Raw genomic sequence first — 57,671 nt, 5'->3', positions numbered from 1 at the left:
CTCCGCGCCGGCGAGCTGCGCCAGCAGATGGTGCGCTGTGGCACGGAAAGCGCGGTCGAGGTCGAACTCGAGAAGGCGATCCAGCGTGGAGACCGCTTCGGCGAGCTCGTCGGTTCTGGCGAGCGCGTGCGCCAGGAACATCAGAGCCGAGATCCGCATGGGGCTGTCCGGCGCCTCGTCGAGCAGCTCCCCCGCGCGACGGAAGAGAACGAGCGCCTCCTCGGCGCGCCCCTCCTGCAGGTGCACAGATCCGAGCGTGAGTGCGAGATCGGCGCGGGTCTCAGCGTCGGCACCCCGCGCATCCGCCGCCTGCAGCGTCATCTCGAGAACGTGCACGTCGTCGTCGACCGCCGTGCCGAGCATGATGAGCCCGAGCACCACCTCGATGTCGGCCTGGTCGTCGCAGCCCATGTCGCGCAGCACCGCGATGCGATCGATCTGCCGAGCCGCCGCCTCATCGAGGTCGCCCGCCGCGATGAGAGCCTGAATGAGCACGGCGTGCAGCAACGACCGGATGCGTCCGGCCGGGCTCCGGTCGACAGGCACGTTCTCGAGTCGGTCGGCCTCGAGCCCGCGCCGGGCGGCGGTCACCGAATCGGGGTACGCACCCATGCCCAAGAGCTCCCGAGCGCGCACGAGCCAGCCCGCGGCATCCACGGGATCGGTTTCTGCGACAGCCGGGATGCTCGGGAGAAAGCCTTCGCCCTGCAGCGGCAGGTCGTAGTGCTCTTCGGAGAGGGCCCGGGACCGCTCGACGATTCTGCTGTGCCGGTCGTTGCCGTTGCGCTCGTCGAAGGCGCACGCCAGCCGTTCGGCGGCGAGCCAGGATGCAGCGGCGAGGCCCTCCGCGCTCCAATCACCGTCATGAGGGCCGAAGAACGGCTCGAGTGCGGCGACGCCGGATCCTCGAACGGCGGCATCTCCGAGACCGCTCCGAACGACCGCATCGAGCAGAACACCGAATGAACGCAGCGCGGCGAAGTGCGCTCGGGCATTGAGCGAGTCATGCGCGAGCCAGCCGATATGGCGCTCGAGCAGCGTGAGCCCGCGTGCCTCGTTGCCCGTCACGGCGCAGAAGACGAGGTGATTCGCGATGATGCCGATGTTGTCCGAGTTCGACCGCGCCAACCGGTAGCTGCGCAGATGGGCCGCTTTCGCGGTGTCGAGTTCGCCGGCGCGCAGCCAGGAGAGCAATCCGCGGCTCAGGGCGGTCTCCGGTTCCTCGCCGCAGCTCAGGCCCTGCTCCACGATCTCGTCGAAGCGTTCGATCGCCTCCGCTTCTCGGCCGACCGACGCGAGATACGCGGCGTCCTCGCTTCGCACGCAGGCGTCGCAGTGGCTGTACTCGTCGCGCGGTTCGCGGCGCAGCGCCGCCCTGGCGCTCTCGGCCTCTGCATCGCTCAGGTTGTCGGCCGCGTCGTCGAAGCGTGCCTGCAGCACGCCGCTCTGCCCGACTCCCGCTCTGCGGTATCGCGTCTCCATCTCGTCGAGCACAGCCTCGATCTCGGCGCGCGGAAAGACGGGCGATGCACCGAGCGTGCCAGCCATCCACTTGAACTGCCACAGCAGATCGAGCTCGCCGACCTTCAACGGGAAGCGGGCCGGATCACTGTCGTGCTTGCCGAGGCACCAGCCGAACGAGGCCAGCATGGTGTCGGTGTCACCCGTCATCTTGGCCGACGCGGTCAGCCTGAGCCGCGCCTCGTAGGCGAGCGCGTCTTCTCCTGCGTCGTCTGCCAGGGCGATCGCCTGGTCGATGAGCGACCGCTCGGCGGCACCGAAGGGCAGGGTGTCGATCTATGCGAACAACTCAAGGATCGTGCTGCGTGACATCTACGAAGGATCGCTTTCTTGAGAGGGATAACCAGGTAGGCCGACGCTGAGGTGCACCAGATCCGACAGAGCCGAGGTCAGCATCCGACGATCGGCGGCCTGCAGGGGCCGGTGGCCGGCGAGTAGGGCCTGAACGTACACGAGCTGGATGCTTCGGCTGAAGACGGCGTCGTCGTTGGTCGCCGCGAGGGTGCGCACCAGCGGATTGTTCCAGTTGAGGCAGAGTCTCAGGCGGCCCGAAGCCTGTGCGCCTCGATGCGCGGCGGCCGCCTTGTCGACGCGACCGAGAACGGAACCCCACAGCGGAGGTGCGGTCTCCTGCGCGGCGGCACGGCCGATCGACCGCAGGGCGTCGGGGTCGGCGACCGCGAGCGCCGGCAGGTCGGCCGGCTCGAAGCCCCGCACGTCGACATCGCACGACACCTGGCGCAGCGCTTCGGCGGCTCGCTCCTCCAGAGTGTGCGCGAGGGGCCGATCTGCCATGGGCGGTGAATCGAGGTTGTCGAGTTCGCCGAGCACGGTGACCCGCTCGACGGTCACCCCGGCGACGATGTCGGGAAGCCGACGCACGATTTCGGCGTCGTAGATGTATCCGCCGTTCACGATGGGCGACGACCGGTCGCCGAACGCCGCCACCTGTCTGAATTCGTCGACCGTCTCGGCATAACGCACGTGCGCAGAGCGCTGCATGACTGCATCGAGCGTCATCGGTCCCGCTGACGTCTCAACCGAAAGCCATCTCGCCAAGACTCCGGCGAGCTCATCGTCGTGCACGACGAGCGATTTGAGCGCGACGTGATGGATGGCGACGAACTCGGCGAGTCGATGAGGTTCGGCGAGCGCCTTCTGCAGAATCCATCGCCGAAGCGCTGCCCCGAGCTCCGAGCGGGTGTATTCGAGCGATTCGTTCTCGACCAGCTGTTCCCGCGAAGCGGTGGGCTGCAGACCCTCGGTGTCGATCACCGCGCGAACGAAGAACGCCCAGTCGGGAAGTAGCTCGTCGATGCGCTCGCCGAGCAGCATCCGACCGAGGTAGACGCGGGTCGACTGGCGCGATCCGGGAGGCGGCGCATAGGGAAGCACGAAGGCAACGCCCCGCGTCGCGGTGCCCGGAACCACGAGCGGGATGGCATCGAAGGGAGTCGCGCCGAGCAATTCGGCACCGTAGGCGACGAGTTCTGCAGTGGGCTCAGCGTTCGACTGCAGAAAGACCGCATCGCGGTTGATGGTCTCTTCGCCCCCGCGAGGCAGGGCAATGCGAACGGGCAGATCGAGGAATTCGCCGAAGCGCGTGGCGAGAGCAACGACCGACGCGCTCGAAAGGAGCTCGGACATTCCGGCGAGCGGCACCAGTCGAACCTCGGTGCCGATGGCCAGAGCGGCGGTCTCGTGCTCATCGAGTTCGCGCGCCGTGTAGGTTCCGTCGGTGGCCCCGATCCACTCGACCCCCGGGCCGCCTGCCGCCGAGCGCGAGCGGATCACGATGCGATCTGCCACCATGAAACAGCTCAGCAGTCCGATTCCGAACTGGCCGAGGTAATCGGTTCGAGGCAGGTCGAACAGATCCCGTTTCGATGACCGTCCGACCGTGGCGAGCAGCTCGCCGACATCGGCGAGCGTCAGCCCTATGCCGTCGTCGCGGAAGACGAATTCGGCGCCCTCGCCGTCGGCGGGAGTGATCCAGATTCCACCGCCACCGGCGATGGGCTCCACCGCGTGCTGACGCCGGGCGACGACGGCGTCGCGCCCGTTCTGCATCAGCTCGCGCAGAAACACCTGCGGACTCGAGTAGATATGCCTCGAGAGAAGGTCGACCACGCCACGCAGGTCGACCTGAAAGGGTCTCGATGCCCCAGCGTCGACGCCATCTGTTCGAGACACGCTGCTCTCCCTCACACTCTGTACCGTCGTTCACAGTACCCGCCGCGTGGCGCAAGCGAGGAACGCGTCGGCGTCAGCTGCCGACGGTGACCGTGATCGTGTCCCATCCGGTCGCCCCGCTGGGGGCTGGAGGCGCCTGCCGATCGGTCTGCGTATAGCCCGACTTGTCCGTCGCCCGCACCGCAATAGTGTGTGCGCCCGCCGAGGCCGGCCACTGCAGAACCCACTGCACCCACGTGTCGTCGGAGATGCCGGGCGCGAGCGTGGCCTTCTGCCATGCGCCGTCGTCGACGCGCACCTCGACACCGGCGATTCCGGTGTGCGGCGCCCAAGCGACGCCCGCGATCGCGACGGTTCCGGATGCGACGGTCTGGCCCGACAGCGGAACATCGATGCGCGACTGGGTCACCACCGGCCCGAGGGCATCCCAGCCTCGCGGGGTCCAGTAGCCCTCGGCGTCGGCGAAACGGGTGACCTTCATCTCGGTGACCCATTTCGTCGCCGAGACGTAGCCGAACAGGCCGGGCACGATCATGCGAGCGGGAAAACCGTGCTCCGTGGGAAGCGGCTCGCCGTTCATGCCGACCGCCAGGAGCGCCTGCCTGTTCGGATCGGCGAGCGCCTCGATGGGAGTGCCCGCGCTGAACCCATCGGGCCCAGAGGAGAGCACCATATCGGCGCTCGATTGCACGCCGGCACGCGCCAGCAGTTCACGGATGGGGTAGCCCAGCCAGGTGGCGTTGCCGATCAACCCGCCGCCGACCTCGTTCGATACGCAGGCGATCGTCGTCACGTGCTCGACGAGCGGAAGAGCGAGCAGCTCCGCGTAGCCGATCGTGACCTCGGTGTCGACGAGCCCGGTGATCTTGAGTTGCCAGTCGTCGGGGTTGATCTGCGGCACCTGGAGGGCCACGTCGATGCGGTAGAACTGCTCGTTCGGAGTGATCAGCGCGCTGATGCCTTCGACATCGAGGCTGGTGGCGGGGTCGATCGCGGGCGCGGGCGTCGCCGGAGCAGGCAGCGCGATCGCCTGCCGGATAGCGGTGACCGCCGCCGTACTGGCGTTCATGGCCCGGGCGCCGATCGCCACGATCAGAGCGGTCGCGCCGGTGACACCGGCGTACGTCAGAAACTGTCTGCGCTGCATGCCCGTGCGTGAGGCATCCGGCGCATCGATCCAGGCACCCAGGCGCCGGATGCCGGAGCGCAGCACGAGCACGCCCGCGATCATTCCGAGCACGGTCGGGAAGGCCCACAGGGCGCTGGCCTCCGGTCGGGTCTGCACGGCGATCACGGCGATGGCGGCGAAGACAACGAGAATCACCACGCCGAGCGGGGGCCGCCGTCGCTCGAGCACACCCGCGAGTGCGGCGAACACCACGACGACGACGCCGAGAATCACGAAGAGCGCGATCTTGTCGCCGGTGCCGAACAGCGCGATCATCGACTCTTTGAGCCAGGCGGGAGCGAGATCGATGGCCAATTGACCGACGGCGAAGAACGGTGAGCTCGAACTCGAGACGAACACCGCGACCGCCTCGGCCGTGGCAAGCACGGCGAGCGCCGAGATCACGCCGATAAGAGCAGCCGACAACTGTTTGCGCATGCTGTGAACCCTACGCCGCCAATCCGATAGCGCGGCTGAGCAGAGGAGCCGCACCACGGTTGCTACGCTCAGATGATGGTAGCTGTGTCGGGGGACAGTGGGGCGGCCGTCCGCTCTGCCGTCGAGCGGTCTGTCTTTCTCTCCCAGCTTCTGGTCACCGGAGCGACCCTCGTGCTGGTCGCGATCTCGTTCATCGTCGCTCCCAGCGACCTCGCGTCCCCCATGTTCTTCGCCGGAGTCGTCTCGATCTTCTCCGTCACCGGCCTCGCCGCCGCCGTTCCCTGGCGTCTTGTGCCGAAGATCTGGATCGCCGCTCTTCCTGTGCTCGACATTCTGGCTATCGGGCTCATCCGGCAGGATCAGCCCCTCCTCGGCGCCACCCTTCTCTTCGTGTTCCCGGTGATCTGGATGTCGATGCACTTCAGGTTCTGGGGAGCCGTCACCAGTGTGGTGCTTCCCGCGGTGCTCACCTGGGGTGGCGAGTTGATCCGCGATGGAGGGGTGGCGATCGATCCCTCCGTGCTACCCCGCCTCGGTGTCGTTCCGATTGTGCTCGCCTTCGTCGCCACCACCGTCTACTCGACGACGCGTCGGGCGGCGGCGCAGCGCTCCCTGCTCCAGCAACAGGCCGATCTGTTCGATCAGGCCCTGCAGGCTTCCCGACGGCAGAAGCAGACCCTCGACGAGCTCTTCGACGCGGTCGACTTCGGCGTGATCGGTTTCGACGGCAGCGGTCGCGTGAACCTCATCAACCGTGCCCAACGCGAGATGGCGACACCCTTCGGCCTGGGTGAGGGTTCCATCCTTCCGTCGGTCATCTATCGCGAAGACCGAACGACCGCCTACGAGGAATACGACAGGCCGTTCCAGAGGGCTCTCCGCGGCGAGACGGTCGACCGTGAGACCGTGTGGTTCGGTGAGCCAGGAGAGGTCCAAGCCGCCATCCTCACCTCGTCGCGACCCGTGATCGACGAACACGGCGCATACGACGGCGGCGTCATCGTCTTCCGCGATATCACCGCCGAGTTGAAAGCGGTCAAAGCCCGCGACGACCTCGTGGCATCGGTCTCGCACGAGCTCCGCACCCCCCTCACATCGATCGTCGGCTACACAGAGTTGGCGCTCGATGAAGACATCCCCGACAGCACACGGAGCATGCTCGAGATCACCTCGCGCAATGCCGACCGCATGCTGGGCATCGTCGCCGATCTGCTCGCCGCGGCCAGCGAATCGACCCAGACTCTGCTTCTGGTCTTCGAGCCCTGCGACCTGGCCCAGATCGTGCGCGACGGAATCGAATCCATCACGCCCGTCGCATCCGAAAGCCACCTCACCTTCGTCGTCGACGAACTCGAGCCGCTCGTGTTCGATGCCGACGCATTCCGTCTGCGCCAGGTCGTCGACAACATCTTCTCGAACGCCGTGAAGTACAACTCGCCCCACGGCCGCATCGAGGTTGCCCTGCGCACGGTAGACCACGGTTTCGCCGAGCTGCGTGTGCACGACACGGGTCGCGGCATGACGGATGCCGAGCAGGCACACCTGTTCGACCGGTTCTACCGGGCCGACTCCGTGCGCAACTCGGCCGTTCACGGTACCGGCCTCGGCCTCAGCATCAGCCGCGACATCATTCACCAGCACGGTGGGGAACTCCGGCTGGAATCGGCCCGCGGCAAGGGAACGACGGCGATCGTCACCCTGCCCATGCGGGAACGCGAGGCAGCCCTCGAATCCGACTCCTCATCGAAAGGCACCCCATGAACCTCGACATCGTCACCCTGATGACGATGTCGAGCCTCGCCGTCGTGATCTGCGGCGTCTCGTTCGTGCTCAACACCTCATTCGCGCGGAGCGACCCGACCGGACGCATGTGGAGCCTCGGGTTCATCAGCGGCATCATCGTGGCGGCCGGCTACGGCGTAGAGGCCGCTGTTCCCGACGCCTGGTGGGGTCTTGTGGTGGGGAACGTCGCCTACATCGGAGCGGTCGGAGGGCTGTGGTGCGGTACCCGGCTGCACAACGGCCGACGCCCCCTTCTGGGGATCGTCGTCGCCGTGGCGGCCGTGGTCGCGCTCGCGACGATCGTGCAGACTCCCGGCGACGGAACCTGGGCGGGGGCGCCGGTACTCTGGCTCGGTCTGGCCGCGCTGAGTTTTCTGGGCGGGCTCGAGTTTCAGCGCGGCAGGCTCCATCGCAATGTGAACGGGCGGTCGCTCGGAATCGTGCTCTTTCTCTTCGCGTTCTTTTCGGCCGCCCGCGTCATCGCGTTCTTCGTCGGCGGGCCCGATGGCGCAGCATTCGCGCTGTATTTCAATCCGGGCGTCGCTGCAATGTTCACGATGGCCGTCATCATCAGTGCGGCCATCACCGTCTCGGTGCTTCGAGCGGAGCGGGGAGGCGACAGCGCCGTGGGCGACCACCGCGTGGGCATCCTGTCGCGTGCAGGGGTACTCTCGGCCGATTCATTCGAGCAGACCGCGCGCGACCACCTCGAACGGGCCGAGGCCCGGGGCGCCGGCATGGCGCTCATCGGGGCCGACATCGATCGTCTTCCCGATGTGAACACGGCCTTCGGCCGCTCGGCCGGCGACGAGGCGATCTCCACATTCGCGCAGACCCTGCGTGACACGGTGCCGGTGATGGCCGCCGTAGGGCACCCCTCTGCCGGGCGTTTCTTCGTCCTCGTCTTGGTCGCCAATGCGACTGAAGCGCTGGTGTTCGCAGAGCAGATTCAGATCGCCCTCGTCGACACCCCCTTGCCCGCCACCCAGAAGATCAGGCTGACAGCGAGTCTCGGCATCGCGGACACGTTCGACCACGGCTACGCACTTCAGGCGCTGGAGACTGCGGCCATACGCTCGATCGACACAGCAAAGGCGGCAGGCGGAAACCGCATCGAGGTCAGTGCGGTGGAACTCGGCTGAGCAGGGCTACTCCGCGATCGCGATCGTGATCTGGTCGGTCGCCGTCTGCTTGGCGTAGGCGCCTGAGGTCGGGGTGGTCTGGATGAGCAGCTCGTAGGTGAACGACAGAGTGACGCTCGTAGCGGTCGGATCGATGGCCGGCAGAATGAACGTCTGGCTGTAGCTATAGGGCGACTTGATGTCGTATCCGGGAGAGACCGTCGACTGGTCGCTCAACGGAGCCGGAGCCTCCAGCTGACCCGCGGGACCGGACACGGCGACGACCAGACTGACGCGCGAGAGGTAGACACCCTGCCCCTCATCGGTGCCGAGGGCGCCGATCAACGAGAAGCTGACGGGCTTGTTCGCGTCGGCCTTCCACTGATCCATGCTCAGCGTCGACCAGTAGTTGGCGGTCAGTGCGGCGTCGCCCGCCTGGAGTTGATGCTGCGCCGATCCTGTCGCGAGTTCGTTGACGATCGAAGCGATCGTGGCCTTGGGTGTGGGAGTCGGCGTCTTGGTCGATGTGGCGGCCGATGTCGTGCCTGCCGCCCACGGAGCCGTGCCGCATCCGCTCATGCCCACGACGAGCGCAGACCCGACTGCCACGGCCGCGACCGCCTTCTTCCAGCTTGTCCGAACCATGCGCCGCTCCCCCGTGCCATCGCGTTGCACCGCCAGATACGGGATGCGCGAATCTTGAGCATATCTTGCGGAGACCTTGTCTTTGGCTTGCCGAAAGCCTGATTTCGGTGCGACAGAGTTGCACTCATGACCGACACGAACCGTTACGTGAAGCCCCAGCCGGCCGTCGACCCCGCCCTCGCCGCCTATGCGACCGAGTTCATCGACATCGTCGACGCTCTGCCGAGTTACCGCCCGATGGTGGGCTGCATCGTTCCGGCCTACAACGAGGCCGACTCGATCGCCGAGGTTCTCGAATCGCTCCTCGCACAGACACGTCTCCCCGACGTGATTCACGTGGTCGTCAACAATTCGACCGACAAGACCGTCGAGGTCGCGAGCGAGTTCGCCGGCCCGCACAGCCGCACCGACAACGGCGTGACGCAGGAGACCGAGGTCTTCATCCACGACATCGGTGAGAACCCCGACAAGAAGGTCGGCGCACTCAATTACGGCTACTCTCTCGTCGAGGGATGCGACTACCTGCTCGGAGTCGACGGCGACACCACGGCCGATCCCACCGCGGTGGAGTCGCTCGAGGCCGAGATCGCGTCGGACACCCGCATCGGCGGCATCTCTGCGATCTACTCGATCGACGAGGCGCCCATCACGGGCACCATGGCGAAGTTCCTCATCTCGGGCCAGCGCGCACAGTTCGCCGCGTTCAACATGCAGAACATGCTCCGCGGCCGCAATATGGCGGTTCTCGGTGGGCAGTTCTCGATCTTCTCGGTCAAGGCGCTGCGCGAGGTCATGGTCGACAGCCACCAGGCGACGCCGTGGGTCAAGGACTCCGAGGTCGAGGATTCGCTCCTGTCACTGCAGATCAAGAGCGCCGGATACCTCACCAAGATCTCTGCCCGCGCCCGCGCAAACGTCGGCGGCATGACATCTCTGCGCGGCCTCGACGCCCAGCAGGTCAAGTGGAACTTCGGAGCCATCGAACTCATGTGGCCCGGGCAGCGGGGCGACACCAAAGGCCAGCCCCTGCACCCCAATCTGCGTCTGCGCTGGCTCGAGAACTTCTCGATGGTGACGAACATCGTCACCCGCGGGCTGTTCTTCCTGCTGCTCATCGCTTCGCTCTCCATCGGCGCCTTCGTCTTCAGCCCGGTCTGGCTGATCCCCCCGGTCGTCGCCATGGCGCTCAACTGGCGCACCGCGTACTCCATGAAGAACCGCAGTTGGAAGGACACCTTCTTCGCCGTGGCGCTGTTCCCCGCCGAGCTCTACATGTGGGTTCGCATCGGCCACTTCGTTCGCGCATGGTCGAAGTTCGCCAGCAACAAGCAGGTCGACAACTGGGCCGAGCAGGCCAAGGCGGAGCGAGGCTCCGGCAACGCCTACCTCACCCCGCTGCTCGTCGCCGCCGGCATCGTCGTGGCGCTGGTCGTCATCTGGATGCAGCTGCCGATCGTCGCCCAGTCGACCATCCTGTGGATCGGGTGGCCCGTACTCGGTGTCATCACGGTTCTGCAGACACTCACCATGTTCGCCAAGCTGGTCAAACGCCACCACGGATACAAGGTATGAGTCGTCTACTCGACGAGGACGCCCTCCACGACCTGCTCACCTCGGTGGGCAGGGACGAGGGGGCGCGTACCCGTTTCGCCCGAGATTTCGTCAGCCTCTGGGATACCCGTGTCCAGAGGCTGACGGACGCCCTCGACCGTCGCGACGCCGAGGAGACACACGTCGTGCTCCTCAGCATCCGGTCGTCGAGCAAGATGATCGGCGCACAGGTCATCGAGGCAACGGCATCTCTGATGCACAGCTCGCTCGGTCGCGAGGATATCGACGGGTGCGCCCGTCATCTCGACCGGCTCGATCAGGTCGGGCGCGAGACGTGCGTCGAACTCGCCGAGCGGTTCGGACTCCACTCGAACGTCTGAGGCCTACTCGTCGGCCGCGGCCAGTCTGTACCCCACGCCGCGCACGGTCTCGAGCCACCGCGGAGAGGTGAGGCTGTCGCCGAGCTTCTTGCGCAGATTGCCCATGTGCACTTCGACGGCTCGCTTGTCGGCCTCAGTCACGTAGTAGGCGGTCACATAGCTCTCGCCACGCAACAGCAGGGCAAGGTCTGCCTTCGTGCGAACCCGCCGTCTCGATTCGACGACCGCCACAAGCAGGTCGAATTCGGTGCGAGTGAGTTCCAGATCTCTGCCGTCGAGCGACGCGAGACGCATCTCACGGTTGAGGCGCAGGCCGTTGTGCTCGATCCATCCCTCACCGCCGTCGTCCGACGTTTCGCGCTCGACCGGGGGTGCGGCATCCGGCACTGCGTCAGGAACACCCGGCGCGGCATGGGCGCCCGTTCGTGTGGACGGCTCGGCGGTCACGACCGCGGGCGCAGTTGCAGGCGCAGTCGGCGCCTCGACGACCGCGACGGCGACAGGAGCGGGTGCCGACACCGGAGCAGAGGGAGCCGCAACGACAGGAACATCGGCCACAGCCATGCGTGGACGGCGCAGCATCGCGTCGATGCGGGCTCGCAGCTCGCGCGGACGGAACGGTTTCGTCAGGTAGTCGTCGGCTCCGGCCTCGAGACCCTGCAGGGTATCGATCTCCTCATCGCGCGCCGTGAGCATCACGATGTAGGTCTGGCTGAACGTGCGCAGACGCTTGGCCACCTCGAAGCCGTCCATGCCGGGCATGCTCACGTCGAGTGTGGTGACGATGGGTTCGTACGCTCGCACGGCCTGGATGCCATCGTGGCCGTTGCTCGTAGCGATCACGTCGAATCCGGCTTGGGTGAGCACGCTCTCGAGGAGGTGCCGGATGTCAGCATCATCTTCGATGATGACGGCCATCCGTCTCTCTTGCGCGTCAAAGCTCACAGCGATCCCCAATCCTTCGACGTACGGTGCACCCTATCAAAGCGTGCAGCTACCAGCCGGCATTGGCGGCGAGCTCACTCGCGCTCTGCGGCCACCAGGTTCCGGCAGCAGGCCCGCCGTTGCACGCGCCGTCGCTCTCGCCGGGCGGTTTGATCCACAGTTGCGCGTCGAGGTGGCCAGCGTCTGTGACGACCTTCGATGTGACGCCCAGCGCTCGACCCGTGGGGTTGCACCACTCGCCATTCGACCCGTTGCCGTTTCGACCGGTGTCGATCACGTAGTGGGAGTCGCCGGTGAGAGCCGAGAGCTTCTCGCCGTAGGCGCGCTCCTTCACCGTGGCGTTGTAGTTCGAGACGTTCGTGGCGAAGCCGCGAGTCTCGGAGATGCCCGCGCGGTTCAGCAGATCTGCCATCTGAGTCGCAGGAAGCCACGTCGAGTGCCCACCGTCGAGGTACACGGTCGCCTTGGTCGACGCGAAGGTGTCGACCGCTCCCTTGATCTGGGCGATGCGCTCGTCGACGTTGCCGCACTGCGTCGAAAGAGCGAGCGCGTCGGGTTCGAGGATGACGATGGCCGATCGGTCGGCGACAGCGCCGGCGATCTCGGCCGTCCAGAGCGGGTACTCGGCCGCGGTCAGGCCGCCGGCGGACTGATTGCCGCAGTCGCGGTTCGGCACCCCGTAGACGACGAAGATCGGCGTCGACCCTTCTGCCTCGGCCGAATCGAGGATCTGGGTCACCGTGGCGGCCACAGTGGTGGTCGGGTTCCGCTCAGGCACGAGCCAGATCGCGGTCGGCGCAGCGGCGAGCTTGTCGAGTACCTTGGTGGCGGCCGACGGCGTGGCCGGTTGACCCGATCCACCGGCGTCGGCAGACGCCGATGCGGCGGCGGCCTGCGCGGCGAGTGAACCGGGATCGACATAGAAGGAGTCGCCCTGGAGTGGGTTGTCGATGACGACATCTCCGCCCGAATCGGTGCCGGACGCCGACTCAGGCGACGCGGCGGGCGACGTGACCAGCCCGGTGAAGACGACCCCGAGAGCGACAATGGGCACAGCGAGCGCCACGATGGCGATCGCTACCCCGATTCGCGAGCCTCTAGACGTCACTTCGCCAGTGTATCCGGGGCGGCATCGGCGAATGCGACGTGCTGCAGGATCCACGCGTGCATCGCGACGGCTGCGGCCGCAGATGCGTTGATCGAGCGAGTCGAACCGAACTGGCTGATCTCGACGATCGCGTCCGCAGCCTCGAGCGCGGGTGCAGAGAGACCGGGCCCCTCCTGCCCGAAGAGCAGCACACACGAGGCCGGCAGCGAGAAGGTCTCGATGATCACGCTGCCCGGCACGTTGTCGATCGCGATCACCGGCAGGCCCGCATCCGCCGCCCACGCCACGAAGGTCTCGACGTCTGGATGATGCAGCACGTGCTGGTAGCGGTCGGTCACCATGGCGCCGCGCTTGTTCCATCGTCTGCGCCCGATGATGTGCACGGTGTCGGCGCCGAATGCGTTGGCGCTGCGAACGATCGATCCGATGTTGAGATCGTGCTGCCAGTTCTCGATGGCCACGTGGAACGGGTGGCGCGTGAGGTCGAGGTCGGCGACGATCGCGTCCATGCGCCAGTAGCGATAGCGGTCAATGACGTTGCGCGAATCACCGGATGCCAGCAGCTCTGAATCGTAGAAATCGTCGTCGGGCCATTCGCCCTGCCACGGGCCCACTCCGTTGGTGGTGAGTTCGACAGACGGATTCTGCGCGGCGGGAATCGAGTCATCGGACATCCCCTCAGGCTACCGGCCCGCTCCCTGAGCCTGTCGAAGGGCGTCTCGACAGGCTCGACGAACATCGAATTTTTAGGCGCGCCTAAAAATTCGCTACAGTGTCCACATGCTCGACGCTCCCGCACCCACGACGAAGACGGCCAGCCCGCGCGGCTCACATCTCGTCTGGCTGCTCGGGCCGGCACTCGTCGCCGGCGTGGCCTATCTCGACCCGGGCAATGTCGCCAGCAATATGACTGCCGGAGCGACGTTCGGCTTCCTCCTCGTCTGGATCGTCGTGTTGGGCAACGTCATGGCGTGGCTCATCCAGTACCTGTCGGCGAAGCTCGGCATCGTGACGGGAAAGAGCCTGCCCGAGCTTCTCGGAGAACGCATCGGATCTCTCTGGGGGCGCCGACTGTTCTGGGTGCAGGCCGAACTGGTGGCCATGGCGACCGACCTCGCCGAGATCATCGGCGGCGCCATCGCTCTCTCCCTGCTGTTCGATCTGCCGCTGCTACTCGGCGGCGTGATCACCGGCACCGTCTCGATGCTGGTGCTCGTTCTGCAAGGCTCGGGGCGCCAGAAGACATTCGAGCGCGTCATCATCTCGATGCTCGTGATCATCGCTGTCGGCTTCGCAGCGGGGGTCGTCATCAACCCGCCCGACGCAGCCTCCGTGGTCGGAGGCCTCGTGCCCCGCTTCGAGGGGCCGTCTTCGGTGCTGCTCGCGGCATCCATTCTCGGCGCCACGATCATGCCGCATGCCATCTACGCGCACTCTGCTCTCACCCGCGACCGCTTCGTCGTGCGCGCCGCCGAGCACACCACGAAGCGCCTCATCACCGCAACTCGCTGGGACGTCACGATCGCACTCGCCATCGCCGGAACCGTGAATCTCGCCATCCTGCTGCTCGCGGCGACCTCTCTTCAGGGAGTCGCCGGAACCGACACTCTCGAGGGCGCGCACGCCGCTATCGGTCAAGCCATGGGCGGCGTCGTCGCGACCTTGTTCGCGGTCGGCCTGCTCGCATCCGGACTCGCCTCGACCTCGGTCGGAGCCTATGCCGGAGCAGAGATCATGCACGGTCTGCTTCGGGTGCGCGTTCCGATCGTCTGGCGTCGACTCGTCACCCTCGTTCCGGCGCTCGTCATTCTGGGAGCGGGCGTCGACCCGACGTGGGCGCTGGTCGTCAGCCAGGTCGTGCTCTCGTTCGGAATTCCGTTCGCACTCGTGCCACTCGTCTGGCTGACCTCGCGCCGGGAGTTGCTGGGTGAGTTCACCAACCGTTGGCACACCACCGTCGCGGGCATCATCGCGTCGGTACTTCTCGTGACCCTCAACGTGACACTGCTCGTGCTCATCTTCACCGGGGCGTGACTCTGTTCTTTCTGGCCCCGGGCTGCCTGACCATAAGCTTGTCTCATCATGAGCATCCCCGAGCCCGTCGCGCGTCGAACACAGCCGAACGCCGACTCGGCCGCTGAGGACTACCTCAAGACGATCTACCACCACACCGAGTGGCAGTCGGCCCCTGTGACCCCGTCTGTGCTCGCGGCGACCATGGGCGTCGCGCCGTCGTCGGTCACCGAGATGGCGAAGAAGCTCAGCACCGCGGGGCTCGTGAACTACGAGCCGTACAAGCCGCTGACGCTCACACCGGAGGGCACCGCGAGAGCCAGGGGCGTCATCCGCCGCCACCGCCTCATCGAGACCTGGTTGGTCGATGAGATGGGCTACGACTGGCACGAGGTGCACGACGAGGCCGAGGTGCTCGAGCACTCCATCAGCGACCGGCTCCTCGATGCCATCGACTCCCGACTGGGTCATCCCACCCGCGACCCCCACGGCGATCCCATCCCCTCGGCAGACGGAACCGTCGAGAGCTCGCCCGCTCTTCTGCTGTCACAGGCGGCCGTGGGCACCTCCGGCATGGTCGTGCGTATCAGCGACAGGGATCCGTCGCTGCTCCTCTCTCTCGCAGCCGCCGGCATCCGGCCATCGACGACGCTCTCGGTCGTGTCACGGGATGCCTCGGCGGGCTTCATCGTGCGGGTCGCCGGGGCGAGCGATTCGGATGCCGGCGGCGGCCCGCTCGTGCCCGTGTCGGCATCCGGCGGTTCGTCTATCTGGATCTCGGCACCGGCCTGAGCTCCTCATAGCCGCCGCCGCTAGGCTGGGCGATGCAGGCTATGAAAGGACTCTCCCATGGCTCGACGCGATGAGATCGAATGCTGGCTGACCGACATGGACGGCGTTCTGGTTCATGAGAACAGGGCGCTCCCCGGCGCGGCAGAACTGCTGCAACAGTGGCGCGACGAGGGCAAGCCCTACCTGGTGCTCACCAACAACTCCATCTACACGCCGCGCGATCTCAGTGCCCGGCTGCGAGCATCCGGTCTCGAGGTGCCAGAAGAAGCGATCTGGACCTCGGCCCTGGCCACCGCCAGTTTTCTCAAGTCGCAGATGCCGGGCGGCAGCGCCTTCGTGATCGGCGAGGCCGGAATCACCACCGCCCTGCACGAGGCGGGCTTCATCATGACCGACACGAACCCCGACTACGTGGTCGTCGGCGAGACGCGCAACTACTCGTTCGAGGCGATCACCCGCGCAATCAGGCTGATCTCGGCGGGCGCACGGTTCATCGTCACGAACCCGGATGCGACGGGGCCGAGTGCCGAGGGCCCGATGCCGGCCACCGGGGCGGTCGCCGCCCTCATCACGAAGGCCACGGGCATGGAGCCCTATGTCGTGGGCAAGCCGAACCCCATGATGTTCCGCTCGGCGCTCAACCGCATCGGCGCGCACTCCGAGAACACGGGCATGATCGGTGACCGCATGGACACCGACGTGGTCGCGGGCATCGAAGCCGGCCTGCACACGATCCTTGTACTCACGGGCATCAGCGATCAGGCCGAGATAGAGAAGTACCCGTTCCGCCCAGACGAGATCCTCTCGGGCGTGAGTGAGCTGCTGCGCACGGAACCCTTCGAGTCAGACCAGCTCTGACCCGCAGCTGCGTTCGCGCCCGCACGGCACCCGCAGTAGTACCCGCCGCGGACTGTTGTCCCCGGTGCGCCGGTACCTACAGTCCGCAGCGGTACCTGCTGCGTGCCAGTGTCCACTCCTACCCGGGCGAAGCGTTGCACGCGCAGTCCCCAGAATTCATGAGTCGACCCGCGCCGGCCGCGTGATTACGGCAGCCTCTGCGTATGACGGAACACCTTAGGGATGTGCGCACGGGCCTCATCTTGACCTCCGCCCCCTCGATCACCCCCAGCGAAGCCCGTCAGGTGAGACGCGACCATCGGTCTGGCACATCAACGCGGTTGCATCGAGGCGTGTATGTCGAGACCGAGCGGGTGATCTCGCTGACCCCGCGAGTCAGGCACATCGCCCAGATTCACGCCATTGTCGAGACTCGGCGCATCCGGCCGATAATCGGCCACCTGTCGGCCGCCGTCTTCTGGGGCATGCCCATACGCCCCTCGATGCCGTCGACGGTTCACGTGGTCGTGCCGCCGAGCTCCGGTGCACATTCGAAGAACGGAGTGACCGTGCACAAAGAACTCCTCTCCGACGAAGACGTGGTCGAGATCGGCGGCCTTTTGGTGACGAGTCCTTTGCGCACCCTCATCGACCTCGCGCGCGTGAGCCCCTTCGTCACCGCGGTCACGGCACTCGACTTCGCCCTTCACGAGAGGCGGTCCACGCTGTTCGCTCCGATTGCGAAGTCGGCAGTGCTCGAGAGCGTCGATTCGCTCGACGCCGTGCGCGGCTTCAGTCGGGCTCGTCGAGCCGTGGAGTTCAGTCGCTCGGGCGCAGACAACGCGGGCGAGACGCACAGCCGAATCGCCATCGCCGAACTCGGATTCCCCTCACCGGAACTCCAGGTTCGCCATGTGAACCCGCGAGGCGGCTATTACTATGCCGACTTCGAATGGCCCGAGTTCAAGCGCATCGGAGAGTTCGACGGAAAGGGCAAGTACCTCAAACCCGAGTACCTCGACCGCATGTCACCCGGCGACGCTGTCGTCGAGGAGAAGATTCGCGAGGACCATCTTCGCGCGGAAGGCAACGGGGTAAGCCGCTGGAGCCCGGGCGATGTCAACAATCGACGTGAACTTCGCCGCATCCTGCTTGAGGCAGGACTCCCGTGCTCCCGCTGACCAGCAGTACCCGCCGCGGACTGTTGTCCCCGGTGCGCCGGTACCTACAGTCCGCAGCGGTACCGACTGGGGATCCGAGCGTGAGCGGATGCCCGCTAGAGCTTCGCCCAGCGAGCTCTGGCCGCGCAGAACAGTCCATAGGCGATCAGGCCGATGCCCACGAGCACCAGGATCACCTTTCCGAAGGGCAGGTCGATGAGAGACTTCAGCGCACCGTCGAGACCAGAGGCCTTCTCGGGATCAGCCGTCACGGCAGCCACGACGAAGAGCACTCCCACGACGAAGAGCGCGATGCCCTTGGCGACATAACCAGCGATGCCGAGCCCCCTCACGACCTTGCCTGTCGTACCGGCAGGAATCACGAGGTGTTTCTCGAACTTCTTGAGCACCCCCTGCACGACGAAGGCAACGCCGATGCCGGCCACCACGAGCCCGACGATCACGAGCACGACGACACCTCCCGGGTTCGCAAGCAACCGTGCACTGAGGCTCTGGCTGGAGTCGGACGAACTCGATGACCCGCCCAGCGCGAAGGTGAGGGCGGTGGCGCCGACGGCTCCGTAGGCGATTGCCTTGCCGAGTTCGGAGACACGTCTGCCCCATTTCTTCTTCGGATCAGACTCATCGAGGAGGAAGACCTGTGCGACCTGCCACACGGTCAGTGCGAACAGACCGATCGCCACGATCCAGATGACCACGATGCCGCCGGGCTTCGACGACAGCTCCTGGAGTGCGCCCGACTGATCGGCAGAGTCTCCCGAGCCGCCCACAAGGCCGATCGCGATGGCGCCGATGAGAATGTGCAGAAGCCCGAGAACGGCGTAACCCGCGCGTGCGAGGATCTCGAGCGCCCGACTGTTCTTGGCCGTTCGGGCAGCGGTCTTCGCAGAATTGGTCATTGATCGAGGCTAACGAGAGCCGGCTACGCCTGGCTAGGGGTGGACATCACGGGGCACGAGCAGAGCTATACGCCGCCCACTCCGCCACCGCCACCGCCGCCGCCAGAGAACCCGCCTCCACCCGATCCGCCGCTCGACGACGACGAGGTGCTGGCGGCGCTGCCCGAATATCCCGCGGCCGACGTCGCTGCGAACGATCCCACACTGGCTGCGAAGTACGCTGCGTTGAAGCCGGTCGATGCGCCGTACCAGTGCGGCTGTGTCTGCGTGCGCTCGTAATACGTTCCAAGCACCTTGGCCCATTCGTCTTCGACACCCCACAGCACGGCGAAGGGCAGCAGCTTCTCGTAGATCTCGACGATCTGACCGCCATCAGGCGTAGCATCCTGTGTCTTGAGTGCGCCCTCGGGACTCTGCAGCATGCGGAACCGCTCTTCCTCCGCCACGGTCAGGTAGAGCTGAACGCCCTTCAGATAGTCCCGCAGTTCGGCGCCCGCAGCCGTCAGAGGCGTGCGGAAGACCGTGAGCCAGGAGATGGCGACGCACAGCGCTCCGACTGCCAGAGGAATGAACGGAAGGGAACCGCCGCGCGACTCGGAGTTCAGCATCGCGCCGAAGACCATCGTCGCGGCGCCGGCCGCGAACACCGAGATCGCGAGAAGAAGGCTCCGGCCCGCGGTGCCTTTCTTGAAGTAGCCGTCTCTGACCGCGGTCGCGCGAACCTTCTTGATGAACTTCTGCACCTCGGTCGCGAGCGCCGTGTCGTTCTTCTTGAGTTCACGCCGGTTGTCGGGTGTTCCGTCGAAGATCATGCGGTAGAACTCGAGCTCCTGCGAAGACAACCCGTCGCTGTGCACAGCGTGGAGCCAGTACTCGGGCTTCTTCGACCACATGGAATCGCTCGGCTTCTCGACGATCTGCAGATTTCCCCGCACCGCCAGAGCGACGAATCCGGATGCCGCGGCGCGGCTCGTGCGCTTCAGGATCACCGCCGAGGTGAAGACGTCGGCTGTCGGGGGCGGCGTGTACTCGGCGACGACGGTCGGACGACCTCGGGCATCCCGGAGCCCCGCCGTGCGCCAGAGGATCGCGAGTACGGCACCGGTCACAGCAAGCAACGCGGCTGCCAGCTGAGCCCATCCCTGCCACACGCCGAGATACGAATCGTCGCGCGGCACAAACGTCGCGGGTGCGAAGCCGACGGCCACGGTCACGTTCTCGTGTGCGCCGAGAGGCACGCCTCCAGCGGTGAAGATCGTCTCGCCGTCGCCCTGCTCACTTGTCATCGGGCACGCAGTGGTCGACGCGTATGGCCCCGCGTAGCAGCTGGCCTTGCCCGTCAGCGACGGAGCGAGCCGCTCGGGCACGTGCAGCCGAACGGTCGCGGAGTCGAAACTCTGCAGCGAATCGAACCCGACCGAGTCCCAGTAGAACTCGTCGACGTCGGTGGCTTCGTCGTGCCTCGTGACATTGTGCTGCGTATAGGTGAAGGTATAGGTCTGCGCTCCGTGAACGAACTCGTCGGAGCGCACCGTGACAACGAGAAAGTCGCCATCGTCGTTCTTCTCGGCCGTGAACCGGCGCGGGTCTCCGTTCTCGTCGACGACGCTCTCGACGTCGACGTCGGTCGGGTGACCGTCGTAGTCGAGCGGGATGGCACGGCGGATTCCGCGATTCTGGTCAGCCTCGGGGAACTCGGCGACGAAGGTTTCGACCGTCTTCAGCGTCGAGCGTCCGTCGTGGTCGGTGTCGAGATAGAAGTCGGCGTCGTACGACGAGAACGAGAAGTCATCGACTCCCGCCGACAGACCGGATGCGACGGGTGCGGCAACAGCCTCGGCCGCGGCACTCGAGGCAGCGCCGCCGACAGCCGCCGCTCCCAATCCGATGACGACGAGTGCGGTCAGGAAGATCGGGCGCATGCTGCTCACTCTACGGAAGGTGCCGCAAAAACGAAGGAGATGGAGCATACGACGAAGGGCCGAGACATGATGTCTCGGCCCTCCGGGTGCCGATCAGATCGGCGGGTGAAGCAGGTTACGCAGCGGCGTTCTGGCGACGACGGGCGACCATGAGGGCAGCACCGACGAGCAGCAGCAGAGCGGAGCCACCGGCGAGGATGCCGGCGTCAGACGAACCGGTGTTGGCCAGCTGCGGGGTGGGGTCGACGATATCGGACGGGATGGTGGGAGTCTCGCAGTTGCCGATGGTGATGAGACCGGCCGTTCCGACGACCGAGGCGCTGCTGAAGGTGATCGTGTAGACGCCGTCCGGGATGTTTCCAGCCGTGGAGTAGAGCGTCAGTGGCGCGGGACCGACGGAGCCGGTCTCATCAGCCGTGAACGTCGTGTCATCAATCTGTACGACGCCTCCGGCGGCGTCGGTCACAACGTAGCTGCCGTCTTCGTACTGGTCGAACCCGGTGGCGAACACGGATACGCCCGATTCGCGAACAGCGTCACCGCTGAGGCAGATCGGGTCGATCACGACGTTCTGGTCAGCACGAGCGAACGCGGTGACGCCGATCGGGAGGAAGATCGGATCGATGTCGGCGGTGTTGTTGATGACCGCGGCGAACGGCGTCTCGCCGAGAAGCGGGAACGCCCTGAAGTCGGATGTGGGCGTGCGAGCGACGTCGAACGTGATGGTGTAGGTGCCATCGGGCTGTACGACAGTCTCGGTGACGGCAGATGGGGAGAGGTAGCTCTTCGTGACCGTGCCGATGGCGCCGCCATCGACGATGTCGATGGTCAGAGCGTCGCCGGGGTTGCCCTGGCCGGAGACCGTGACCTTGCCGTCGTGGCCCCACGAATTCTCGACGACCGAGCCGGGGGTGACAACATCACCGGCGGCCGAAGCCGGAGCGGCGACGAGAAGTGAGCCGCCAGCGACGAGAGCCGCCGCGACGAGGCCCGCGCCGAGGCGGGAAAGGATTGAGCGGGACATTGTTCTCCTGAAATAAGCGAGCAGGGGGATCATCGTCGGTGTCTCTCCCGACGAAAGTGGCGATGCTGCGAGAATGCTGCGTCCCATTGAGGCTATCGGCACTTTCCCAGATAAGCCAACCCCTGAAGGATTAAATCCAGACCCCCTCGAAAAGGTTACACACTGTCTCTATTTTTCGAGCCGCCAAAGAACCTGATCACGCTGCGCTTAGCGACCGCGGGAGGTGCGGCTCACCGGCCCACGTGAGCTGCTTTTCTTTCAGCCCGATCCCGCAGGAACCGCCTCAGGCAGCCGGCGGCGCCTGCACAGAAGCTGTGAACTTCTCGCCCGACGATCGGCTGACGAAGCACGAATACTCCCGTTGACCGGCCGCCCACTGCGCCTCCGAGACCGGGTAGCTCGCCTGCCACTGCACGTCGGGGTACGCCGAGGCGGCAGCGAAGTCGAGCACGGTCGGAGCCGTGCACGCCAGGTTGAGCTGCGACGTGATCGCGGCCTCGCCGGGATACACCGCAGCAGGGTCGGGGTTGAGTGACACCCTCGCGATCAGCTGGGCCGCGTGCGGCGCCGCGCAGTCGACGACGGTGAACGTCTCGTCCCACGGCGTGCCGAACGGATCGAGACACTCGCCCCCGCGAAGCTCGTTCCACGGATGAACCCCCGCGGCGGCGGGCCCCGTCGGAGCAGCAGCAGGTTCCGGAGCCGTAGGCGTTGGCGTGGGCGTCGCAGCTGCCGGCGTCGCCGATGTCGACGCGGTGGGGCCGGATGTCGGCGCCGCTGTCTGGGCCTCGTCGAACCAGGGCAGGTGCCGGCCGATCACGAAGAAGAGCACGACGACGAACACGGCGGCGAGTGCCGCGACGGCGACGACCAGCCATCTCGGCGTCGGACGACGCACGCCCGAGGCGCCCGCGGCATCCACTGGCTCTGTCATCGTCTGCCCGAGATCACCGTCTACTCGAGACCGAGGTCTGCCAGGCCGATCGCGTAGTAGTAGGGGTAGCCGGCCTTCTCGATGCGCTCGCGTGCGTCGGTGTTGCGGTCGACGACCACGGCGACGCCCACGACGATGGCGCCGACCTTCTCGAGCGCCTCGATGGCCTTAAGAGGCGAACCGCCCGTCGTCGACGTGTCTTCGAGCACGATCACGCGCTTGCCTTCGAGTTCGGGGCCTTCGACCTGCTTGCCTCGGCCGTGATCCTTGGGCTCTTTGCGCACGACGAAAGCGTCGTAGGCCAGGCCCTGTGCCGCACCCTGATGCAGAATCGCGGATGCCACGGGGTCGGCTCCCATGGTCAGGCCGCCGACGGCGAACACGTCGGGGATGTCTTTGATGACATCGATCATGACCTGGCCGATGAGCGGCGCGACGCGGTGATCGAGGCTCACCTTGCGCAGGTCGACGTAGTAGCTCGCCTTCTTTCCGCTCGTGAGCGTGAAGTCGCCGTGAAACACGGCTTCGGCGGAAATGTAGTCGATGAGTTGCTGGCGCGCGTTCGTCACCGCCCTAGTTTAGGGGAGCCGTTCACGCGAATAAACTGGGGCGCATGCGCATTGCGACCTGGAACGTGAACTCCATCAGAGCCCGGGTCGACCGGGTCGCGGATTGGCTCGTGCGAGAGGACGTCGACGTTCTCGCCATGCAGGAGATCAAGTGCAAAGAGAATCAGTTTCCGTTCGAGCAGTTCACCGCTGCGGGCTATGAGGTCGAACTGCACGGCCTGAGCCAGTGGAACGGCGTCGCCTTCGCTTCGAGGCTGCCGATGACCGAGGTCACCAAGGACTTCGAGAACATGCCTGGCTTCGGCGTCGCGGCCGACGACGGCACACTCCCCCTCGAGGCGCGCGCCCTCGGTGTCACGGTGAACGATGTGCGGCTCTGGAGCCTCTACGTGCCGAACGGCCGCGAGCTCGGCCACGCTCACTACGACTACAAGCTGCGCTGGCTAGCCGCCCTCTCTGCCGACACCCGGGCCTGGATCGCGGCGAACCCCGAGCAGCCGCTCGCCCTGATGGGCGACTGGAATGTGGCCCCCCTCGACACCGACGTCTGGGACATCCAGGCTTTCGAAGGCTCGACGCATGTCTCGCCTCCCGAGCGGGCCGCGTTCAACGACTTCATGGATGCCGGGCTCACCGACGTGGTGCGTCCGCGCATCCCCACCGGCTACACCTACTGGGATTACAAGCAGCTGCGCTTTCCCCGCAACGAGGGCATGCGCATCGACTTCATCCTGGGCTCGCAGCCGTTCTCCGACAAGGTGACCAATGCCGGCATCGACCGCAACGAGCGCAAGGGCGATGCGCCCAGCGACCACGTTCCGGTCTGGGTCGACCTCGATGTCGAGACAGAAGAAGACGACGACCGCCCGATGTTCTGGTGAATTGCGTGCCCGGCATCCTGCGCTGATTGAGTAGCCGCGCGAGGGACGAGCCGGTGTATCGAAATCACGTCACGATGGTCTCGATACGCTCGTTCCTCGCTACTCGACCAGCGCAGAGCCGCGTTACCCGGCTACGGCGCGAGGAGCGCGGCGGCGACCACCAGCACAGGTACCGCCGCCACCGTCGTGATCAGCACTGTGTCGCGCGCGATCACCACTCCACGCTCGTAGCGCGATGCGAAGTTGAACACGTTCTGCGCAGTCGGCAAGGCGGCGAGAACCACCACGCCGAAGAGATGCGTCGAATCGAGACCGAAGACGAACCGACCGAGCAGGTAGGCGACGATCGGCATCACCACACTCTTCAGCAGCGCGGCGGTCACGACGTCGCGACGCCCGGTTCCCGGCGCCAACGGCCGCTGTCCCGCGAGCGACATGCCGAACGTCATGAGCACGAGCGGAATCGTCGCTCCGCCGATGAGATCGAACGGTGCCATCACGGCGTCGGGCAGCGTGACACCGAAGACGCTGAGCAGCAGACCGATCAGCGAGGCGATGATCATGGGGTTGCGCACGGGCTGCGAAAGAAAAGAGCCGATGGATGCTCTGCCTCGCGTCACCGTGTCGAGAACCGTGAGCGTCACGGGCGCCATCACGATCAGCTGCAACATCAGCAGCGGAGCGATGAACTGGGGGTCTCCCAGCACGTAGATGGCTACGGGCAGGCCGATGTTGTTGGCGTTCGAGTACGACGAGGCCACCGCCCCGATCGTGGTCTCGGCCGCGGGTCGCCGAAAGAAGAGCCGAGACGCCACGATGTACAGCGAGATCGACGTGGCCACGGTGATGATGGTCACCACGAGGAAAGACGAGAAGATGACGCTCACGTCGGCTCGCGCGAGCACCGTGAAGAGCAGCGCCGGGCTGGTCACGAAGAACGCGATGCGGTTCAGCGGCTTCTGCGCGTCGACCTGCAAGATGTTCGTGCGACCCACGACGTAGCCGACCGCGATGACGAAACCGATGATCGCGAATCCGGTGAGAACTCCGGCCATGGCTACCTCAGCGCGTTGAGGATCGAGCGAGGGCGGCGTCGATGGCGCTCTCGATGAAGGGGGCGAGAGTGAAGGCGAAAGTGCGCGTCAGGTGATCCTGGTCGCGGTAGACGTTCGCTCCGCCGATCACCGGGAAGCAGTCCTCGGCATCGCAGTACATGTCTGAGAAGTCGAGCAGCGTCACGTCGGAGCCGCTGGCCTTCAGCTGCCGGGCGGCCGATGCGAGGGGGTCGACCTCGCCGAGGCCGTCTTTTCGAGACTCCGTACAGCTGGCCGCGTCGGAGATACGCAGACACTTGTTCGGATCCGTCTCCCATGACGGGTTGTCGACGAGGGTCACGACCGGAGCGCCCTGCGTGAGCTGGGGGGTCCAAGCCTCCACGAATCCCGCGGTCTCGGCGGCGGCGGCCGAGCCATCGGCATCCAGCGTGTGATCGGCGAGGGCGGCCGTGAAGATCACGTCGTAGGGCTGCACCGACGCGAGTTCCTTGTCGAGATTGGCGCGCCAGTCGGCGCACGAGGCGGCGAAGGCGTCACCGCCCGCGATCGGTGTCGTGCTCCAGGGGCAGGCGCCCTTGAGGTAAGTGGTGAGGTGCCAGCCCTTGGTCTCGGCGAGCTGGATCAGCGGGTCGAGCAGCGAGTACGCATGACTGTCGCCGATGATCGCGACCCGGGGCGCGGTATCTGATGTCGTGTCTCCGAACTCGCACGTCGTCAGCGTGGAGTCGTTGAGCGTGACCAGGCAGTCGGGGTGCTGCGGCCGGTCGGCGTTGCCGAAGCCGGGACTCGGGATGATCTGGTCGGCGAGTGCAGGGTTCGAGCATGCCTCGATGGGCGCCAGCCCATCGGTGCCGCCGGATGCCGCGCCGAAGCAGTCGGGCAACGTTGCGAGTGTGCTGCGCAGCTCCGCTGCCGCCGCGTCGTACTTCGGCTGTTGCACGACGCTGGTGACACCCACGACGAGACTCACCACGGCCATGCCCGCCACCATCACAGCGAAGGTCACCCGAGGCTTGCGCGTGACCAGAGGCCGCCACGCGCGCGTCGGGTCTTCGATGAACTTCTTGGTGAGCCAGGCGATCACGAAGCAGAGCACGAACAGCACCAGGCGGTTGATCGTCGAGAGACCCCAGCCCGGAACGAACGGCGCGATGATGATGAGCGGCCAATGCCAGAGATAGAGCGAGTAGGAGATGTCGCCGATGAAGCTGACGGGTCGGAAACTCAGCACACTGCCCGCGTCGAACCATCGCGCACGATGCGACGCGAGGATGATCGCCATCGTTCCGAGCACCGGCAGCACGGCCGCGTAGCCGGGGAACGGCGTCGCCTTGTCGTAGAAGTACCCGCATCCGAGAACCACAGCGATGCCGCCGTAGCCCAGCACATTCGACAACCAGGCCTTCGTCGGCCGCAACCGCGGCAGCAGCGCGAGAATCGCGCCCGCGCCGAACTCCCACATGCGGGTGAAGGTCACGAAATAGGCCTGCGCCGCATTGGTCTGGGTGTAGATGATCGAGAACGCCAGAGACAGGATGCTGACGGTCACGACGAGCGCGAGCAGAGCGTTCCAGCGTTTGCCGCTCCAATACTTCACGCCCAGCCACGAGGCGCCGAGCAGAAGCAGCGGCCAGATCAGGTAGAACTGCTCCTCGAGCGACAGCGACCAGTAGTGCTGCACCAGAGTTGCTTCGTTGGCGGCTGCGAGGTAGTCGACGGAGTTCGCCGCGAGCGCCCAGTTCTCAACATAGAACGTCGACGCGAGGATCTCGCGCAGATTCTCGCCGAGGCTCGACAGCGGCAAGATGAACAGGGTCGCGAGAGCCGAGAAGATGAGAACGGTCACTGCGGCGGGCAGAAGCCGTCGCACGCGCTTCGCGTAGAAGCCGGGCAGCCCTATGCGGCCCGACCTCTCAAGCTCACGGGCCAGCTGACCGGTGATGAGAAAGCCCGAGATCACGAAGAAGACATCGACGCCGATGTAGCCGCCCTGCAGGCGCCCTGGCCAGAAGTGGTAGACCACCACGAGCAGCACCGCGATCGCACGAAGCCCCTGGAGGTGCGGCAGAAAGTGGGTGGGGGCGGGCGTGGCTCCGGCGGCTCCGCGCACGTCGCCCGACGCGGGGTCGCTCGCTGCCTGGCGTCGTCGGAGGGACCGTCGGGAGGGCGGCGGGGTCATATCCATATCGCGTCCCATGGTAGCCATAAGGCCTGGGCCGTTAAGGTTGCTTACATGCCTACGACCGTGACCTGGGACTACATCGATGAGTCCAGCTTCAAAGCCGACGACCCCGAGAAGGCGCTCGCCGTCGCCGAGGAGTTCCTCGCCGCAGCCCGCGACCCCGAGACCTTCTACGACGACGACGTGACGCCCGCCGCTCTCTTCATCGCGGCATCCGAGAGTTTCTACGACGCGCTTCTGCCACTGCGCGCCTACGAGGCAGCACGCGAGGCACAGGATGCGCCGGGAGACGCGGCCCCCGACAAGCGCGTCTATCTGATCGAGGGACTGCTGCGCACCGGCCAGGAGGCCGAGGCCAACGAGCTCGCGAAGGCGCTGCGCGCAGAGAAGCCCGAAGACCCGATGGTCTATTCGTTTCTGGGCGACAGCTACGACGCCGCCGGCGACGCGCACAACGCCGAGCGCTGGTTCGACATGGGCATCGAGATGGTCACGAAGGTCATCAACGATGCCGACGATCTCGATCGTGACGAGCTGGCGGAAGCCATGGAGACGCGCGAGCTGCTCATCCTGGGCCGCCATGCCGTGCGCCACGCGGCCGGGCACCAGCCCGACGACCTCGACGAGGAAGCCCTCGAGATTCTCGAGGAGTACGACGAGACCGACGAAGACGACGACGAGAAGTAACACTTCCGGCAGCCGCTTAATGCGCGCGTAACATCGGCGGCGGATACTGGAGGACATGTCTCCAGAAGAGTCGGAGAACGTACTCGGGCAGCCACAAGCATCGCCTTCCGTTCCCATCACCGTGTCCATCACCCGCGCCGTCGATCCAGACCGCATCCCCGATGTCACCCGCTGGGTGCAGGCGGGGGTGAATCTCGCCAACCGGTATCCGGGTTTTCTCGGCTCGGGCTGGGTGAGACAGGGCGCCGACTCGGTGCACTGGCACATGCTCTACAGATTCGCCGACGCCGGTCTCCTCGAGCAGTGGGAGTCGTCTGAGGACCGCAGGCGCTGGCTCGAGGGCGGTCGGGAGCTCGTGCGCGAATCCCGCGTCGAGAAGCGCACGGGCATCGAGGGCTGGTTCGACGAACCGCAAGCGCTCAGAGCATCGGATGCCGATGGCTCGGCCGGGCCGCCCGTTGCGCCCCCGAGATGGAAACAGGCGACCAGCATCTGGCTCGGCTTCTTTCCGGTGAATCTCGCGTTCACCCTGCTCGTGACGACGCTTCTTCCGGGATGGAACGACCTCGCAACGGCCCTGAAAGTGCTCATCACGACGGTGGTTCTGACGCCGATCATGGCCTATTGGGTGTTGCCGGGAGTGACCCGTCTACTGCGACGGGTGCGCTTTCTGTAGCGTGCTCTGATGGCATCCGGCGATAGTTGCTACAAATCAATTTGTTTTGCGCGGCTCGCGGGTGAAAGATATCTACGTGAGCCACGATCTGATGTCACCCGAGAAGAACGTCCAACGCATCATGTGGACGGGAACCATCTGGTTCGTCGCCGCCGTCGGGGCGTCTGCGATCACCCTCGGCCTGCTGCTCTCGAGCGGGTGGCGACCGGCACTCTTGACCAAGGGGCTGGCACTGCTGTGGTGGATCGGCGCAGGACTCGTGGCGGTGAGTATCGGACTCATCGGGTGGTCGGGCTGCCCGATCCTGGAGGTCGACGTTCCCACGGCCGACCGCAACAAGACCCGCACCATGCAGCTCGGAACGATGCTGTTCATCGTGGGGGGCACCGCCGCGATGCTCGCGGTGCTGCTCGGGCCCGCGGGCTAGCGGAGCTCTCTGCCTTTTTCGTTCAGATGCGCGTCAGCCGGCAGAATCGGCGAGTGCCCGCGGTGAACGCCCGATCGACGGTGTAGCCGGATGCGAGGGCGAGGTCGGTCAGGTGGGTGACACCCACCTCCGCCCAAGGAAACTCGCCGCTTTGCGCCCCGTCGGTGTCGACAACGGTCGCGCTGTAGGAGTGATCGCGGTCGTCGTCGGGGTGCACCTCGACGATCAGAACGCCTGATGGGGCAAGGATCTCGCGACAGCGCACGAGGAGCGCCGCGACGTCTCCCCCGATACCGACGTTTCCGTCGATGAGCAGCACTGTGCCCCACAGCCCCTCTGCGGGAACGCGCTCGAAGACCGAACCGAGAGCGACGGCCACCCCGCCGCCGCGAGCCAGCGCAACGACCTCGGGCGAGACATCCAGACCGAGGGCGACGAGGCCGAGCCGGCCCGCGGCCCGCACCATGCGCCCGGGACCGCATCCGATGTCGAGAACCGGCCCGCGCGCGTGCCTCAGGAGCGAGTGATCTACCGCGTCGGCATCGGATGTCCACTTGCCGAAGTCGAGATCGAGTCGCGCCCCCGTATCAGCTGAGCCCGGGCGGGCCTCGCGCAAAGCGAGTCCACCGGGAACCTCATTGCGGATCGCGCGGGCATAGGGCTCGTCTCCTCCACGCCCGAACGTGCCGTCGGTGGGGTTCTGCTGCAGGAGGCTCATGATCGGTATTCGTCACCGACGAGTGCAGCGGATTGTGCGTTACCCACACAACCCGCCGCATCGCTCAATGGATCAGTAGACCGTGATCGCAGCCTTCGTCGTGACGGTGTCGTAGACGGAATCCAGGTCGCCGCCGGGCTTGCACGTGACATCGACATAGAGTCCGCTGTCGAGCTCGCCGAATGCTCGTCCCGCGAGCTTCCAGTTCGAGCCGTCGTCGTCTGTGCCCTGCATCAGCAGTGTGTCCACAGTGCCCAGGTCTTCGAAGTTGTACGAGATGGTGCTGTCTGTCGCCTTGCCGGCGATGGTCGACGCATCCGTCTTGAGCACAACGGCCAGGAAATCCTGTGTCGTGGCACGGTCGTCGCCCGTCGTGACAGCGACCTCGCCGCCCATCCCTCCCTGGTGGAACGAGACGGTGCAGAGCCCGGACGGGTCGAGGTACGACCAGTTGCCCTGGCCGTCGTCTGGGCTCACGACAGTCCAGTCCGAGTCGACGACGAACGGGTCGGAGAACTGCGCGACCGTGCCGGCGGTGAGATCGTTGCCCGCCTCGAACGAGAGGTCGTCTCCCACGCCGCCCGTCGAGGGATCCGACGTGTAGCTGTAGTCGTCGGGGTCGTACTGGCTGGCGAGCATACCGATCAGACTGACCCCCAGAACGGTCGTCACGATGAACGCGACAACGGCGAGGACGCCGGTCACGATGCCGACATAGCCGATGATGAGACCGGCGATCGCGAGACCGCGGCCCTTCTCGGCCGTGCGCTTGATCTGACCCAGAGCCATGTGACCGGTGATGACCGCGACCACCGAGACGAAGAAGGCCGAGATCAACGAGACGATCGCCAGAACGTTGTAGCGAGGCTCCTGAACGGGCAGGTAGCCGCCACCCTGGTATCCGCCGTACGGAGTGGGGCTCGAATACCCGTCAGGAGATGGAACGGGCGCTCCCTGACCAGAAGAAGGGGGTACGGGGGGCTGATTGGGCGGCATCTGGCTCATGCCGTTCATCATAAAGGGAGTACGCATCTGACCGACAGCACCAAGAGAGCTGCGCGAGATGCAGGATTCGTGCTCGCCCGGTGGGTGCTGCTGCAGCAAATCGATGCGACGAACATGAAACCACTGCCCGATCGACCGTAGCCTCGAAGCACGGCGCACGAAGCGCTCGCCAGCACCCTTTTCGGATCGGAGGTTCCCCATGCCCACAACAACGACCACTCAGTACGTCGTTCCCGCGATCGGCGACGAACCCGAGGTTGTCGAAGACGCGTCGTTGGCCGAATCCTCTGCTGCCTGGCTCGGGCTCAAGGCGGCGGCCACCGAGCTCCAGGCGCTCCAGGTCAAAGACGGCTCGGTGCCCGACACGGCAGACCACGCGCGTGCAGCCGAGCTCGTCGCCGTTCTCTCGGCATCCATCGCAGCTCTCTCGCCGGCCTTCCCGCACGACGCCGAGTACCACGCGGCGCTGCGCAGCGACTTCTCGCGATGGGTGTCCGACGGCTTCGGCGTTCCCGACTTTCTCGATTCACTCGTGGTCTTCCACCCCGAAGCGCATCGCGAGAACGGCATCCGGCACCTCGTCGTCTTTCCGATGACGACGCAGAACGGCTCGGCCTCTCGGTTGGTCGAGGCCGTGCTCATCGAGGTCATCTGGCCCGAGTTCGTTGCTGAACTCGAGGCGGGCGACTACTCCAACGCTCTGTTCGTGCCCATTCGATTCGTGGACTTCACCCCCGGCTACGACACCAACTCGGCGGTTCTCTTTCCCGAGACGGTCGCGACGCGCAGTGTGCCGACGTTCACTTGGGGCGCCATCTTCGCCGACAGGGAGGCTGCCCGATTCCGCACGGTCGTGCGCGCGGCCGCCGACACCACGAGGCTCGAACTGCCAGAGGATGCGGCACGCCTGCTCACCGACCAGGGGCTCGCCGAGCGCACCTTCGTGATGTGGGACCTCATCCACGACCGCACCCACATGCGCGGCGACCTGCCCTTCGACCCGTTCATGATCAAGCAGCGCATGCCGTTCTTCCTCTACTCGCTCGAAGAGCTGCGCTGCGACCTCACCGCGTTCCGTGAGTCGGTGCGCATCCAGCGCAGGCTCGAGGCGCTCGGCGAGAGCACACTGTCGGATGCCGATGCGCACCTTCTCGAGCACGCTCGGCTCGTGCAGTACGCGATCCTGTTCGACCGCATCTTCCGATTCGCCCTCACAGGCTCGCGCGTGCGCAACTACGACGGGCTCGGCGGCCAGCTTCTGTTCGCGTGGCTGCACCAGCACCACGTGCTGCACTGGACCGACACGAAGCTCACCATCGACTGGCCCGAAGTGGCCGACAGCGTTCTCGCCCTCGGACAGAGGATCGACGACCTGTACTGGCGCTCGATCGACCGCCCCAAGGTGGCGCACTGGCTGGCCGCCTACGAGCTGGTCACCGAGACGGTCACGCCGCACCCGGCATCCGTCTGGGCTCGCGGGCCCGAGGCCCTACCCCTCGACGGCCCGCCTCGCGCTCTGACCGACGCGATCCTCGACGACGAGTTCCCCCTCTCGATGTTCTACGAGGCCCTCTCGAAGAAGATCGGCGACGTGATCCTGTCGACAGAGGGAATCACGGGGTCATTGCAGAGCTAGCAGTCCCCGCTGCGGACAGTAGGTGCCGGCACGCCGGGGCATACTGTCCGCAGGAGTACCTACAGAAGGGTCGGTCATGAGCGTCGCGGGTCGGGTTGTTGTTGTCGCGGGGGCCACGAGTTCTTCGGGGGTCGCCACCGCGCGAGCCCTCGTCGCGGCGGGGGCCCGGGTCGTGGCGGTCGGGTCGAATGTCGAGAGGCTCAGTGCGTTCGAGCGCTCGGTTCCGGATGCCGCTACGCGGGTCTGTGACCTGTCGAAGCTGACCGCTGTCGCCGAGCTCGCCGCATCGGTGTCGGAGGAGTTCGGAGCGGTCGACGGACTCGTCCACCTCGTGGGCGGATGGCGCGGCGCCGCGGGCATCACGGCCCAGAGCGATGACGACTGGGCTGCGATGGAATCGGGCTTCACTACCCTGCGCAACACCTCGCGCGCCTTCTTCGACGCGCTGGTGGCGAGCGATGCAGGTCGGCTGGCGATCGTGTCGTCGAACTCGGTCGAACGTCCGACGGCCGGAGGCGCCAGCTACACCGCGGCGAAGGCAGCCGCGGAGAGCTGGGTGCGCTCCGTCGCAGACGGCTTCCGCCGGGCGCAGTCGGGCAGCAAGACCGATCCGACGCCTCAGCGCGCCGCCGCCGTTCGGTTCTCGATCATGGCGCTCGTCGACGACGACATGCGGCGAGACAACCCCGAGAAGACCTACGCAGGTTTCACGCACGTGGATGCGCTCGGCCAGGCCGTGGTCGACCTGTGGCAGAGCGACGCGGCCGAGCTCAACGACAGCCGCATTCCGCTCGCCTGACTCACAGCGCAGCCTGTCCCTGGCAAGGGGTGGTTGTTGCCGGTGCGCCGCCGTAGCGTGGAACGCATGACCCACGAGAAGCGGCACCACCACCTTTCGTCAGAAGAAGACCTCGAGAAAGATACGTCGTACAGTCCGTCGAGCGAGCGTGACGACGAGGTTCTCGAGAACGAGGCGGTCACCGACAGCGATGCCGTCGACGCCGACATGGACCCCTCGGAGATCCTCGTCCTTCCCGGCACGGGAGGCCCCGACGATGTCGGCGATATCGAGGTCGACCCGTCGGAGTTCAATCTGAGCGGCGACTCGATTCCCGGTCACCCGAAGCCGGCGTCGCACCCGCACTAGGGCGTCTCGGGCTATGCCTCACGACACCAGGCGAATGAACGCGCTCAGCTGGGCGAGCGTCTGCTCGGTTGTCGGGAGCGCGTCGGTGAGCGCGGGCGAGTACACGAGGTATGCCGCCCACTGCGCGCGGGAGATGGCGACGTTTAGCCGGTTCGCCATGAGCAGGAATTCGAGGCCCCGAGGCACGTCATCGGCCGACGATGCGGCGAGCGACACGATGGCCACCGCCGCCTCTCGGCCCTGGAACTTGTCGACAGTTCCCACGGGAACAGACGTGTACCCCGCTTCTGCGAGCCGCAGCCTGAGCAGCTCGACCTGCGCGTTGTAGGGCGCCACCACGATCACATCTCGCTCGTCGAGCGGGCGCGCGGCTCCACTCGACCACCAGGTGCGGCCGAGAACGGATGCGACGAGCTCGACCACGGCGTCGGCCTCTTCGGGCGACGAGGTCGATCGCTCGGCGTGCTCGACCGGCACCGGATGCAGCCCGGGTTCGATTGCCTCGAGCCGTCGGTCTGACGGATGCGACACCAGCCGCCCCTCGTACGAAAGCTCGGATACCGGCGCGCAGACCGCGGGATGCATTCGCCAGGAGGTGGCGAGGAAGTAGCCGAACTCGGGTGGCAGCACATCGTGCCCCGCCGACAGCCAACCGAGCGCCGACTCATCGACGGGTTCGGGGTGCGTACCCTGGCTCACCTGTGGGAGCTGCTGCGGGTCGCCGAGCAGCAGCAGTCGTTGGGCCGAGACCGCTGACGCGATGGTCGACGCGAGCGAGAACTGGCCGGCTTCGTCGACGACGAGCAGGTCGAGCGACTGGCGAGGGATGCGGGAGGCGTTGCTGAAATCCCACGCGGTTCCCCCGACGACGTAGCCGCCGTCTCGCCCTGTGAACCCGGCGAAGGCCGTGGGAGTGAGCACGGTGAACTCGGGCTCTTCGTTCGACGACGAATCGCCAGACGGAGTGCTGCCAGCCGAGGCCTTCTTGCCGACCATCGTGCGGTCGACGCCGGCGCCGACGACGGCGCGCAGCATGTTCTCGACCGCGGCATGCGACTGGGCGACGACACCGATCTTCCAGCCGTGCTCGTGCACGAGCCGCGCGATGACGTGCGACCCCGTGTAGGTCTTGCCCGTTCCCGGAGGGCCCTGCACCGCGAGATAGGAGTGTTCGAGGGTGAGCAGCGATTCGACGAGAGCCGATGCAACGTCGCCCACACCATTCGCGTCGGTCACCACGGGTGCCAGCGTCGCGCGCGGCGCTCGACGACGCAGCACGTCGTAGGCCGGGTCGGCGAGAGGCTCGGGATGCGCGTCGAGGATCGCTCGGCCCCACTCCGAGATCGCCTCGACCTGGGTTCCGGCAGGCGGCGGCGTGCCGGGTGTCAGAGCCACCGGCAACTCGTCGTAGTGCGGCGCCTCTTTCTCGAGCACCTCGTCGACCACGATCGTGCCATCGTCGAGCGTCTCGACCACCGTGACTCGACTGTGCGCGGTTCGAGCGCCGGGCTCACGACCGCGCAGAATCGGTGGATAAGGGGCGTCGTAGAGAATGAACGGGTTCTGCCCCGGCTTGATCGAGCTGCCCGGCGCGAGGATGCCCCGCAGACCCAGCCGCCGCCTATCGCTGCGCTGTCTGCCCTCGCGAAACCAGTCGCGCAGCACGACGGCCTCTGTCACGACGAGCACGTCGCGGGTGTCGGCCCACTCGTCGATCGGGGCAGTGAGCCGCGAGAAGTGCTGCCACCAGAACGACTTCTGCTCGCGCCGGTGATAGTCGATGGCGGCGGATGCGAGTGCCAGCGCTGTGTCGTCGGCCGTGCGTTCTGCGAGTGGTATGGCCGACGACAGCGCGGCGAGTTCGAGGTAGACCGGGTCGGGCTCGCGCACCGGGAGGTCGAAGTCGAGCCGGCCGCCGGCATCCGGAAGGGAGTCTCGAGAGACCGCGGCGGCGCGCTCGAGCAGCCAATCGCGCAGCCGCAGCGTGCTGACGCAGTCGTAGGTGTTGTAGCGGGCGATGTCGTCTTGCACGCGTTCCGAGCCGGCCACGTCGCCCGCGGCGAGCAGCTCGCGCGAGCGCACGTACTCGGTGATGGAGTCGGCCGCATTGGCCACGCCTGCGCGCTCGGCATCTCCCATGTAGAGGGGTTCGAGTTTCTTGAGCGAGTAGCTGTGCGTGCCGATGCGCATGCCCTGCCGCACTATGGGGTACAGGTCGACCAGCACGTTCTGGCGCAGCAGGTCGTCGACCGCCTCTTCGCCGACACCGTGGCGGGCGGCGAGCGTGAGCAGGTGGGTGCGCTCGTAGGAGGCGTAGTGGTAGATGTGCATCAGGGGATGCCGAGCACGACGCTCGGCGACGTAGTCGAGAAAGTCGATGAGGGCCTGCCGCTCTTCGGCGAGATCGTGCGCCCAGAACGCCACGAACGTCTCGTCGGGTTCGACGAGGCCGAAGAGATAGTCGAGACCCCACGCAGACCCCTCCTGATAGAGCGGGTCACCCTCGAAGTCGAAGAAGATGTCGCCGGCGTCGGGAGCGGGGATCGCCGCCAACGGAGCCGGATCGGCGATCTGCCAGCTCAGCGCCTGCCCCGGAGAGGGCGGCTCGATCTGCATGCGCGCCTGGCCAGCGAGCGAGTCGAGTGTGGACTGTGCGAGCCCGGGCACGGGGCCCACGGCCACCGCGAGCTGGTCGATGCTCTGGATGCCCGCGGCACGCAGGCGCGCCCGTTGCGTGAGCCGCATGCCCGCGACCTGCAGCACGTCGCGGGTTCGTTCAACCTGCTCTGCACAGGCGGCGCAACGCCCACATGCGGTGTAGCGCGGATCGCCCCACTCTGTGGGCGACGGATCGGCCACCCTGTCGTCGATGAGCTGTTGCAGCCGTGCACGCCGTCGGCGGTAGACGGGCAGGATGTCGCGCAGCCGGTGTGAGGTGGTCTTGCCTGTTCCCAAGATGAGGTGCACGGTCTCGCTGGTGGGGATACCGTTCTGCTGCAGCTGATCGGCGTAGGCGGCGAGCTGCAGGAGCGCGGTGATCTTGGCCTTGCGGGCGAGTTTCGTGTCGTAGACCGAATACGCGGGCGCGCCCGCCACGGAGTCGTCGCGCACGAGGAAGTCGGAGTACCCGAGGAAGCGCCCATCGAAGAAGGCCCCCTGAAAGACGACGGCGGCGCCGGAACGCAGCGCCTCGAGAGTCTGGGCTGCGGCCACAGCCACCTGGTCGATCGCGGGCCGTTCGATCTCGACGACCCCGCCCGCCTCGCGCAGCTGCTCGAGCGTGGCGAGTTCGTGCAGATCGCCCAGTGTCGCCGTGCGGCGCAGCATGTCGTCTTCGGCCTCGACGACGGCGTCGATGCGCCCGAGCTTGGCGTCGAGCTTGCGCATCAACGCCCACTCGCACGATGCCGCAGCCGTGAGATCGCTGGCCGAGTAGACCACCGTGTCGTCGAGCAGAAACATGGATACGCCTAACCTTTTGTCGTCGCCCTCACGCTAGCGGGTGCCGCAGACACCGAGGCGGGCATGCGCAGCGAATACAGAGATGCAGCGACGAAGAAGACCGCACCCACGCCGAACGCCACAGGGAACGAGAACGCGTCGACGAGTGCGCCGGCCACGAGCGGACCGGCGATCGCACCGACGTCCGAGCTCATCGAGAAGATCGCGACGCCCCGGCCGCCTCGGCGCCCCACGACATCGCCGACGGATGCCGCGGGCGCGATTCCGAGGAACGCTGAGACGACCCCGTAGAGACTCAGCAAGATCGTGAGCGTGACGATATCGCCCGAGAACGAGATCGCGACGGTCAGCACGGCCGCGAGCGCGAGCGCGAGAACCAGAGCAGGCTTGCGACCGGCGCGGTCGATGAAGCGGGCCGCGGGTCCCAGCGCGAGCGTCTGCGCGACGGCGGCGATGGCGAACGCGATTCCCGTGAACGAGCTCGGTCCCTTGATGACCTCGACCACGATCACGGGGATCAGCGCACTGCGCACTCCGAAGGAGTTCCAGCCCTGCGCGAAGTTGGCCAGGCAGGCAGCGCGGAAGCGCGCATCCCGCAGTACGTCGCGAAGGGGAACCAGCGGATTTTCCGAGCCATCGGCATCCGGAACGCCCGCGGCTGCCTGGCCGTCGACGAGCTTCGCGCGCGGCCGCAGCAGCACGAGTCCGACGATGCCGGCGACGGCCAGCGTTCCCGCGTAGAAGAAGAAGGGAGCGGTGAGCGAGATCGTAGCGAGAAGGCCGCCGATCGCGGGGCCGGTCATGCCTCCGATGAGGAAGCCACCCTGGTAAAAGCCCACGGCGCGGGCGCGATGCGCAGCGCTCGTCGTTCCGAGCAGAAGTGTCATGGCCGCGACGGTGAACATGGCCGAGCCGATTCCGCCGACGCCGCGCAGGATGAGCAGGTGGGGGTAGTCGGCGGCTATGCCCACGAGTCCGCTCGAGACGGCGACGATGCCGATTCCCACGGCGAGTACGACTCGCTCGCCTATGAGGTCGATGAGCTTTCCGACGAACGGGCTCGCGACGAGGCGCATCAGCGCGAAAGCCGAGACGACGGCGCCGACTTCGGCGTAGCCCACGCCGAAGCTGCGCACGAAGACCGGAAGCACCGGCACGACCACGCCGAAGCCGACCATAACGAAGAAGGCGATGAGTCCGAGAACGTAGACGTCGCGGGAGAGGCGCTCGCGCGGGGCGGCGGTGGCACCGCGCCTGCGGAGAAGGGCGGGAAGGCGTGGCACCCTCTCAGGCTACGGGCGTTTCGAGGTCACCCGCCCCCGCCCGCGGGTCGAGTGCGCGTTCTGCGCCGGTCGAGTAGTCGCGCGACGAAGGAGTCGACGTATCGAGACCACCCGCCAGTGGTCTCGATACGGCCGCGGGCGGCCTACTCGACCAACGCAACAGGGACGGAGCTAGAGCGACTCGCCGACCGTGATCGCCTCGGCCTCGGCGAGCAGGCTCTCCTCGTGGCCGTTATCGACTCGACGCAGCGCCTTTCGCCCGGCGAACGCGATGAGCACGGCGACAAAGACGGATGCCGCCCCCGCGTACATCGGGGCGCTCGGCGAGATCGCCGCGGCCAGCGCGGCAGCACCGGGAGGGGCGAATGCGCCGCCCAGGAAACGAACGGCGGAGTACGACGACGAGGCGACGGAGCGTGGCAGGTCGCTCGCCTCCATCACGCTTTCGGTCAACACGGTGTTCACGACTCCGAGCATCAGACCACCGATGACGATGCAGACGATCAGGCCGGCCTGCGAGTCGATGACGATGCCGCCGGCGATCAGGTCGAGCGCCAGGATCGTGAGCACGAGCTTGAGCACGCTGGTGCGCTTCATGCGCTTTGTGAGCAGCGGCGCGACGAACACCGAGGTGAACGCCACCGACAGACCCCACGCGAAGAAGGTGTAGCCGAGCCCCATCTCGTCGAGGCCGAGCGGGTAGGGCGTGTACGCCAGCAGCACGAAGAAGCCGATGTTGTAGAACAGCGCTATTCCGGCGAGGTAGCGGATGCCGGGCACCTTCATCGCGGTGAACGGAGCCGAGAGCTTTGTGGGCGTGCGCACCACCGACTTCTCTTCGCGCAGGAGCGTCACGATAGCGATGAATCCGATCGCCATCAGCACGGCCGTTCCGAAGAAGGGACCTCTCCAGCTGATCGTGCCGAGCGTTCCTCCAAGCAAGGGGCCTACGGCGATTCCGACGCCGAGCGCAGCCTCGTACAGGGTGATCGCGGCTCCGCTTCCGCCGCTTGCGGCGCCGACGATCGTCGACAGGGCGGTCGAGATGAAGAGCGCGTTGCCGAGCCCCCATCCGGCGCGGAACCCGATGACGCCCTCGACGCTGCCGGCCAGGCCCGCGAGCGCAGCGAACACCACGATCAGCGCGAGCCCGATGAGCAGCGTCTTCTTCGCACCGATGCGACTCGAGATCCAGCTCGTGATGAGCATGGCGAGTCCGGTGACCATGAGATAGCTCGTGAACAGCAGAGACGTCTCGGTAGGGCTGGCCTTCAGGCTCTTCGCGATGGCGGGCAGAATCGGGTCGACGAGGCCGATGCCCATGAACGCGATCACACTGGCGAATGCCACCGCCCACACGGCGAGAGGCTGCTTGAGAATGGATCCGGTTTGGGGGGAGGTAGAAGTTGGCACTGATCAACTATATAGCCGAGGCATATAGTTGGGTCCCTCTGGCGCGAAATGTGGGCGGAACATAGCCCAGGTACCCTGTGATGACCATGGAACTCGGCGTCTACGCAGTATTCGGCATCGCGGTCATCGTCGCGGTCGCGTACTTCTCGAAGCGCCTCGGAGTGGCCGCGCCGATCATCCTGGTGATCGTGGGTCTCGCCATCTCCTTCCTTCCTGGCTTTCCCGAACTGCGCATCGAGGGCGAACTCGTGCTCGATGTCGTGCTGCCCCCGATCCTCTACGCGGCGGCCATCAGCGTTCCCGTGGTCGATTTCAGACGCAACTTCAGCACCATCACGAGTCTCTCCGTCGTGCTCGTCATCGTCACCGCGTTCGGCACGGGCTTCCTGCTGTTCACGATGCTCCCCGACCTCAATCTCGCCGCGGCCATCGCGCTGGGCGCCATCATCAGCCCGCCCGACGCGGTCGCGGCGACATCCATCGGCCGACGTCTGGGACTGCCCCCGCGCATCCTGACCGTGCTCGAGGGCGAGGGTCTCGTAAACGACGCCACGGCCCTGGTGCTGCTGCGGTCGGCCACCGCCGCGGCCGCGGGCGGCCTGCTCTCGCCATGGGAGACCGTCGGCGACTTCTTGTTCGCGGTCTTCGTGGCCATCGTGATCGGGCTGCTGGCCGGGCTCATCTCGGTGTTCGTGCGCACGAAGCTCAACGACCCCGTGCTCGACACCGCGATCTCGATCGCCGTGCCGTTTCTGGCGTTCCTGCCCACCCAGGCGCTCGGCGCATCCGGCGTTCTCGCCGTGGTCGTGGCCGGCCTCTACACAGGGCATCATGCGCCGTCGGCCTTCTCGGCGCAGGCACGAATCAGTGACCGCATCAACTGGCGCACCATTCAGTTCTTGCTCGAGAACGGCGTTTTTCTGCTCATCGGGCTCGAGATTCGCACCCTCATCAACGATGTCGAGAACCCCGAGGTCTTGAGCGTGCTGGATGCCATCGGGCTGGGTCTCATCGCCGTCGTCGCGTTGACCCTGGTGCGGTTTCTCTGGATCGGTCCGCTCGTCTACATGCTGAAGAAGCGTGCGGAGCACGCCGAGAAGCTCACCTATAAGAATCTGCTCGCGCTGTACCACTATCGCAAGACCCCCCACCGAGGCGTGTGGACCGGTCGGCGGCGCCTGCGCGAGGAGCGGCTCTACCAGCGGCGACGCTCCGACCTCGAGCAGCTGCGTCGCGAGAGCATCGACTGGCGCGGCGGAATCGTTCTGAGCTGGTCGGGAATGCGCGGCGTCGTCACGCTGGCCGCCGCGCAGTCGCTGCCCTACGACATCCCTTATCGATCGCAGCTGATTCTCATCGCGTTCACCGTGGCCGTGGTGACCTTGATTCTTCAGGGTGGCACTCTGCCCTGGCTGATCCGGCTGCTCGGAATCCAGGGCGTCGACGAGGCGGAAGATCGCCGCGAACTCGCCACCCTGCTCGACGAGATCAGCTTCGCGGGGCTCGCCGTTCTCGACGATCCCGCGGCATCGATCGACGGCGCGAACGAGGTCGATCCCGACGTCGTCGAACGCGTCCGCCAGTCGTCATTCCTCAGAGCCGAGGCCGCCTGGGAACGCTCGCACGAGGCGTCGCCCGCTTCGACGAGCGCAGACGAGACGCCGCACCGCGTGTACCGCCAGCTGCGATTGGCCGTCGTGCTCGCCGAACGCGAACGGCTTCTGGATGCTCGGCGCCGGGGCGCTTATCCGTCACGAATTCTCGCGCAGGCCCAGGGCATGCTCGACCTCGAAGAGACCAGGCTGCGTCCGCGCACCGGCGATCACTGATCAGCGCGTCGGCTTTCGAAGTCGGCCAGCACCGCTGCCGCGTCGTCGAAGACCTGCAGCGCACCGGCATCCATCAGCTCGCCCAACGAGATGCCCCCGGTACGCACGCCGATCGCGCCGAGGCTCGCGCGTGCGGCGGCTTCGATGTCCCATACGGCATCGCCCACGAACAGCGCCTCGGATACGTCGACCCCGGCGCGCTCGAGCGCCACGTTCACGATGTCGGGTTCGGGCTTCGCGGTGCCTACGTCGTCTGACGAGGTGGTCGCGTGCAGGGCGTCGTCGGAATCGAGGACGCCGAGCAGAATCTCGAGTTCTTCTTTCGGCGCGCTGGTCGCCAGCACCACGCGGACGCCCGCGTCGCTGAGCGCGTGCAGCAGCTCGACGGCACCGGGGAGCGGGCGCAGCCTGCCTGTGGATGCTCGATAGAACTCGGAGTGGAGATCTTTCGCGCGATCGCCGAACTCGTCGACCTCATCGCCGAGCAACGCGTCGAGCAGGCGGTCGCTGTCGAGGCCGATCGATCGATGGATGCGCCACGACTCGACCGGGTGGCCGACCTTCTCGAAGGCCCGGGCCCAGGCATCCACGTGCAGGTAGTTGCTGTCGACGAGCGTGCCGTCGATATCGAACAGCACGGCCTTCGGGGCGGGCGACCAGAGCGTGGTCGCGCGCTGCTCAGTCGGAGCCATACAACACCGTCAGTGCGTGCTCGAGAGTGCCGAACAGTCCGAGGTCGTTGTCGGCCGAGTCGTGCAGACGCAGCCCGGTTCCCTCAGGGGTGATGTGCCCCGCGACGTTGGGCGTGCCCACGAAGATCACCTCCCAGGGTGCGTCATCGTGCTTGGTCACATCGAAGTGCTCGCTGAGCGCCATGCGTGTCCTTCCTTCTCGATATCGGTCGCGGATGCGCGAAGTCGAGTTGGCCACGATAGTCCTCTCGCCGATGCGCCTTCCACCCCCTTGCGCGCCTCGGCTCTGCCGGGCGAGATGCGGCAAACGCCCCTTCGATTCCGAAACCAAGGTCGATTTCTCACACCTGCTCTGCGTCGTGCGGTTCGATGTGCGGAAGATTGCCCTTCCGACGAGGTTCGAACGGCTATTTGCCGCACTTCGCCGCCTGTGGACAGATTCAACGCCCGAACCACGTCGCACGGCATTGTGGACGCGTGACCAGACGAAAACCACTTCCGCCCGCCGTGGTCGGTCGCGCGTTCTCAACACGAGAAGCCCTGAGGCTCGGTGCAACGGTGAAGCAGCTGATGTCCTCCGACCTCGACAGGCCGTTCCATGGAGCGCGCTTGCCGTCGGGCGCTGGCACGGTTCGTGACCACTGCCTGGCTCTGCAGTCGGTCACGAACCATACGAGCTTCATCAGCCACTCGACTGCGGCTCGCCTCTACGGGGTGCCTCTGCCGTGGCGGCTGCAGAGTGATCACACGATTCATGTCACCGTCGAGAGACCCCACCGCGCTCCGCAGCGCCCCGGCGTCATCGGGCACTCCTCGACACCGGGCGACGGGGCGCCCCCGTGGGTCGACTCCCGCGGTCTGCGCATCTCCCGCGCCGCGCGCATGTGGCTCGAGCTCGCGAGCCAACTCGAGCTGGTCGACCTCGTGATCGCGGGCGACTATCTGCTGCGCGGCTTCCGCGAACGCGACGGCCGGCATGCTCCTTTCGTGACCATTCCGCAGCTCCGAGAAGCGGCAGCAGAGCACGCCGATCGCCGACATGCCGCACTGATCGTGAGAGCCCTGGAGCTCATCCGCGAGCGCGTCGACTCCCCCTATGAGACCCGGCTGCGGCTCATCGTGCACAGCGCCGGCTTTCCCGATCCGGTCGTGAACGTGCCGATTCTGGATGCCGCGGGCGAGGTCATCGCGCAGCCAGACCTGCGGATCCCCGGCTACAACGTGGGGCTCGAATACCAGGGAGACGGCCACCGCACCGACAAATCGCAGTGGCAACGTGACGTGGTGCGCCGCCGCGAGCTCGACCTCATCGAGTGGAAGTCGATCGAGGCCGTCCTCCCCGACATCCGCAATCCCGGCCACCTGCTGCACACTCTCGAACGCGAACTCCGCCAGCGCGGGTGGACAGGAACCGGCACGTGGCCGACCCTCGGCGTCGGCGGCTGACAGCACCGCACCGCAGTGCATCCGCCAGCAACAAAGTGGCGTCGAACGCAACGCCCGTGCGTGGCTCGTACGCGAGACTGGGGTGGTGACCCTTTCGACCGACACCTCCTCTGCCCTGCGCCTGCACGACACCGACTACCGCGGATTCGCGAGTGACAACTACGCCGGCGTGCACCCCGAGGTGCTGGCCGCCGTCGCCGCGGCCAACGGCGGACACCAGATCGCCTACGGAGAAGACCTCTACACCGCACGTCTTCAGCACGTGATGGCCGAGCACTTCGGTGACGGCGTCGAGGCGTTCCCGGTCTTCAACGGCACCGGCGCCAACGTGCTGAGCCTGCAGTCGATGCTGCCCCGCTGGGGTGCGGTCATCTGCACGCAGACCGCTCACATCCACACCGACGAGAACGCAGCTCCCGAGCGCGTGGCAGGCCTCAAGCTGCTCACCGTTCCGACACCGGATGGCAAGCTCACACCCGAACTCATCGATCGCGAGGCCTGGGGTTGGGGCGACGAGCACCGCGCTCAGCCGCTCGCCGTGTCGATCACTCAGACCACGGAACTCGGCACGGCGTACACGCCCGACGAGGTGCGTGCCATCGCCGATCACGTGCACGCCCGCGGCATGACCCTGCACATGGACGGCGCCCGCATCTCGAACGCCGCCGCCTACCTCGGCGTTCCGTTCCGCGCCTTCACCACCGACGCCGGCGTCGACATGCTCTCGTTCGGCGGCACCAAGAACGGGCTGATGTTCGGCGAGGCGGTCGTGGTACTCAACCCCGCAGCATCCGAGGGCCTGACGTATCTGCGCAAGCTCAACATGCAGCTCTCTTCCAAGATGCGCTTCGTGTCGGCTCAGCTCATCGCGCTCCTGGGCGACGGGCTCTGGATGCGCTCCGCCTCACAGGCCAATGCGATGGCCCAGCGGCTGCGGCAGGCCGTCGAGGGGCTGGATGGCGTGACGATCACCCAGCCCACGCAGTCGAACGCGGTCTTCGCGATCGTGGCTCCGGAGGTCGCGGACCGTTTGCGCGAGAGCTTCCGCTTCTACGACTGGGACCCGTCGACGGGTGAGGTGCGCTGGATGTGCGCGTTCGATACAACGGAGGCCGACGTCGACGCGTTCGCCGCGCGGCTCAAGGAGCTACTCGCCGAGCGCTGACCGCAAGAACCCGGACCCAGAATCAGATCCGCCGACTGCGCTGAAGGGCAACGCGCACCAGGCGGAACCCGGTTATCGTCACGACGATCGACAGCACCAGCACGATGATGGACACGGAGACCCCGTTCTGACTCACCAGTGCGGAGCTGAGCACGAAAGCCCCCATGCTGCCGATGACGCCGATGATCACGACGACGAAAGAGAGCAGCATCAGCGGCCCCGATGCGGGGAGCTTCGCCGACGATGAGCGAGCGAACTGGAATCCGTATGCAGCGAACAGGAACGCGATGACGGCGACGACGGCCGCGACCAGCCCGCCCCCGAGAAGGGCGCCGTCGGAAGGAGCGTTGGCGAGAGAGATGATCGCCACGACTGCCACGATCACTCCGCACACGAGCGAGGTGATGGCAGCACCCCACGGACGTACTGCCGGGCGGTTCACCTGAGCCGACGTACTCATCACGATATCGACGCTCCTCTTGTCACAGTCATTCGAACTGACCATACAAGACGTTCGCACGGCGCGCGTGTGATCTGCTCTAAGCCGCTCAGCGGGCGGGCGGCGCTCAGTCGGGAATAGAGTGCGCGTTTCTGCGTTTGCATAGCTGGGCAATGGATGCCCGGCCATGCATCCGCCGCTCATGGCGATGCGACGAAGTACACCGTAAGGAAACATCGCAATGACCCTCACCACGACCACCGCCGTCACCCGTGCCGACGAGACCAGCGCTCCTATTCTCGAGGTGCTCGCCGCCCGCTGGAGCCCGCGCTCTTACGACCCGACGGTCGCGATCGACGAGCAGGCACTGGCATCCGTTCTCGAAGCCGGCCGCTGGTCGCCGTCGGCCGCCAACACGCAGCCGTGGCGCTTCATCGTGGCCCGCCGCGGAAGCGAGGCGTTCGACAAGATCGTGTCGAACCTCATGGGCTTCAACCAGGCGTGGACCCCGAACGCGGCCGCGCTGATCGTGAACCTCGCCGAGACGACCGACCCCGACGGCAAGCCGCGCCCCATGGCCTCGTACGACCTGGGCCAGGCCGTCGCCCACATGTCGGTTCAGGCGCACCACGAAGGCCTGCACGTTCACCAGATGAGCGGCATCATCGCTGAGGGACTGCGCGACGCGTTCTCGATTCCCGAGAACTTCACCGCACTCACCGTCACTGCGCTCGGAACCATCGACTCCCCCGAGGCACTCGGCGAAGAGGGCGCGATCGCCCGCGAGAAGGCTCCGCGCGAGCGCTTCCCCCTCGACGAGCTCGTTCTCGTCAACGAGTAACCGACCGGGTCTCGATACGGTCGCGGGGCGACCTACTCGACCAGCGAGGCCTTCGCTGGTCGAGTAGCCGCGCGAGGAACGAGCCGGCGTATCGAGACCACAGGCAACGAGAGCGCTACTTCTTGGTGCCGCGACCGTCGCCGGGGCGCTCCGCCACCACGGGGAACGCCCCGGTGTAGCCCTCGCGAGCGGCCGCGATCGCCTTGATGCGGTCGCGGCTGGCGTACCAGCCGATGATGAGCAACGGAATGATGAGCACGAGCGACGAGATCGTGATGGTGCCCACCGGAAAGTCGACGGCCATCAGCACGAGCACGGTCGCAAGGAACGCGAGCGTGAGCCACGAGGTGAACGGCGCACCGAACAGCCTGAAGGCCGGCCGCTCGAGCTTGCCCTCTTTCGCCCACTTCTGCAGCCGCATCTGGCAGAGGATGATCGTGCCCCAACCGCTGATGATTCCGAGGGCCGACACATTGAGCACGATCTCGAACGCCTGCTCGGGAACGATCGCGTTGAGTCCCACGCCAAGCAGCGTGATGGCTGCGGTCAACAGGATTCCTCCGTACGGCACACCCGACTTGTTCATGCGCCCGGTGAACTTCGGCGCCGCCCCGGCTTCAGACATCGAACGCAGGATGCGACCGGTCGAGTAGAGCCCGGCGTTCAAGCTCGAGAGGGCCGCCGTGAGAACGACGAAGTTCATGATGTTTCCGGCGATGGCTCCGACCTCGGGGCTGCCGATGCTCGAGAAGAACGTGACGAACGGGCTCTCGCCTGCCTTGTATGCGGTGTACGGAAGCAGAAGCGACAGCAGCAGCACCGATCCGACGTAGAAGACAGCGATGCGGATGACGACCGTGTTGACGGCCTTCGGCATGATCTTCTTGGGGTCGGCGGTCTCGCCTGCTGCGGTGCCCACCAGCTCGATGGCCGCGTAAGCGAAGACGACGCCCTGAATGACAAGCACGGCGGGCAGCAGGCCCTGCGGGAAGAAGCCGCCGTTGTCTGCCAGAAGGGCGAAACCGGTCTGGCCGTTGCCCACGTCGGTCGGGAAGTTGAAAGCCAAGAACACGACGCCGATGATCAGGAACGCCACGAGGGCCACGACCTTGATGATCGCGAACCAGAACTCCATCTCGCCGAAGACCTTCACCGACACGAGGTTGAGACTCAGAACGATTGCCAGGGCGATGAGGGCGAGCAGCCACTGCGGAACGTCGGTGAACGCCGACCAGAACTTCACGTACAGAGCCACCGCGGTGACGTCGACGATGGCCGTCATGGCCCAGTTCAAGAAGTACATCCAGCCGGCCACGAACGCCATCTTCTCGCCGAAGAACTCACGCGCGTACGAGATGAATGAGCCGGATGACGGCCGGTGCAGCACCAGCTCGCCGAGGGCCCGCAAGATCAGGAACGCGAAGAACCCGCAGATCGCGTAGACGATCACGAGCGACGGCCCGGCCGACGCGAGCCGCCCACCGGCGCCCAGGAACAGACCCGTTCCGATCGCGCCGCCGATGGCGATCATCTGCAACTGCCGGGGCTTGAGGGTCTTGTGATACCCCTCCTGCTCATGCGAGAAGTCCTGCTTCTGGGGAGAATCCTCGACCGGGTGTGAATCTCCCGTAGATGAGTCTGTTGTGGACATCGTCTGCCTCGTTTCAACTATCGCTTCACTGGTGTCCTAGCGAAGCGATACTAGCCCCGAACGGGGGGCCACCCCCGGAAGGGTGGCCAACGTTTAACGAAGTCGAAACGCTGGCACCCATCCGATCGGACACACTCAGGCGCGCACACGGCCCCGTCGCGAGATCAGGATGCCGGCAGCTCCAAGAGCGAACAGCGCCAATACACCGGCCGCAGCCACGCCCACAGGGAACCCGGTGGCTGCTAGCGAAGACGGGGTGATCTGCCCCGTCACACCGGGAGGAGTCGACGTGCTCTGGTCATCTCCCGGCGTGGCGGCCGCAGCGGTGGTGGTGACCGCGCTCTCGCCCGCGAGCGTGATGGTGGCCGGCGCAGCGACGGACACATCGAACCCGGCCTCGCCCACGGCCAGACCTGCAACGGCTGCCCGGGCGAACCCGCCGGCGCCGGTCTGAGCCGAGAAGACGGTTCCGGATGCGTCGGTGAAGTTCAGCGAGGCTGCCAGCGGAAAGCCGTCGGCGCGCACCAGACTCGCCGTGGCAGCGCCGTCGGTACCGACCACGTGACGACTGGCGTATCCGGTCAAGGTGACATCGCCGAGGGTCGAGACCGTTCCCTCGCCGATATTCGTGACGTAGACCGAGCCGCCGACCCGGGTGTCGGGAATGAGAGCGAATCCGTCGATGCCGACGGTCAGCGGAACGACCGGGGTCGCAGCATCCACCACGGGCGGAACGACCGACACGAACGACGTGATGTTCTCGGGCCCGGTTTCTGAGGGCCAGACCTCGGTGAGCACCATCGCGGTGCCGTCGGCACGCACCGACAGTGCGCGCGGCAGAGAGACCGACGGCTCGGCGCCTTCGGGCAGCGGCGCGAGCGTCTCTGTACGAGTGACCTCGGCAGACGTGAAGTCGGAAGACGGGTCGAGCCACGAGATGGTGTTGTCGTCGAAGGTCAGCACGAGCTGATCGCTGCTGGCGTCCCAGGTGACGCCCACGGGAGTCTTCTCGACCGGGATGACCCCGAGCACAGCGGCCGGCGTCGATGCGGCGTCGATGACGGTCACGGTCTTCGTGGATTCGCTCGAAACGTAGAGGCGCTGATGCACGGAGTCCATCGCGGTGACGGCTGCACCTGTCTCGACGCCGGGGATGATCTGCACGACGTTCATGCGGTCGGCGCCGGTCGAGGCACCGATCACCGAGATGGCGTCTGTGTCCGAGCCCATAACGAAGATCCGACCGTCGCTGCCGGCCTCGAGACGCTGTGAGTGGTCTGCGACCGGAATCTGCGGCGGCCGCGATGAGTCCGTATAGGTGGCGTTGGGGTCGAGAACCGAGACGCTGGCGTTCGGCGCCGTGTTGTGGGCCACGTAGACCGTGCCGTCGAGCGGCGAGACAGCCACATCGGATGCGGCGAAGCCACCGCCGAGGGGAATCACCGTGCTCGCTCCGGTGGCGAGGTCGATGCGTACGAGCGCGGTCTCGAAGGAGTCCGCCTCAGTGCCGGTGGAGTCGGAGAGATAGAGTACGTTGCGCGTGGGATCGACTACGCCGTCCTGATAGAAGTACTTGCCGGTCTTGCTGTAGACCTTGTTGGTGTCGAGGACAGCGGTCTGGGTCGACGTCGACGTGACCGCCGGCGCACTGCCGGCCGGCGCCGCAACCGCTGCGCTCGCTCCGAGGCCTAGCGCCGCCCCCGAGAGGGCAAGCGCGGCGAACGCGCTCCCCAGCCGACGACGAGAAAAACGGGCATGGGAGCGGACATCGCGCAGCATGGAGCCTCTTCGCTTGAGAAACGCTACAGAAAGTAGCAACCGAACCCTAGCGGGGTGGACCCAACACATGGTGCCGGCGGCGACGGATGTTGCCGGTCGCCCGGTAGCACCCGTCGCGGTCGGCCGCCCACGCACCGACAGCATCCGCTCGTCGGCACGAGCTACGCGTTATTGCCCTCCGGCGTCACCGTCAGCGCCTCGCCGTCATCATCGAGGTCGACCCGCACCGTATCGCCGTCGCGCACCGTTCCGCGCAGGATCTCGGTGGCGAGGCGGTCGTCGATCTCGTGCTGCATCAGGCGACGCAACGGGCGCGCACCATAGATCGGGTCGTATCCCTTCTCGGCGAGCCAGGCACGGGCATCCGGTGTGACGGCCAGATCGAGCCTGCGGTCGCCGATGCGGCGAGCCAGCCGATCGACGTAGAGCGAGACGATCTGAGCGAGGTCTTCGCGGGTGAGCGCCTGGAATACGACGATGTCGTCGAGCCGGTTCACGAACTCGGGCTTGAATGCCTGGCGCACGAGCGCCTGCACCGCCTCTTCTTTCTGCTCGAGGCTCAGGTTCTGGTCGACCAGGTACTGCGAGCCGAGGTTCGAGGTGAGGATCAGGATCGTGTTGCGGAAATCGACCGTGCGACCCTGCCCGTCGGTGAGCCGGCCGTCGTCGAGCACCTGCAGCAGCACATCGAAGACCTCGGGGTGCGCCTTCTCGACCTCGTCGAGCAGCACCACCGAGTAGGGCCGACGGCGCACGGCCTCGGTGAGCTGACCGCCCTGCTCGTATCCGACGTATCCGGGAGGGGCTCCGAGCAGACGCGCCACGGAGTGCTTCTCTCCGTACTCCGACATGTCGATGCGGATCAGCGCCTTCTCGTCGTCGAACAAGAAGTCGGCGAGAGCCTTGGCGAGCTCGGTCTTTCCGACACCGGTCGGGCCGAGGAACATGAACGAGCCGGTAGGGCGATCAGGGTCGGCGATGCCCGCCCGCGAGCGCCGAATCGACTCCGACACCGCCACGACTGCCCGCTTCTGCCCGATGAGCCGCTTGCCCAACTCGGCCTCGAGAGCGAGCAGCCGCTCGGTCTGCCCCTGCGTCAGACGGTCGACCGGGATGCCCGTCCAGGCTGCGATCACCGACGCGATATCGTCGCTGGTCACCTGGTCGTTCACCATCATCGGGCCATCCTGTTCGACGGCTTCGGCCTCGGCCAGTTGGCGCTCGAGAACGGGGATCTCGGCATAGAGCAGCTTCGAGGCCTGCTCGAGCTTGCCCTCGCGCTGGGCACGCTCCGCCTTCATGCGCGCAGCGTCGAGCTTCTCTTTGAGCTCACCGACACGGTTGAGGCTCGCGCGCTCCTTCTCCCACCGGTCTTGCAGTTCTTTCAGCGTGGCGCCGCGGGTCTTCAGATCTTCGCGCAGCTTCTCGAGGCGCTCCTTCGAGGCGTCGTCCTTCTCCTTCTTCAGCGCGAGCTCTTCGAGCTTCAGACGGTCGACGCTGCGGCGCAGCTCGTCGATCTCGACGGGGGCCGAGTCGATCTCCATGCGCAGGCGCGACGCGGCCTCATCGATCAGGTCGATGGCCTTGTCGGGCAGCTGCCGGCCGGGAATGTAGCGGTTGCTCAGCGCGGCTGCGGCGACAAGCGCGGAGTCCGCGATCGACACCTTGTGGTGCGCTTCATAGCGCTCCTTGAGCCCACGCAGAATCGCGATCGTGTCTTCGACACTGGGCTCGCCGACCAGCACCTGCTGGAAGCGGCGCTCCATCGCCTTGTCTTTCTCGATGTACTCGCGATACTCGTCGAGCGTGGTGGCGCCGATCATGCGCAGCTCGCCTCGGGCGAGCATGGGCTTCAGCATGTTGGATGCCGCAACGCTGCCCTCGCCGGCGCCCGCACCCATCAGGGTGTGCAGCTCGTCGATGAACGTAATGACCTGTCCCTCGGCGTCGTTGATCTCCTGCAGCACAGCCTTGAGGCGCTCTTCGAACTCGCCGCGGTACTTGGCACCCGCGACGAGGGCTGCGAGGTCGAGCGAGATGAGCTGCTTGCCCTTCAGCGAGTCGGCCACGTCGCCCGCAACGATGCGCTGGGCGAGCCCTTCGACGACGGCCGTCTTGCCGACGCCGGGCTCGCCGATGAGCACGGGGTTGTTCTTGGTGCGCCGTGTCAGCACCTGGCTGACCCGACGGATCTCGGCGTCGCGCCCGATCACCGGGTCGAGCTTGCCGGAGGCTGCGATCTCGGTGAGGTTGACGCCATACAGTTCGAGGGCGCTCTTCGCGTCCTCCTGAGCGGGGGCCTGCCCTGCCTGCATATGCCTGTCCTTCTTCTTCTCGTGGGGCGGCCTCGCGAGGCGCCCTCAAAACTTGAGTCTTGCTGACTCAACTTTATCGTTAACGCCGCGTGGGCGCTACAGCATTCCCTCGATGACCTCAGGCCGGACGCGACATGGATCACGAGAGCTTTCCGTGCGGAGTCGAGTGGCGTCATTTCGCCCTTCGCAGCCCTCAGGAAGGGCCATATGCCACCACTCAAAAAGCGACTCGCGATCGAGTGGCGTCATTTCGCCCTTCGTCCACGCCTGGAAGGGCCAAATGCCACACCTCGAAAGCCGAGGCTGATCTGGCACGATGGCGCCATGCTCGTCGGTGAAAAACGCATCGGGCTCATGACCCCCGAGCTGGCGCACTCGGGCTCTGTGACTGATGCCAGGCGCACCCGTCTTTGTAGGCTTGAACAATGGATACGTCGGAAAGCTCCCAGGTTCAGTCACATCTGCTGCGCGAACGCGTCGCTGTGCTGCAATCACTCCTGCTGATCCAGCAGCGAATAGTGCTTATCGCCCTGCTTGTCGCATCCGTCGTCGCGCCTCTGACCGCCATCATCGAGCAACCAGACGCCGATGACCCCGTCACCGACGCCATGGGGATCTTCGGCTCGCTCGGCTACTTCTTTCAGAACGACCCCGAGTCGTTCGGCGACAGAGAGATATATCCACTTGCTCTGGATGCCGGACTCACGCTGACCCGAATCGGTCTCGTTCTGCTGCTGGTCGCCATCTTCTGCGCGCTCGTCACCGTGGTGAACGTGTGGGCGAGACATGGCCGTGGGCCGCGACTCACCCTCATCGTGCTGGGCATCGTCATGATCATCGCCGCGGCTATCACCTACTTCGGCCTGAGCGTTCTGCCCGACGGCGACGATGCAACGAATGCCACGCCCTGGTTGCTGGTGCCCGTCGCTGCGTCCGCAGCAGCGTTCTACCACCTCTGGTCGCTCAGCAAGCTCGAGTGAGGCATCCGCTGTCGGAGGCTCGTGGGAGCATGGACGCATGCCCGAGTCGATCTTTCCGCTCGTCGACGCGACGGAGATCAGCCGGCTAGTCGGTCGAAGCGCATTCGAGCGCGGGCAGGCCTACTTTCGCCAGGGCGCGGTGGTCGATGTCGCGTGGAACCCCGCAACGAGGGTGGTGAGCGCGCTCGTCCAGGGCGGAGCTCCAGACCCCTACGCCTGCTCGGTCACCCTCGGCACGACGGGTCGCGGTTTCCGTCCGATCTTCAGCATGTGCGACTGCCCCGTCGGCATCGACTGCAAGCATGTCGCGGCCGCGCTCATCGACACCAACGCGCGCGCCATGAAGCCGCTGGTCGCATCATCCGGCCGGCCCGAGGCATCCGGCGCCACCGATTGGAAGAGCCTGCTCGGCACCGCCGTCGGCGTCTCGACCGGCGCTCCGGCGGTCGAGACCGAGAAGGCCGGATCCGTGCCGATGGCGCTGCAGTTCGAACTGCGAGAGCGGGCCGCTCGCACGCACGACCGCTGGCGCGGCCCCACATCCACATCGGCGTCGCCGCGCTCCTCTGCCGCAGTGGCCGCAACCCGCCGACTGGGCGTGCGGCCCGTGGTGCGCAGCGCATCCACCGGCGCGTGGGTGCGCAACAACCTCACCTGGGGCACGGTCGTGCACCAGGCCAACCGCATGAATCTCGACGCCGAACAGCATCGCTGGTTCGCCGAGTTCGCGGCCGTGCAGCGCGCGAGCAGAGCTACCTACACGGGTCAAGACCTCGACTGGATCTACCTCGACGAGTTCGCGAGTCCGCTGCTCTGGCACCTGCTCGACGAGGCCGCGCGCCTCGGCATCGCGCTGGTCGGCATCAAGAAAGACGGCACGGTCGCGGTGGCTCGGCGGGCGAGCGTCGGCCTGGATGCCTCGGCCGACGAATCGGGCGGCCTCGCGTTGGCCACCACGGTCGCCTTCGACGACACCGAGGTCGAGGTCGACTCGATCGGACCGATCGGCGCCCACGGCCTCTATTCCTATGCTCTGAGCCCGACATTCAGCGTGGCTCTCGCACCACTCGACGCGCCTCTCACCGACGAGCAGCGTCGACTCGTCTTCGACACTCCGATGCACACGATCCAGGTGCCGCGCGGCGAGAAGGCCGAGTTCTTCGACGACTACTACCCTCGGCTGCGCCGGCTTCTGCCCATCACGAGCTCCGACGAGTCGGTTGCCCTGCCCGAGCAGGCGAAGGCTGCGCTGGTGCTCACGGCGACATTCGAGCCCAAGGGTCGACTGCGCATCTCATGGGGCTGGCGCTACGGCGGGTCACAGCTTCTTCCTCTGCACGCAACCGCCGCCGACAGCGCACTGCGCGACGAGACAGACGAAGATCGCATCCTGTCTCTGCTCTCGCACACACTCACTGCGCGCGGCTGGGGCGGGGCAGACCCGAGCGTGGCATTCGCGTCGAAAAACGTGTTCGACGGGGTCGACGCGGCGCAGTTCGTGGTCGAGGTCGTCGATCAGATCGACGGTCGCGACGACGTGGTGGTCGAGACGGTGGGCACTCGCCCCGACTACGTCGAACTCACCGCGGTTCCCGAGCTCACGGTCACCACCGTCGAGACCGACAAGCGCGACTGGTTCGACCTCGGCATCATGGTCACGGTCGAGGGGCGCACGATTCCATTCGGGCCCCTGTTCACCGCCCTGTCGAAAGGCAAGAAGAAACTCAAGCTCATCGACAACAGCTATCTCTCGCTCGAGCAGCCGGTCTTCGAACGGCTGCTCGAACTCATCGAAGAGGCACGCAGCATCGCCGAGTGGGAGACCGACAAGCCGCAGATCAGTCGCTACCAGGCGAGCCTCTGGGCCGACTTCGAAGACCTCGCCGAAGAGACCATCGAGGCCACGAGCTGGCGAGAGGCGGTGTCGGGGCTCAACGCGGCCGACGGCGTCGACGCGGTGGCTGTGCCGGCGACGGTACAAGCAGAGCTGCGCCCCTACCAGGTCGACGGATTCTCCTGGCTCGCGTTTCTGTACGCACACTCGCTCGGCGGCATCCTCGCCGACGACATGGGGCTGGGCAAGACGCTGCAGACGCTCGCGCTCATCGCCCATGCGCGGGCGCAGTCCGACGAGCCCGGCCAGGCGAAGGCGCCGTTCCTGGTGGTCGCACCCACATCGGTCGTATCGAACTGGGTCGCCGAGGCCCAGCGGTTCACGCCGCACCTCGTCGTGCGTTCGATCGGTGCCACCGAGGCCAAGAGCAAGAAGAAGGTCGCCGCGATCTCTGCCGGCGCCGATCTCGTCGTCACGTCGTACGCGCTGTTCCGGCTCGACTTCGCGGCCTACAACTCGGTCGACTGGGCAGGGCTCATTCTCGACGAAGCGCAGTTCGCCAAGAACCACACGTCGCGCATCCACCACTGTGCCCGCGACCTGAAGGCACCGTTCAAGCTCGCCATCACGGGTACCCCCATGGAGAACAACCTGCTCGAGCTGTGGTCGCTCTTCGCCATCACTGCGCCGGGGCTCTTCCCGTCGTCTCGCCGGTTCACCGAAGACTACGTGCGCCCCATCGATCGCGGCGAGACCCCCGAGCTGATCGCCCGGCTGCGCCGACGCATCCGGCCTCTCATGATGAGGCGCACGAAGCAGCTCGTCGCGCCCGAGCTGCCCGAGAAGCAGGAGCAGGAGCTGCAGATCGAGCTCGCACCGAGCCACCGCAAGCTCTACGACGTGGTGCTGCAGCGCGAGCGGCAGAAGCTCTTGGGCCTCATCGACGATCTCGACAAGAACCGCTTCATCGTGTTCCGCTCGATCACCCTGCTGCGCATGCTCAGCCTCGATGCCTCACTGATCGACGAGAAGTACGCGAACATTCCGTCGTCGAAGCTCGACGCACTCATGGAGCAGCTCGACGACGTGGTGGCCGAGGGGCACCGGGCCCTCGTGTTCAGCCAGTTCACCACCTTTCTGCAGAAGGCGGCAGCCCGACTCGATGCGCTCGGCGTGCCCTACGAATACCTCGATGGCTCCTCTCGCAGACGCAAAGACATCATCGACCGCTTCAAGCAGGGCGAAGCGCCCGTGTTCTTGATCAGCCTGAAGGCCGGTGGCTTCGGACTCAACCTCACCGAGGCCGACTACGTCTTCCTGCTCGACCCGTGGTGGAATCCCGCATCCGAATCGCAGGCCATCGATCGCACCCACCGCATCGGCCAGACGAAGAACGTCATGGTCTATCGGCTGGTCGCAGAGGGCACCATCGAAGAGAAGGTGATGGCGCTCAAGGCCAAGAAGGCCGAGCTCACGGATGCCGTGCTCGATGACGAGGCTGCGTTCAGCCAGGCGCTCACGGCAGACGACATTCGGGGTCTGCTCGAGAGCTGAGCGGGCTCGACGCCTGAGCAGGGCTCACCTCTGCCAGGTTGTACTCAGGACGCCCCTGTACCGTCGCCCGGGTTGGAAAAGCACCCCGCCGGTCGCCGCGTCGACCTGAGACAGGGCGGTGCGTCCATACGGGGGGAAACCCGAATACCTGCCCGACGTTCTACAGATCCTTGAGGTACTAACGCATGAGTGCACGACGCTCGGCACGATCCGCCGCCCTCCTACCCACGGGGCAGCGCACGAGTTTCCAGGCCCCGACCAGAGCCGCCCTCGCAGAGGCGACCCGCCAGTCGCGGGCACGCCCAACCTCGGGCTCCTCGCCATTGCGGAGCCGCGGCATCCGCAATCTCGCCCGAGTCGGCGTGTTCATCGTGGCAGCCGGCATGGCCAGCGTCACGGCGCTTCCGGCTTACGCGATGATGCCCACCGGCACCAACCCGGTGGCGTCTACGGTCAACGCGGGCCAGACCTTCGTCGACGCCTCGGCACCAGCCACTCAGACCCTCGACGTCGATGCCGACGCCCAGGTCACCGCGCTCTCAGCGACACGCGACTCCTACAACTCGACCGACGCATCCGTGCTTCAGGCACAGCGCGACGCCGAAGCAGCGGCAGCCCAGGCCGCGGCCGATGCCGTCGACGCAGCAGCCAGAGCGGTCGAGACGGCGTCGACGCCGTCGGGCCCCAGAACCTTCGCACCGCCGCAGGGCGGCTACAGCGGCGAGGCCGTCGTCGCCTACGCCGAGCAGTTCGTCGGCGTCGTGCCCTACGGCTGGGGCGCAGACCCCAACGACAGCTTCGGATGCGATGGGTTGACCCAGTACGTCTACGGCCAGTTCGGCATCTCGCTGCCCCGAGGCGTCGACCACCAGGCTGCGCTCGCCACGCGAATCACCCAGGATGAGGCTGTCGCCGGCGACCTCGTCGTCTGGCCCGGCGAGCACATCGGCATCTACGACGGAGCCGGTGGCGTGGTGCACTCCCCCGACTTCGGTCGTTACGTCGAGCACGCGCACAGCCTCTGGGGCAGCCCGGTCTTCTACCGCCTGTAACCGCGCCGCGCTCGGCGGACACTCCCGCGCTGGGCATCCGATGCAGTGGCATACTCGCACCCGTGCCCTCGTACCGTTTCTCCGCTGCCATCGGCGCCCTGCGCCCGGGCGTTGCGGCAGCCCGCCTGCTTCCCGAGCTCACCGATGACGCACGCACTCTCGCCATCGTCGAGGCGTCGAGCATCGCCGTCGTGCGCGGTGAAGCGCGCGTCGTCATCCGGTTCACGGGCGAAGACGACCAGGATGCGCGAAACGTCGCGCTCGGCATCTTCTCTCTGGCGCGTGAACTCGCGCAGCTGAGCACGCCCGAACTGACGCGGCGCGTGAAAAACAAGTGGATCGCTGTCTCTGACGAATGACGACGACCGAGTGATAACATTCGGAATCGAATCTTTATAGATCCGATCGCCGCAGCGACGCGGGTGATGCCAGACTTGCCCCAGCCGCCCGGTTGTTCCACCACTCGATGCAGAGGATGAGATCCGTGTCTACGCCTACG

Annotated in this window: 49 protein-coding genes (2 of these 49 running past the window's edge); 24 read left to right on the top strand and 25 right to left on the bottom strand. The window is 66.3% G+C overall.

Annotated elements, in window-relative coordinates:
* The 3 genes from B9Y86_RS17520 to B9Y86_RS07235 form a co-directional block, all read right to left on the bottom strand.
* Positions 1-1,671 carry the 5' portion of a tetratricopeptide repeat protein gene (locus tag B9Y86_RS17520; protein WP_085484480.1) on the bottom strand. Its footprint begins 999 nt before the window's first position, so the window shows 1,671 of its 2,670 coding nt (coding positions 1-1,671); it begins with the start codon at positions 1,669-1,671; its stop codon lies beyond the left edge, outside the window.
* A gap of 162 nt (positions 1,672-1,833) precedes the next feature.
* The gene (locus B9Y86_RS07240) at positions 1,834-3,714 is read right to left on the bottom strand and encodes an HSP90 family protein (RefSeq protein ID WP_085484478.1); all 1,881 of its coding nucleotides are present in this window, start codon (positions 3,712-3,714) and stop codon (positions 1,834-1,836) included.
* A 73-nt stretch (positions 3,715-3,787) separates the two neighbouring features.
* On the bottom strand, positions 3,788-5,320 hold the full coding sequence (locus B9Y86_RS07235; protein WP_085484476.1) for a molybdopterin-dependent oxidoreductase: 1,533 nt from the start codon (positions 5,318-5,320) through the stop codon (positions 3,788-3,790).
* 84 nt (positions 5,321-5,404) lie between these two features.
* On the opposite strand from B9Y86_RS07235, the gene B9Y86_RS07230 reads away from it, so the two are divergent.
* Complete coding sequence (locus B9Y86_RS07230) at positions 5,405-7,081, top strand: sensor histidine kinase (protein WP_176223294.1); 1,677 nt, start codon at positions 5,405-5,407, stop codon at positions 7,079-7,081.
* Positions 7,078-8,244, top strand: a complete 1,167-nt coding sequence (locus tag B9Y86_RS07225) for a GGDEF domain-containing protein (RefSeq protein WP_085484472.1) — start codon at positions 7,078-7,080, stop codon at positions 8,242-8,244. The genes B9Y86_RS07230 and B9Y86_RS07225 overlap by 4 nt, the downstream gene beginning before the upstream one ends.
* Positions 8,245-8,250: 6 nt before the next feature.
* On the opposite strand, the gene B9Y86_RS07220 is transcribed toward B9Y86_RS07225, so the two are convergent.
* Positions 8,251-8,868: a hypothetical protein gene (locus tag B9Y86_RS07220; RefSeq protein WP_085484470.1), complete on the bottom strand. Its 618-nt coding sequence runs from the start codon at positions 8,866-8,868 to the stop codon at positions 8,251-8,253.
* 126 nt (positions 8,869-8,994) lie between these two features.
* Between B9Y86_RS07220 and B9Y86_RS07215 the strand changes: the two genes are divergently transcribed.
* Both B9Y86_RS07215 and B9Y86_RS07210 read left to right on the top strand, forming a co-directional pair.
* Entirely contained in the window at positions 8,995-10,440 is a 1,446-nt protein-coding gene (locus tag B9Y86_RS07215; RefSeq protein WP_085484468.1) for a glycosyltransferase family 2 protein, read from the top strand.
* Complete coding sequence (locus B9Y86_RS07210; protein WP_085484466.1) at positions 10,437-10,799, top strand: hypothetical protein; 363 nt, start codon at positions 10,437-10,439, stop codon at positions 10,797-10,799. The genes B9Y86_RS07215 and B9Y86_RS07210 overlap by 4 nt, the downstream gene beginning before the upstream one ends.
* Positions 10,800-10,802: 3 nt before the next feature.
* Here the strand turns inward: B9Y86_RS07210 and B9Y86_RS07205 are convergent, their stop codons facing one another.
* From B9Y86_RS07205 to B9Y86_RS07195, 3 genes are read right to left on the bottom strand one after another with little or no spacing between them, the layout of a single operon-like run.
* Entirely contained in the window at positions 10,803-11,744 is a 942-nt protein-coding gene (locus B9Y86_RS07205) for a response regulator transcription factor (RefSeq protein WP_425319466.1), read from the bottom strand.
* Between the two features lie 49 nt (positions 11,745-11,793).
* A complete protein-coding gene (locus B9Y86_RS07200; protein WP_176223293.1) occupies positions 11,794-12,852 on the bottom strand; it encodes a glycoside hydrolase family 6 protein in 1,059 nt (352 codons plus the stop codon).
* Positions 12,849-13,526, bottom strand: a complete 678-nt coding sequence (locus B9Y86_RS07195; RefSeq protein WP_085484460.1) for a TrmH family RNA methyltransferase — start codon at positions 13,524-13,526, stop codon at positions 12,849-12,851. The genes B9Y86_RS07200 and B9Y86_RS07195 overlap by 4 nt, the downstream gene beginning before the upstream one ends.
* A 106-nt stretch (positions 13,527-13,632) precedes the next feature.
* Here B9Y86_RS07195 and B9Y86_RS07190 point away from each other — a divergent pair, with 106 nt between their 5' ends.
* The 4 genes from B9Y86_RS07190 to B9Y86_RS07175 all read left to right on the top strand — a co-directional run bounded on the left by B9Y86_RS07190 (position 13,633) and on the right by B9Y86_RS07175 (position 17,675).
* Positions 13,633-14,886 carry an Nramp family divalent metal transporter gene (locus B9Y86_RS07190; protein ID WP_085484458.1) on the top strand — a complete coding sequence of 418 codons (1,254 nt, stop codon included), beginning with the start codon at positions 13,633-13,635 and terminating at the stop codon, positions 14,884-14,886.
* A gap of 48 nt (positions 14,887-14,934) precedes the next feature.
* A complete protein-coding gene (locus tag B9Y86_RS07185) occupies positions 14,935-15,657 on the top strand; it encodes a metal-dependent transcriptional regulator (protein ID WP_085484456.1) in 723 nt (240 codons plus the stop codon).
* A 57-nt stretch (positions 15,658-15,714) separates the two neighbouring features.
* A complete protein-coding gene (locus tag B9Y86_RS07180; protein WP_085484454.1) occupies positions 15,715-16,515 on the top strand; it encodes an HAD-IIA family hydrolase in 801 nt (266 codons plus the stop codon).
* Positions 16,516-16,847: 332 nt separating this feature from the next.
* Positions 16,848-17,675, top strand: a complete 828-nt coding sequence (locus B9Y86_RS07175; protein WP_085484452.1) for a hypothetical protein — start codon at positions 16,848-16,850, stop codon at positions 17,673-17,675.
* Between the two features lie 95 nt (positions 17,676-17,770).
* Here the strand turns inward: B9Y86_RS07175 and B9Y86_RS07170 are convergent, their stop codons facing one another.
* From B9Y86_RS07170 to pyrE, 5 genes are all read right to left on the bottom strand, one after another.
* Positions 17,771-18,574, bottom strand: a complete 804-nt coding sequence (locus B9Y86_RS07170; protein ID WP_085484450.1) for a DUF1206 domain-containing protein — start codon at positions 18,572-18,574, stop codon at positions 17,771-17,773.
* A gap of 65 nt (positions 18,575-18,639) precedes the next feature.
* Positions 18,640-20,496, bottom strand: a complete 1,857-nt coding sequence (locus B9Y86_RS17515; RefSeq protein WP_176223292.1) for a DUF2207 domain-containing protein — start codon at positions 20,494-20,496, stop codon at positions 18,640-18,642.
* Between the two features lie 115 nt (positions 20,497-20,611).
* Positions 20,612-21,520: an LPXTG cell wall anchor domain-containing protein gene (locus tag B9Y86_RS07160; RefSeq protein WP_085484446.1), complete on the bottom strand. Its 909-nt coding sequence runs from the start codon at positions 21,518-21,520 to the stop codon at positions 20,612-20,614.
* 283 nt (positions 21,521-21,803) lie between these two features.
* Positions 21,804-22,454: a septum formation family protein gene (locus tag B9Y86_RS07155; protein ID WP_085484444.1), complete on the bottom strand. Its 651-nt coding sequence runs from the start codon at positions 22,452-22,454 to the stop codon at positions 21,804-21,806.
* Positions 22,455-22,474: 20 nt separating this feature from the next.
* The gene (gene pyrE / locus B9Y86_RS07150) at positions 22,475-23,023 is read right to left on the bottom strand and encodes an orotate phosphoribosyltransferase (RefSeq protein WP_044439696.1); all 549 of its coding nucleotides are present in this window, start codon (positions 23,021-23,023) and stop codon (positions 22,475-22,477) included.
* A gap of 44 nt (positions 23,024-23,067) precedes the next feature.
* Here pyrE and B9Y86_RS07145 point away from each other — a divergent pair, with 44 nt between their 5' ends.
* Positions 23,068-23,904, top strand: a complete 837-nt coding sequence (locus B9Y86_RS07145) for an exodeoxyribonuclease III (RefSeq protein WP_085484442.1) — start codon at positions 23,068-23,070, stop codon at positions 23,902-23,904.
* Between the two features lie 131 nt (positions 23,905-24,035).
* On the opposite strand, the gene B9Y86_RS07140 is transcribed toward B9Y86_RS07145, so the two are convergent.
* Positions 24,036-24,959, bottom strand: coding sequence for an AEC family transporter (locus tag B9Y86_RS07140; RefSeq protein ID WP_085484440.1), 924 nt, complete (start codon positions 24,957-24,959; stop codon positions 24,036-24,038).
* Positions 24,960-24,966: 7 nt separating this feature from the next.
* The gene (locus B9Y86_RS07135) at positions 24,967-27,144 is read right to left on the bottom strand and encodes an acyltransferase family protein (protein WP_176223291.1); all 2,178 of its coding nucleotides are present in this window, start codon (positions 27,142-27,144) and stop codon (positions 24,967-24,969) included.
* A 48-nt stretch (positions 27,145-27,192) separates the two neighbouring features.
* Between B9Y86_RS07135 and B9Y86_RS17315 the strand changes: the two genes are divergently transcribed.
* The 3 genes from B9Y86_RS17315 to B9Y86_RS07125 all read left to right on the top strand — a co-directional run bounded on the left by B9Y86_RS17315 (position 27,193) and on the right by B9Y86_RS07125 (position 28,931).
* Complete coding sequence (locus B9Y86_RS17315) at positions 27,193-27,828, top strand: hypothetical protein (RefSeq protein ID WP_139824791.1); 636 nt, start codon at positions 27,193-27,195, stop codon at positions 27,826-27,828.
* A gap of 55 nt (positions 27,829-27,883) precedes the next feature.
* Positions 27,884-28,504 (top strand): putative antibiotic biosynthesis monooxygenase, encoded by a 621-nt coding sequence (locus B9Y86_RS07130; protein ID WP_085484436.1) that lies wholly within the window; start codon positions 27,884-27,886, stop codon positions 28,502-28,504.
* A gap of 76 nt (positions 28,505-28,580) precedes the next feature.
* Complete coding sequence (locus B9Y86_RS07125; protein WP_139824790.1) at positions 28,581-28,931, top strand: hypothetical protein; 351 nt, start codon at positions 28,581-28,583, stop codon at positions 28,929-28,931.
* Positions 28,932-28,953: 22 nt separating this feature from the next.
* Here B9Y86_RS07125 and B9Y86_RS07120 read toward each other — a convergent pair whose 3' ends face one another.
* Together B9Y86_RS07120 and B9Y86_RS07115 are read right to left on the bottom strand one after the other, a co-directional pair.
* Positions 28,954-29,649: a class I SAM-dependent methyltransferase gene (locus B9Y86_RS07120; RefSeq protein ID WP_085484432.1), complete on the bottom strand. Its 696-nt coding sequence runs from the start codon at positions 29,647-29,649 to the stop codon at positions 28,954-28,956.
* 72 nt (positions 29,650-29,721) lie between these two features.
* Positions 29,722-30,654, bottom strand: coding sequence for a DUF4190 domain-containing protein (locus B9Y86_RS07115; RefSeq protein WP_176223290.1), 933 nt, complete (start codon positions 30,652-30,654; stop codon positions 29,722-29,724).
* A gap of 199 nt (positions 30,655-30,853) precedes the next feature.
* Between B9Y86_RS07115 and B9Y86_RS07110 the strand changes: the two genes are divergently transcribed.
* The 3 genes from B9Y86_RS07110 to B9Y86_RS07100 all read left to right on the top strand — a co-directional run bounded on the left by B9Y86_RS07110 (position 30,854) and on the right by B9Y86_RS07100 (position 33,437).
* A complete protein-coding gene (locus B9Y86_RS07110) occupies positions 30,854-32,290 on the top strand; it encodes a DUF6421 family protein (protein ID WP_085484428.1) in 1,437 nt (478 codons plus the stop codon).
* Positions 32,291-32,366: 76 nt separating this feature from the next.
* Positions 32,367-33,089, top strand: coding sequence for an SDR family NAD(P)-dependent oxidoreductase (locus B9Y86_RS07105; RefSeq protein WP_085484426.1), 723 nt, complete (start codon positions 32,367-32,369; stop codon positions 33,087-33,089).
* A 66-nt stretch (positions 33,090-33,155) separates the two neighbouring features.
* Positions 33,156-33,437 carry a hypothetical protein gene (locus B9Y86_RS07100; RefSeq protein WP_085484424.1) on the top strand — a complete coding sequence of 94 codons (282 nt, stop codon included), beginning with the start codon at positions 33,156-33,158 and terminating at the stop codon, positions 33,435-33,437.
* 18 nt (positions 33,438-33,455) lie between these two features.
* Here the strand turns inward: B9Y86_RS07100 and B9Y86_RS07095 are convergent, their stop codons facing one another.
* From B9Y86_RS07095 to B9Y86_RS07085, 3 genes are all read right to left on the bottom strand, one after another.
* Positions 33,456-36,899 carry a TM0106 family RecB-like putative nuclease gene (locus tag B9Y86_RS07095; protein ID WP_085484422.1) on the bottom strand — a complete coding sequence of 1,148 codons (3,444 nt, stop codon included), beginning with the start codon at positions 36,897-36,899 and terminating at the stop codon, positions 33,456-33,458.
* Positions 36,900-36,907: 8 nt separating this feature from the next.
* Positions 36,908-38,182, bottom strand: a complete 1,275-nt coding sequence (locus tag B9Y86_RS07090) for an MFS transporter (RefSeq protein ID WP_244894673.1) — start codon at positions 38,180-38,182, stop codon at positions 36,908-36,910.
* Positions 38,183-38,353: 171 nt separating this feature from the next.
* Positions 38,354-39,595 (bottom strand): MFS transporter, encoded by a 1,242-nt coding sequence (locus tag B9Y86_RS07085; RefSeq protein ID WP_244894672.1) that lies wholly within the window; start codon positions 39,593-39,595, stop codon positions 38,354-38,356.
* 80 nt (positions 39,596-39,675) lie between these two features.
* Here B9Y86_RS07085 and B9Y86_RS07080 point away from each other — a divergent pair, with 80 nt between their 5' ends.
* Positions 39,676-41,424: a cation:proton antiporter gene (locus tag B9Y86_RS07080; protein ID WP_228515661.1), complete on the top strand. Its 1,749-nt coding sequence runs from the start codon at positions 39,676-39,678 to the stop codon at positions 41,422-41,424.
* Here the strand turns inward: B9Y86_RS07080 and B9Y86_RS07075 are convergent.
* Positions 41,418-42,116: an HAD family hydrolase gene (locus B9Y86_RS07075; protein ID WP_085484420.1), complete on the bottom strand. Its 699-nt coding sequence runs from the start codon at positions 42,114-42,116 to the stop codon at positions 41,418-41,420. The two genes, B9Y86_RS07080 and B9Y86_RS07075, sit on opposite strands and share 7 nt — an antisense overlap.
* Positions 42,103-42,354 carry a hypothetical protein gene (locus tag B9Y86_RS07070; RefSeq protein WP_139824789.1) on the bottom strand — a complete coding sequence of 84 codons (252 nt, stop codon included), beginning with the start codon at positions 42,352-42,354 and terminating at the stop codon, positions 42,103-42,105. Before B9Y86_RS07070 ends, B9Y86_RS07075 begins: the two co-directional genes overlap by 14 nt.
* A gap of 239 nt (positions 42,355-42,593) precedes the next feature.
* Here B9Y86_RS07070 and B9Y86_RS17765 point away from each other — a divergent pair, with 239 nt between their 5' ends.
* Together B9Y86_RS17765 and B9Y86_RS07060 are read left to right on the top strand one after the other, a co-directional pair.
* Positions 42,594-43,562: a hypothetical protein gene (locus B9Y86_RS17765; protein ID WP_139824788.1), complete on the top strand. Its 969-nt coding sequence runs from the start codon at positions 42,594-42,596 to the stop codon at positions 43,560-43,562.
* A gap of 85 nt (positions 43,563-43,647) precedes the next feature.
* On the top strand, positions 43,648-44,727 hold the full coding sequence (locus B9Y86_RS07060; RefSeq protein ID WP_085485304.1) for a threonine aldolase family protein: 1,080 nt from the start codon (positions 43,648-43,650) through the stop codon (positions 44,725-44,727).
* 22 nt (positions 44,728-44,749) lie between these two features.
* On the opposite strand, the gene B9Y86_RS07055 is transcribed toward B9Y86_RS07060, so the two are convergent.
* Positions 44,750-45,190 carry a hypothetical protein gene (locus tag B9Y86_RS07055; RefSeq protein ID WP_139824787.1) on the bottom strand — a complete coding sequence of 147 codons (441 nt, stop codon included), beginning with the start codon at positions 45,188-45,190 and terminating at the stop codon, positions 44,750-44,752.
* A gap of 217 nt (positions 45,191-45,407) precedes the next feature.
* On the opposite strand from B9Y86_RS07055, the gene B9Y86_RS07050 reads away from it, so the two are divergent.
* A complete protein-coding gene (locus B9Y86_RS07050; protein ID WP_085484412.1) occupies positions 45,408-46,007 on the top strand; it encodes a nitroreductase family protein in 600 nt (199 codons plus the stop codon).
* A 115-nt stretch (positions 46,008-46,122) separates the two neighbouring features.
* Here the strand turns inward: B9Y86_RS07050 and B9Y86_RS07045 are convergent, their stop codons facing one another.
* The 3 genes from B9Y86_RS07045 to B9Y86_RS07035 form a co-directional block, all read right to left on the bottom strand.
* Positions 46,123-47,658, bottom strand: coding sequence for an amino acid permease (locus tag B9Y86_RS07045; RefSeq protein WP_085484410.1), 1,536 nt, complete (start codon positions 47,656-47,658; stop codon positions 46,123-46,125).
* 135 nt (positions 47,659-47,793) lie between these two features.
* Complete coding sequence (locus tag B9Y86_RS07040; protein WP_085484408.1) at positions 47,794-49,437, bottom strand: YncE family protein; 1,644 nt, start codon at positions 49,435-49,437, stop codon at positions 47,794-47,796.
* A 161-nt stretch (positions 49,438-49,598) separates the two neighbouring features.
* A complete protein-coding gene (locus B9Y86_RS07035; protein WP_085484405.1) occupies positions 49,599-51,752 on the bottom strand; it encodes an ATP-dependent Clp protease ATP-binding subunit in 2,154 nt (717 codons plus the stop codon).
* A gap of 425 nt (positions 51,753-52,177) precedes the next feature.
* On the opposite strand from B9Y86_RS07035, the gene B9Y86_RS07030 reads away from it, so the two are divergent.
* The 5 genes from B9Y86_RS07030 to B9Y86_RS07010 all read left to right on the top strand — a co-directional run.
* Positions 52,178-52,732 (top strand): hypothetical protein, encoded by a 555-nt coding sequence (locus B9Y86_RS07030; RefSeq protein ID WP_085484403.1) that lies wholly within the window; start codon positions 52,178-52,180, stop codon positions 52,730-52,732.
* Between the two features lie 37 nt (positions 52,733-52,769).
* Entirely contained in the window at positions 52,770-56,120 is a 3,351-nt protein-coding gene (locus B9Y86_RS07025) for a DEAD/DEAH box helicase (protein ID WP_176223288.1), read from the top strand.
* A gap of 185 nt (positions 56,121-56,305) precedes the next feature.
* Positions 56,306-57,172, top strand: coding sequence for a C40 family peptidase (locus tag B9Y86_RS07020; RefSeq protein WP_085484399.1), 867 nt, complete (start codon positions 56,306-56,308; stop codon positions 57,170-57,172).
* Positions 57,173-57,234: 62 nt separating this feature from the next.
* On the top strand, positions 57,235-57,531 hold the full coding sequence (locus B9Y86_RS07015) for a hypothetical protein (protein WP_085484397.1): 297 nt from the start codon (positions 57,235-57,237) through the stop codon (positions 57,529-57,531).
* 116 nt (positions 57,532-57,647) lie between these two features.
* Positions 57,648-57,671, top strand: partial view of a gamma-aminobutyraldehyde dehydrogenase gene (locus B9Y86_RS07010; RefSeq protein ID WP_085484395.1) — the 5' portion only. 1,416 nt of this gene lie beyond the right edge of the window; only the first 24 of its 1,440 coding nucleotides appear in the window; it begins with the start codon at positions 57,648-57,650; its stop codon lies off the right edge, out of view.

Source organism: Agreia pratensis (assembly GCF_900177685.1).
Taxonomy (GTDB): domain Bacteria; phylum Actinomycetota; class Actinomycetes; order Actinomycetales; family Microbacteriaceae; genus Agreia; species Agreia pratensis.
The sequence above is the reverse complement of the archived record's forward strand: the minus strand, read 5'-3'. Positions and strand labels throughout refer to the sequence as shown.

Bases quoted from the DNA above. Each gene is read 5' to 3' on its own strand.
- B9Y86_RS07235 (WP_085484476.1), bottom strand. From the start codon at position 5,320: ATGCGCAAACAGTTGTCGGCTGCTCTTATCGGCGTGATCTCGGCGCTC.
- B9Y86_RS07225 (WP_085484472.1), top strand. From the start codon at position 7,078: ATGAACCTCGACATCGTCACCCTGATGACGATGTCGAGCCTCGCCGTC.
- B9Y86_RS07220 (WP_085484470.1), bottom strand. From the start codon at position 8,868: ATGGTTCGGACAAGCTGGAAGAAGGCGGTCGCGGCCGTGGCAGTCGGG.
- B9Y86_RS07215 (WP_085484468.1), top strand. From the start codon at position 8,995: ATGACCGACACGAACCGTTACGTGAAGCCCCAGCCGGCCGTCGACCCC.
- B9Y86_RS07210 (WP_085484466.1), top strand. From the start codon at position 10,437: ATGAGTCGTCTACTCGACGAGGACGCCCTCCACGACCTGCTCACCTCG.
- B9Y86_RS07195 (WP_085484460.1), bottom strand. From the start codon at position 13,526: ATGTCCGATGACTCGATTCCCGCCGCGCAGAATCCGTCTGTCGAACTC.
- B9Y86_RS07190 (WP_085484458.1), top strand. From the start codon at position 13,633: ATGCTCGACGCTCCCGCACCCACGACGAAGACGGCCAGCCCGCGCGGC.
- B9Y86_RS07185 (WP_085484456.1), top strand. From the start codon at position 14,935: ATGAGCATCCCCGAGCCCGTCGCGCGTCGAACACAGCCGAACGCCGAC.
- B9Y86_RS07180 (WP_085484454.1), top strand. From the start codon at position 15,715: ATGGCTCGACGCGATGAGATCGAATGCTGGCTGACCGACATGGACGGC.
- B9Y86_RS07170 (WP_085484450.1), bottom strand. From the start codon at position 18,574: ATGACCAATTCTGCGAAGACCGCTGCCCGAACGGCCAAGAACAGTCGG.
- B9Y86_RS17515 (WP_176223292.1), bottom strand. From the start codon at position 20,496: ATGCGCCCGATCTTCCTGACCGCACTCGTCGTCATCGGATTGGGAGCG.
- B9Y86_RS07160 (WP_085484446.1), bottom strand. From the start codon at position 21,520: ATGTCCCGCTCAATCCTTTCCCGCCTCGGCGCGGGCCTCGTCGCGGCG.
- B9Y86_RS07155 (WP_085484444.1), bottom strand. From the start codon at position 22,454: ATGACAGAGCCAGTGGATGCCGCGGGCGCCTCGGGCGTGCGTCGTCCG.
- B9Y86_RS07145 (WP_085484442.1), top strand. From the start codon at position 23,068: ATGCGCATTGCGACCTGGAACGTGAACTCCATCAGAGCCCGGGTCGAC.
- B9Y86_RS07140 (WP_085484440.1), bottom strand. From the start codon at position 24,959: ATGGCCGGAGTTCTCACCGGATTCGCGATCATCGGTTTCGTCATCGCG.
- B9Y86_RS07135 (WP_176223291.1), bottom strand. From the start codon at position 27,144: ATGGATATGACCCCGCCGCCCTCCCGACGGTCCCTCCGACGACGCCAG.
- B9Y86_RS17315 (WP_139824791.1), top strand. From the start codon at position 27,193: ATGCCTACGACCGTGACCTGGGACTACATCGATGAGTCCAGCTTCAAA.
- B9Y86_RS07130 (WP_085484436.1), top strand. From the start codon at position 27,884: ATGTCTCCAGAAGAGTCGGAGAACGTACTCGGGCAGCCACAAGCATCG.
- B9Y86_RS07120 (WP_085484432.1), bottom strand. From the start codon at position 29,649: ATGAGCCTCCTGCAGCAGAACCCCACCGACGGCACGTTCGGGCGTGGA.
- B9Y86_RS07115 (WP_176223290.1), bottom strand. From the start codon at position 30,654: ATGAGCCAGATGCCGCCCAATCAGCCCCCCGTACCCCCTTCTTCTGGT.
- B9Y86_RS07110 (WP_085484428.1), top strand. From the start codon at position 30,854: ATGCCCACAACAACGACCACTCAGTACGTCGTTCCCGCGATCGGCGAC.
- B9Y86_RS07105 (WP_085484426.1), top strand. From the start codon at position 32,367: ATGAGCGTCGCGGGTCGGGTTGTTGTTGTCGCGGGGGCCACGAGTTCT.
- B9Y86_RS07100 (WP_085484424.1), top strand. From the start codon at position 33,156: ATGACCCACGAGAAGCGGCACCACCACCTTTCGTCAGAAGAAGACCTC.
- B9Y86_RS07095 (WP_085484422.1), bottom strand. From the start codon at position 36,899: ATGTTTCTGCTCGACGACACGGTGGTCTACTCGGCCAGCGATCTCACG.
- B9Y86_RS07080 (WP_228515661.1), top strand. From the start codon at position 39,676: ATGACCATGGAACTCGGCGTCTACGCAGTATTCGGCATCGCGGTCATC.
- B9Y86_RS07075 (WP_085484420.1), bottom strand. From the start codon at position 42,116: ATGGCTCCGACTGAGCAGCGCGCGACCACGCTCTGGTCGCCCGCCCCG.
- B9Y86_RS07050 (WP_085484412.1), top strand. From the start codon at position 45,408: ATGACCCTCACCACGACCACCGCCGTCACCCGTGCCGACGAGACCAGC.
- B9Y86_RS07045 (WP_085484410.1), bottom strand. From the start codon at position 47,658: ATGTCCACAACAGACTCATCTACGGGAGATTCACACCCGGTCGAGGAT.
- B9Y86_RS07040 (WP_085484408.1), bottom strand. From the start codon at position 49,437: ATGCTGCGCGATGTCCGCTCCCATGCCCGTTTTTCTCGTCGTCGGCTG.
- B9Y86_RS07035 (WP_085484405.1), bottom strand. From the start codon at position 51,752: ATGCAGGCAGGGCAGGCCCCCGCTCAGGAGGACGCGAAGAGCGCCCTC.
- B9Y86_RS07030 (WP_085484403.1), top strand. From the start codon at position 52,178: ATGGATACGTCGGAAAGCTCCCAGGTTCAGTCACATCTGCTGCGCGAA.
- B9Y86_RS07025 (WP_176223288.1), top strand. From the start codon at position 52,770: ATGCCCGAGTCGATCTTTCCGCTCGTCGACGCGACGGAGATCAGCCGG.
- B9Y86_RS07020 (WP_085484399.1), top strand. From the start codon at position 56,306: ATGAGTGCACGACGCTCGGCACGATCCGCCGCCCTCCTACCCACGGGG.